The sequence below is a fragment of the Brevibacillus reuszeri genome (genome assembly GCF_002897295.1).
GTDB classification, from domain to species: domain Bacteria; phylum Bacillota; class Bacilli; order Brevibacillales; family Brevibacillaceae; genus Brevibacillus; species Brevibacillus reuszeri_A.
In genome coordinates this window covers 1-57671 of sequence record NZ_BEXF01000029.1, presented here as the reverse complement: position 1 = coordinate 57671, position 57671 = coordinate 1, and the positions used below count along the sequence as shown (strand labels likewise).

The 57671-nt window shown below is 47.3% G+C and carries 57 protein-coding genes, 2 pseudogenes and 1 riboswitch (1 of these 60 running past the window's edge); of the genes and pseudogenes, 45 read left to right on the top strand and 14 right to left on the bottom strand.

All coding sequences use genetic code 11. The annotated features are described in order from the left end of the window. The 14 genes from C3B52_RS30035 to C3B52_RS29970 form a co-directional block, all read left to right on the top strand. On the top strand, nucleotides 1-902 hold the 3' portion of the coding sequence (locus tag C3B52_RS30035; protein WP_103110026.1) for a C45 family autoproteolytic acyltransferase/hydolase. It extends 211 nt beyond the left edge of the window; the window shows 902 of its 1113 coding nt (coding positions 212-1113); its start codon lies off the left edge, out of view; it ends in the stop codon at nucleotides 900-902. Nucleotides 903-1182: 280 nt separating this feature from the next. Then, the gene (locus C3B52_RS30030) at nucleotides 1183-3429 is read left to right on the top strand and encodes a N,N-dimethylformamidase beta subunit family domain-containing protein (protein WP_103110025.1); all 2247 of its coding nucleotides are present in this window, start codon (nucleotides 1183-1185) and stop codon (nucleotides 3427-3429) included. A 461-nt stretch (nucleotides 3430-3890) separates the two neighbouring features. Further along, nucleotides 3891-5513: an ABC transporter substrate-binding protein gene (locus tag C3B52_RS30025; RefSeq protein WP_103110024.1), complete on the top strand. Its 1623-nt coding sequence runs from the start codon at nucleotides 3891-3893 to the stop codon at nucleotides 5511-5513. 27 nt (nucleotides 5514-5540) lie between these two features. Next, on the top strand, nucleotides 5541-6518 hold the full coding sequence (locus tag C3B52_RS30020) for an ABC transporter permease (protein WP_103110023.1): 978 nt from the start codon (nucleotides 5541-5543) through the stop codon (nucleotides 6516-6518). Further along, nucleotides 6515-7330, top strand: a complete 816-nt coding sequence (locus tag C3B52_RS30015; protein ID WP_103110022.1) for an ABC transporter permease — start codon at nucleotides 6515-6517, stop codon at nucleotides 7328-7330. Before C3B52_RS30020 ends, C3B52_RS30015 begins: the two co-directional genes overlap by 4 nt. A gap of 28 nt (nucleotides 7331-7358) precedes the next feature. Then, entirely contained in the window at nucleotides 7359-8303 is a 945-nt protein-coding gene (locus C3B52_RS30010; protein WP_103110021.1) for an ABC transporter ATP-binding protein, read from the top strand. Next, nucleotides 8293-8907, top strand: a complete 615-nt coding sequence (locus C3B52_RS30005; protein ID WP_103110020.1) for an ABC transporter ATP-binding protein — start codon at nucleotides 8293-8295, stop codon at nucleotides 8905-8907. Before C3B52_RS30010 ends, C3B52_RS30005 begins: the two co-directional genes overlap by 11 nt. A 429-nt stretch (nucleotides 8908-9336) precedes the next feature. Then, entirely contained in the window at nucleotides 9337-9639 is a 303-nt protein-coding gene (locus tag C3B52_RS30000) for an urease subunit gamma (RefSeq protein WP_103110019.1), read from the top strand. Between the two features lie 35 nt (nucleotides 9640-9674). Then, nucleotides 9675-9998, top strand: a complete 324-nt coding sequence (locus C3B52_RS29995) for an urease subunit beta (protein WP_103110018.1) — start codon at nucleotides 9675-9677, stop codon at nucleotides 9996-9998. Further along, nucleotides 9995-11707, top strand: coding sequence for an urease subunit alpha (gene ureC / locus C3B52_RS29990; protein WP_103110017.1), 1713 nt, complete (start codon nucleotides 9995-9997; stop codon nucleotides 11705-11707). The genes C3B52_RS29995 and ureC overlap by 4 nt, the downstream gene beginning before the upstream one ends. 11 nt (nucleotides 11708-11718) lie before the next feature. Next, on the top strand, nucleotides 11719-12171 hold the full coding sequence (gene ureE / locus C3B52_RS29985) for an urease accessory protein UreE (protein ID WP_103110016.1): 453 nt from the start codon (nucleotides 11719-11721) through the stop codon (nucleotides 12169-12171). Further along, on the top strand, nucleotides 12152-12853 hold the full coding sequence (locus tag C3B52_RS29980; protein WP_103110015.1) for an urease accessory protein UreF: 702 nt from the start codon (nucleotides 12152-12154) through the stop codon (nucleotides 12851-12853). Before ureE ends, C3B52_RS29980 begins: the two co-directional genes overlap by 20 nt. Before the next feature lie 45 nt (nucleotides 12854-12898). After that, on the top strand, nucleotides 12899-13510 hold the full coding sequence (gene ureG / locus C3B52_RS29975) for an urease accessory protein UreG (RefSeq protein ID WP_103110014.1): 612 nt from the start codon (nucleotides 12899-12901) through the stop codon (nucleotides 13508-13510). 1 nt (nucleotide 13511) lies between these two features. Then, nucleotides 13512-14336 carry an urease accessory protein UreD gene (locus tag C3B52_RS29970; protein WP_103110013.1) on the top strand — a complete coding sequence of 275 codons (825 nt, stop codon included), beginning with the start codon at nucleotides 13512-13514 and terminating at the stop codon, nucleotides 14334-14336. Between the two features lie 72 nt (nucleotides 14337-14408). Here the strand turns inward: C3B52_RS29970 and C3B52_RS29965 are convergent, their stop codons facing one another. Together C3B52_RS29965 and C3B52_RS29960 are read right to left on the bottom strand one after the other, a co-directional pair. Further along, nucleotides 14409-16061 (bottom strand): peptide ABC transporter substrate-binding protein, encoded by a 1653-nt coding sequence (locus C3B52_RS29965; protein ID WP_103110012.1) that lies wholly within the window; start codon nucleotides 16059-16061, stop codon nucleotides 14409-14411. Between the two features lie 273 nt (nucleotides 16062-16334). Continuing rightward, entirely contained in the window at nucleotides 16335-16916 is a 582-nt protein-coding gene (locus C3B52_RS29960) for a DoxX family membrane protein (RefSeq protein ID WP_103110011.1), read from the bottom strand. A 306-nt stretch (nucleotides 16917-17222) separates the two neighbouring features. On the opposite strand from C3B52_RS29960, the gene C3B52_RS29955 reads away from it, so the two are divergent. Beyond that, the gene (locus C3B52_RS29955) at nucleotides 17223-19289 is read left to right on the top strand and encodes a methyl-accepting chemotaxis protein (RefSeq protein WP_103110010.1); all 2067 of its coding nucleotides are present in this window, start codon (nucleotides 17223-17225) and stop codon (nucleotides 19287-19289) included. Between the two features lie 60 nt (nucleotides 19290-19349). On the opposite strand, the gene C3B52_RS29950 is transcribed toward C3B52_RS29955, so the two are convergent. Beyond that, on the bottom strand, nucleotides 19350-20240 hold the full coding sequence (locus tag C3B52_RS29950; protein WP_103110009.1) for an RNA polymerase sigma-70 factor: 891 nt from the start codon (nucleotides 20238-20240) through the stop codon (nucleotides 19350-19352). Between the two features lie 47 nt (nucleotides 20241-20287). Next, nucleotides 20288-21463: an NAD(P)/FAD-dependent oxidoreductase gene (locus C3B52_RS29945; RefSeq protein ID WP_103110008.1), complete on the bottom strand. Its 1176-nt coding sequence runs from the start codon at nucleotides 21461-21463 to the stop codon at nucleotides 20288-20290. 179 nt (nucleotides 21464-21642) lie between these two features. Between C3B52_RS29945 and C3B52_RS29940 the strand changes: the two are divergent. Then, a pseudogene (locus C3B52_RS29940) lies at nucleotides 21643-22161 on the top strand (DUF2199 domain-containing protein). 2 nt (nucleotides 22162-22163) lie between these two features. On the opposite strand, the gene C3B52_RS29935 reads toward C3B52_RS29940, so the two are convergent. Both C3B52_RS29935 and C3B52_RS29930 read right to left on the bottom strand, forming a co-directional pair. Further along, complete coding sequence (locus C3B52_RS29935; RefSeq protein ID WP_103110007.1) at nucleotides 22164-22919, bottom strand: putative protein N(5)-glutamine methyltransferase; 756 nt, start codon at nucleotides 22917-22919, stop codon at nucleotides 22164-22166. A gap of 59 nt (nucleotides 22920-22978) precedes the next feature. Further along, nucleotides 22979-23593, bottom strand: coding sequence for a DJ-1/PfpI family protein (locus C3B52_RS29930; RefSeq protein ID WP_201264963.1), 615 nt, complete (start codon nucleotides 23591-23593; stop codon nucleotides 22979-22981). A gap of 167 nt (nucleotides 23594-23760) precedes the next feature. Here C3B52_RS29930 and C3B52_RS29925 point away from each other — a divergent pair, with 167 nt between their 5' ends. Both C3B52_RS29925 and C3B52_RS29920 read left to right on the top strand, forming a co-directional pair. Beyond that, nucleotides 23761-24318 carry a sigma-70 family RNA polymerase sigma factor gene (locus C3B52_RS29925; RefSeq protein ID WP_103110005.1) on the top strand — a complete coding sequence of 186 codons (558 nt, stop codon included), beginning with the start codon at nucleotides 23761-23763 and terminating at the stop codon, nucleotides 24316-24318. Continuing rightward, nucleotides 24315-25706, top strand: a complete 1392-nt coding sequence (locus C3B52_RS29920) for a hypothetical protein (protein WP_103110004.1) — start codon at nucleotides 24315-24317, stop codon at nucleotides 25704-25706. The genes C3B52_RS29925 and C3B52_RS29920 overlap by 4 nt, the downstream gene beginning before the upstream one ends. 74 nt (nucleotides 25707-25780) lie before the next feature. On the opposite strand, the gene C3B52_RS29915 is transcribed toward C3B52_RS29920, so the two are convergent. Continuing rightward, entirely contained in the window at nucleotides 25781-26656 is an 876-nt protein-coding gene (locus tag C3B52_RS29915) for a dimethylarginine dimethylaminohydrolase family protein (protein ID WP_103110003.1), read from the bottom strand. 189 nt (nucleotides 26657-26845) lie between these two features. Here C3B52_RS29915 and C3B52_RS29910 point away from each other — a divergent pair, with 189 nt between their 5' ends. The 7 genes from C3B52_RS29910 to C3B52_RS29880 all read left to right on the top strand — a co-directional run bounded on the left by C3B52_RS29910 (nucleotide 26846) and on the right by C3B52_RS29880 (nucleotide 32687). Further along, nucleotides 26846-27580 (top strand): IclR family transcriptional regulator, encoded by a 735-nt coding sequence (locus tag C3B52_RS29910; RefSeq protein ID WP_103110002.1) that lies wholly within the window; start codon nucleotides 26846-26848, stop codon nucleotides 27578-27580. Between the two features lie 227 nt (nucleotides 27581-27807). Further along, nucleotides 27808-29058 (top strand): aminopeptidase P family protein, encoded by a 1251-nt coding sequence (locus tag C3B52_RS29905; RefSeq protein ID WP_373419750.1) that lies wholly within the window; start codon nucleotides 27808-27810, stop codon nucleotides 29056-29058. Between the two features lie 618 nt (nucleotides 29059-29676). Next, nucleotides 29677-30069: a VOC family protein gene (locus tag C3B52_RS29900; RefSeq protein WP_103110037.1), complete on the top strand. Its 393-nt coding sequence runs from the start codon at nucleotides 29677-29679 to the stop codon at nucleotides 30067-30069. Nucleotides 30070-30177: 108 nt separating this feature from the next. After that, nucleotides 30178-30612 carry a YciI family protein gene (locus C3B52_RS29895; protein ID WP_103110000.1) on the top strand — a complete coding sequence of 145 codons (435 nt, stop codon included), beginning with the start codon at nucleotides 30178-30180 and terminating at the stop codon, nucleotides 30610-30612. Continuing rightward, on the top strand, nucleotides 30609-31865 hold the full coding sequence (locus C3B52_RS29890) for an RNA polymerase sigma factor (protein WP_103109999.1): 1257 nt from the start codon (nucleotides 30609-30611) through the stop codon (nucleotides 31863-31865). Before C3B52_RS29895 ends, C3B52_RS29890 begins: the two co-directional genes overlap by 4 nt. A 16-nt stretch (nucleotides 31866-31881) precedes the next feature. Continuing rightward, on the top strand, nucleotides 31882-32316 hold the full coding sequence (locus C3B52_RS29885) for a YciI family protein (RefSeq protein ID WP_103109998.1): 435 nt from the start codon (nucleotides 31882-31884) through the stop codon (nucleotides 32314-32316). A gap of 32 nt (nucleotides 32317-32348) precedes the next feature. Then, the gene (locus tag C3B52_RS29880; RefSeq protein ID WP_103109997.1) at nucleotides 32349-32687 is read left to right on the top strand and encodes a DUF1801 domain-containing protein; all 339 of its coding nucleotides are present in this window, start codon (nucleotides 32349-32351) and stop codon (nucleotides 32685-32687) included. Between the two features lie 142 nt (nucleotides 32688-32829). Here the strand turns inward: C3B52_RS29880 and C3B52_RS29875 are convergent, their stop codons facing one another. Continuing rightward, entirely contained in the window at nucleotides 32830-33483 is a 654-nt protein-coding gene (locus tag C3B52_RS29875; protein WP_201264962.1) for a glycosyltransferase, read from the bottom strand. 156 nt (nucleotides 33484-33639) lie between these two features. Between C3B52_RS29875 and C3B52_RS29870 the strand changes: the two genes are divergently transcribed. Continuing rightward, entirely contained in the window at nucleotides 33640-34161 is a 522-nt protein-coding gene (locus tag C3B52_RS29870) for a GNAT family N-acetyltransferase (RefSeq protein ID WP_103109995.1), read from the top strand. 43 nt (nucleotides 34162-34204) lie between these two features. Then, nucleotides 34205-34315: pseudogene (locus C3B52_RS29865) on the top strand (LysE family translocator); the annotation flags it as partial. Nucleotides 34316-34443: 128 nt separating this feature from the next. Here the strand turns inward: C3B52_RS29865 and C3B52_RS29860 are convergent. Further along, nucleotides 34444-34872, bottom strand: a complete 429-nt coding sequence (locus tag C3B52_RS29860; RefSeq protein WP_235615902.1) for a MoaF-related domain-containing protein — start codon at nucleotides 34870-34872, stop codon at nucleotides 34444-34446. A 168-nt stretch (nucleotides 34873-35040) separates the two neighbouring features. Beyond that, nucleotides 35041-35928: a hypothetical protein gene (locus C3B52_RS29855; RefSeq protein ID WP_103109994.1), complete on the bottom strand. Its 888-nt coding sequence runs from the start codon at nucleotides 35926-35928 to the stop codon at nucleotides 35041-35043. A gap of 247 nt (nucleotides 35929-36175) precedes the next feature. Between C3B52_RS29855 and C3B52_RS29850 the strand changes: the two genes are divergently transcribed. Beyond that, nucleotides 36176-37057 carry a GNAT family N-acetyltransferase gene (locus C3B52_RS29850; protein WP_103109993.1) on the top strand — a complete coding sequence of 294 codons (882 nt, stop codon included), beginning with the start codon at nucleotides 36176-36178 and terminating at the stop codon, nucleotides 37055-37057. Here the strand turns inward: C3B52_RS29850 and C3B52_RS29845 are convergent. Continuing rightward, the gene (locus C3B52_RS29845) at nucleotides 37047-38327 is read right to left on the bottom strand and encodes an ATP-binding protein (RefSeq protein WP_103109992.1); all 1281 of its coding nucleotides are present in this window, start codon (nucleotides 38325-38327) and stop codon (nucleotides 37047-37049) included. The two genes, C3B52_RS29850 and C3B52_RS29845, sit on opposite strands and share 11 nt — an antisense overlap. A 216-nt stretch (nucleotides 38328-38543) precedes the next feature. Then, nucleotides 38544-38670, top strand: a riboswitch (SAM riboswitch). A 113-nt stretch (nucleotides 38671-38783) separates the two neighbouring features. On the opposite strand from C3B52_RS29845, the gene C3B52_RS29840 reads away from it, so the two are divergent. The 9 genes from C3B52_RS29840 to C3B52_RS29800 all read left to right on the top strand — a co-directional run bounded on the left by C3B52_RS29840 (nucleotide 38784) and on the right by C3B52_RS29800 (nucleotide 47173). After that, the gene (locus C3B52_RS29840; RefSeq protein WP_103110035.1) at nucleotides 38784-39797 is read left to right on the top strand and encodes a sugar ABC transporter substrate-binding protein; all 1014 of its coding nucleotides are present in this window, start codon (nucleotides 38784-38786) and stop codon (nucleotides 39795-39797) included. A 163-nt stretch (nucleotides 39798-39960) separates the two neighbouring features. Continuing rightward, nucleotides 39961-41451, top strand: coding sequence for a sugar ABC transporter ATP-binding protein (locus tag C3B52_RS29835; RefSeq protein WP_103109991.1), 1491 nt, complete (start codon nucleotides 39961-39963; stop codon nucleotides 41449-41451). 1 nt (nucleotide 41452) lies between these two features. Then, complete coding sequence (locus C3B52_RS29830; RefSeq protein ID WP_103109990.1) at nucleotides 41453-42451, top strand: ABC transporter permease; 999 nt, start codon at nucleotides 41453-41455, stop codon at nucleotides 42449-42451. A 125-nt stretch (nucleotides 42452-42576) separates the two neighbouring features. After that, complete coding sequence (locus tag C3B52_RS29825; protein WP_103109989.1) at nucleotides 42577-43401, top strand: alpha/beta fold hydrolase; 825 nt, start codon at nucleotides 42577-42579, stop codon at nucleotides 43399-43401. A gap of 141 nt (nucleotides 43402-43542) precedes the next feature. After that, nucleotides 43543-44229, top strand: coding sequence for a TetR family transcriptional regulator (locus C3B52_RS29820; RefSeq protein WP_164684991.1), 687 nt, complete (start codon nucleotides 43543-43545; stop codon nucleotides 44227-44229). Between the two features lie 74 nt (nucleotides 44230-44303). Then, nucleotides 44304-45047 (top strand): type I methionyl aminopeptidase, encoded by a 744-nt coding sequence (map, locus tag C3B52_RS29815; protein WP_103109987.1) that lies wholly within the window; start codon nucleotides 44304-44306, stop codon nucleotides 45045-45047. Between the two features lie 145 nt (nucleotides 45048-45192). After that, nucleotides 45193-45747, top strand: coding sequence for a DNA-3-methyladenine glycosylase I (locus C3B52_RS29810; protein WP_103109986.1), 555 nt, complete (start codon nucleotides 45193-45195; stop codon nucleotides 45745-45747). Nucleotides 45748-45777: 30 nt separating this feature from the next. Beyond that, on the top strand, nucleotides 45778-46254 hold the full coding sequence (locus C3B52_RS29805; RefSeq protein WP_103109985.1) for a DinB family protein: 477 nt from the start codon (nucleotides 45778-45780) through the stop codon (nucleotides 46252-46254). A gap of 238 nt (nucleotides 46255-46492) precedes the next feature. Then, entirely contained in the window at nucleotides 46493-47173 is a 681-nt protein-coding gene (locus C3B52_RS29800) for a hypothetical protein (protein WP_103109984.1), read from the top strand. Nucleotides 47174-47197: 24 nt separating this feature from the next. Here C3B52_RS29800 and C3B52_RS29795 read toward each other — a convergent pair whose 3' ends face one another. Next, nucleotides 47198-48403 (bottom strand): serine hydrolase domain-containing protein, encoded by a 1206-nt coding sequence (locus C3B52_RS29795; RefSeq protein WP_103109983.1) that lies wholly within the window; start codon nucleotides 48401-48403, stop codon nucleotides 47198-47200. Nucleotides 48404-48534: 131 nt separating this feature from the next. On the opposite strand from C3B52_RS29795, the gene C3B52_RS29790 reads away from it, so the two are divergent. The 6 genes from C3B52_RS29790 (at nucleotide 48535) to C3B52_RS29765 (ending at nucleotide 55104) form a co-directional block, all read left to right on the top strand. Continuing rightward, entirely contained in the window at nucleotides 48535-49131 is a 597-nt protein-coding gene (locus C3B52_RS29790) for a TetR/AcrR family transcriptional regulator (RefSeq protein ID WP_103109982.1), read from the top strand. Between the two features lie 289 nt (nucleotides 49132-49420). After that, the gene (locus C3B52_RS29785; protein ID WP_103109981.1) at nucleotides 49421-50464 is read left to right on the top strand and encodes a fibronectin type III domain-containing protein; all 1044 of its coding nucleotides are present in this window, start codon (nucleotides 49421-49423) and stop codon (nucleotides 50462-50464) included. 449 nt (nucleotides 50465-50913) lie between these two features. Beyond that, a complete protein-coding gene (locus tag C3B52_RS29780) occupies nucleotides 50914-53100 on the top strand; it encodes a C1 family peptidase (RefSeq protein ID WP_103109980.1) in 2187 nt (728 codons plus the stop codon). A gap of 314 nt (nucleotides 53101-53414) precedes the next feature. Beyond that, nucleotides 53415-53666: a hypothetical protein gene (locus C3B52_RS29775; RefSeq protein WP_103109979.1), complete on the top strand. Its 252-nt coding sequence runs from the start codon at nucleotides 53415-53417 to the stop codon at nucleotides 53664-53666. A gap of 136 nt (nucleotides 53667-53802) precedes the next feature. Then, nucleotides 53803-54264, top strand: coding sequence for a phage holin family protein (locus tag C3B52_RS29770; protein ID WP_103109978.1), 462 nt, complete (start codon nucleotides 53803-53805; stop codon nucleotides 54262-54264). Further along, nucleotides 54265-55104, top strand: coding sequence for an N-acetylmuramoyl-L-alanine amidase (locus C3B52_RS29765; protein WP_103109977.1), 840 nt, complete (start codon nucleotides 54265-54267; stop codon nucleotides 55102-55104). It abuts the gene before it with no gap. Nucleotides 55105-55168: 64 nt separating this feature from the next. On the opposite strand, the gene C3B52_RS29760 is transcribed toward C3B52_RS29765, so the two are convergent. Next, a complete protein-coding gene (locus C3B52_RS29760; RefSeq protein ID WP_103109976.1) occupies nucleotides 55169-55672 on the bottom strand; it encodes a S4 domain-containing protein in 504 nt (167 codons plus the stop codon). A gap of 505 nt (nucleotides 55673-56177) precedes the next feature. Between C3B52_RS29760 and C3B52_RS37590 the strand changes: the two genes are divergently transcribed. Both C3B52_RS37590 and C3B52_RS29750 read left to right on the top strand, forming a co-directional pair. Further along, nucleotides 56178-56702, top strand: coding sequence for a hypothetical protein (locus C3B52_RS37590; protein ID WP_235615901.1), 525 nt, complete (start codon nucleotides 56178-56180; stop codon nucleotides 56700-56702). Then, nucleotides 56683-57537: a hypothetical protein gene (locus C3B52_RS29750; protein ID WP_103109975.1), complete on the top strand. Its 855-nt coding sequence runs from the start codon at nucleotides 56683-56685 to the stop codon at nucleotides 57535-57537. Before C3B52_RS37590 ends, C3B52_RS29750 begins: the two co-directional genes overlap by 20 nt. A gap of 54 nt (nucleotides 57538-57591) precedes the next feature. Here C3B52_RS29750 and C3B52_RS38300 read toward each other — a convergent pair. Next, nucleotides 57592-57671 (bottom strand): IS3 family transposase (locus C3B52_RS38300; protein ID WP_373419749.1); only part of this gene is annotated, 80 nt, incomplete at its 5' end.

The window sequence follows — 57671 nt, the reverse complement described above, 5'->3', positions numbered from 1 at the left end:
AAATCAAAGGCATCAGCGAAGGGGCAGGTCTTGATTTACAGGATATCGTCGCCTTGAATGCGCGAAGCGAAATCATTACCAATCTGGGCGGCTCCACTTCGAAAGCAGACGGGTGCACATGCATAGCGGCAGTCCCGCCTGCTACGAAAAGACAGGAGACGCTCATCGGACAAAACTGGGACTGGGTCAATCTCGTAGCAGATGGGCTCGTGGTGGTAGAAATCGAGCAGCCGCCACGACCGACTATTCTTATGATTACGGAAGCGGGGATAGTCGGGAAAATTGGAATGAACGCCAAGGGACTAGCGGTATGCCTGAATTTCCTTCGAACGTCGGAAAAATCAGTTGGGGTTCCGATTCACATCATTTTGCGAGGAATTTTGAATAGCAGCACGCTGCCTCAGGCGATTCGTCAAATCACGAGACTTCCCCGAGGGACGGCGGCTAATTATTTGCTGGCTCATCGAGAAGGAGAGGCGGTAGGGGTAGAGACTGCACAGGTAAACTACGACGTTCTCTATCCGTTGGAAGGACATATCACTCATACGAATCATTTTGTCTGCCCTCGCATACAGGTAGATGACTCCGTTCGCATGGGGGCCTCTGATACGTATTTGCGGATGGGGAGAGCGACGAAATTGCTGACAGCGGAGCGAGGCAATATTGACGAGGATGATATAAAGGATATATTTCGAGATCACTTCAGCTATCCGAACGCAATCTGCCGCCATGGGGAAGCGGAGGAGAATGAAGAGGCAGCGCTGCTCGATTGTACTTTGTTCTCTATCGTCATGAATTTGACGACAGGTACCTTTGAATTATCCAAAGGTCAGCCTTGTCAAAGCACGTATGAGAGGTATCATTTTTCTGAGAAGCACGAAATCGCCAAACCAATTTTATAAATGGCATGGCAGTACAGTCGTCGCGTATTTTTCGTGGCGACTTTTTTATTGGGCGTAACTGGGTAAATGGGGGTATTTATCCTAATTACATTCATTTATTTCAACAGTGCGTCAGTAAAAGCCAGCCATTCACACGCTTTTTTTGCGTTGGCATTAAAATTGCTTTATTTGTTAATGGAGTAAATATTTTGATGATTTAGAAAAAACAACGATCATTTGCCGATGATGAATCTGGACAGGAAGAGAGAATCAAACATTTTTCCACGGAGGTGGCAAAGCGATGCAAACAAATGCTGAGGGTAAACAGGATCATCTGACGATTGTGGGTTACGCGGATCAAATCAGCGTAGAGCCTGGACAGAAGCTTAATTTCATGATTAGCACGACCAGTTCTACTTACACAGCAGGTATCGTTCGTTTAATAGGCGGTATGACTGACCCGGATAGTCAGGAGCTAGAAAGCGAGCCGATCATCAGTGAAATATCAAGGGAATACCCCGGTCGGCTACAAAAGACTTCGGCAGGATCATATGCTGAGCTCCCTCTTCCTTCTGATTGGCTGGACCATCGGCAATTCACGGTGCATCTCTGGGCATGGCCGACAAAACCTGCTTCAGGACATAGACAGACTATATGGTCGGCAGGTTCAATGAACGGGAGAGCTGGAGCCGAGCTATATCTGGATATGGACGGGCACCTGACATTTACGTTAACAGACAAGAACCTGGACACGATTCGGGTATCCTCCGAGAATCCATTACACGCTAGAGCTTGGTATGAAATCGTGACCCAATATTCTGGGCAAACAGAAGTAGTCTCCCTGTTGGTCAGTCGTTGCGACGGTTGGACTGCTGCAGATGAAACCGAGTTAGTAAAGGTAAATGCCAGGCTGGATTTTTCAGATTTCATCGCTACGCGTGTACTGCTTGCCGCAGCTCCGAATGAAACCGATCAGGTCCATCAGCACTATAACGGTAAAATAGAAAATCCTAGTTTTTTCCAGACGGTGCTTGATTCTACCAGCCTGAAGGAGCTTTCAGCAGGGGCAGACCCTATGATGATCGCGGGAGACATGCTCGTCGCTCACTACGATTTTGGGACCAAGATCTCTTCCTCTCAGCTTGTAGACCGCTCCAAAAATGGCTACCACGGAATTCTTCATCAAGGGCCGACACGTGCTGTTACCAGTCACTTATGGAACGGTGAGCACCTTGAGTTCACATCCGCACCTAAGCATTATGCCGCCGTGCATTTCCATGATGATGACATTGCAGATGCTGGTTGGGAAGTGGATATCAGCTGGCAAGTGCCCAATCATTTGCAGAGCGGGGTATATGCCCTTCAGCTCATGGCTGATGATAAAACAGATTACATCCCGTTTTTTGTACGGCCAACCCTCAGTGCAGCTACCTCTCCAGTCCTGTTTCTGGCCCCGACCAATACCTATTTGGCCTACGCCAACGAAAGATTATTCGAGCTGGGACTCGAACCTCTCATGGGGCACGAGCTAAAGCTCTCTTCGCAGGATCGTTACCTGATAGATCATCCAGAGCTGGGCAAATCTATCTATGATACACATAGCGACGGAAGCGGGGTTCATTACTCCTCACGCCTACGGCCGATCATGAACATTCGTCCTCACTACCGGAACTGGCAGAATGGTGCAGTTCGTCATCTGGCCGCCGATCTCTATATTACTGGCTGGCTGGAGAAGCGAGCTGAGGGCTATGATGTCGCAACGGACGAAGACCTTCATAGAGACGGACTTGAGCTGCTCTCCTGTTATAAGGTACTCGTCACTGGCACCCATCCGGAGTATTGGACACGATCCATGATGGAGACTCTGCAGGAATATTTAGCGAACGGCGGAAGGCTCATGTACCTGGGGGCAAACGGTTTTTACTGGGTGACCAGCATTGATCCGCAGCAGTCGCATCTGATCGAAGTGCGTCGTGGCAACGCAGGAACACGTTCCTGGGAGTCGCCACAGGGTGAATTGTATCACAGCTCGACAGGTGCATCAGGAGGATTGTGGCGTCACAATGGCTTTGTTCCCCAAAAGCTGGTTGGTATCGGTTTTACTGCCCAAGGATGGGGACCCGGCAGCGGATACAGGCGCTTGCCGGACAGCAACAGCCCTGCTGCCAGCTTTATCTTCGAAGGAATTGGTGAAAACGAAGTAATCGGTGACTTTGGTTTGGTCATGGGCGGAGCTGTAGGTGACGAAATTGACCGTCTCGATTTTGAGCTTGGGACGCCGCTTCACACACTGTGGCTTGCTACTTCCATTGGCGTTGACAACCGCTATCAGCTCGTGCACGAGGATCAGTTGTTCACATCACCTGGCCAAGGAGGCGAGGAGCACCCACTGGTAAGGGCGGATATGACGTATTTTGATATTAAGGGTGGAGGTGCCGTTTTCTCCGTTGGCTCTATCAATTGGGCAGGAAGTATGGCCTGGAATGAATACAACAATAATGTAGCTCGCATCAGCGACAACGTATTGAACCGCTTCCTAGATAAATGAGTGGAGGAAGAAGCCCCGCTTAATGTGGGGTTTCTTTTTTTGTGCTTTTCCAAAGTACTTTCTCTCATAATCGAGATAATCTACCAAAGACGGACCTTGCAGATGAAAGCCTGTGAAAGAGAGACATGCTTCGATTTTGCAAAGGATTCTATCACTATACGATTCGACAAACATGTATTATAGTAAGCTAGTTGGTTCGCCAACCACCAACCGCCCACCTGTTCCAATGGCGATCGCCATGTATGGTTGTTGTTCCCCCCCAGACAGCCATATCCGTCTAGTAAAAGAAGTGAACAGTTTTTGCAAGCACTCTATAGTTTTTTGTAAAAAGATCGATACATGGATATGAGGTGAGAATTTCTTCGCTTGTAAAAAAGCAGAAGAAGCTGGCTTATTCGTTATGCGCTGGCGCCATATTTGACGCTTCCGTACAATTTTTGTGGATAGGAGAAAAGGTATTCATGATAAGAAAACGCTTACTATTGCCAATCGTGTGGGTGCTTGCGCTCACGATGATGTTTATAGCCGGCTGTGGTGCAGCAAAAAAAGAACAGCTGATGAATGCAAGTGCGGATTCAAGCAAAAAGAAGGACGAGTTGATTCTAGCGATCGGCTATGAACCAGAAGATGGGCTGGACCCGACAACAGGCTGGGGACGTTATGGCTCGCCTCTGTTTCAGAGTACGATTTTAAAGCGCGATAAGGATTTGAAAATTGTCAATGACCTCGCGACAGGCTACGAGGTAAGTCCTGATGGCTTGACCTGGACCGTCATGCTGCGCAATGATGTGAAGTTCTCCGACGGTCATCCATTGACAGCGGAGGATGTTGTTTATACGTATGAGACAGCTGCCAAGAGTGGTTCGGTTCTCGACGTTACGGTCATGAAAAGCGTAGAAGCACTGGATGATCATACTGTCAAATTTACCCTGAATCATCCACAATCTACTTTTGTTAGCATTCTCGTTTCTACTGGGATTGTACCGAAGCACGCTCATGGTGCGGATTACAGCAAGAAACCGATTGGCTCGGGTCCATTCCAGCTCGTACAATGGGATGTTGGTCAGCAGATGATCGTTGAGGCGAACCCGGAGTACTACGGACCAAAATCCGCATTTAAAAAGCTGACGTTTCTCTTCTTGAAGGAGGATGCTGCTTATGCCGCTGCCAAAGCAGGAGAGGTCGACATGGCTTTTGTTCTGCCGAGTGTAGCGAAGCAGCAAATACCAGGAATGCATCTGGTGATTGCCAATAGCGTCGATAACCGTGGAATTCTTTTTCCGTACGTAAAAGCAGGCGGAAAAACAAAGGAAGGCGTTCCGATCGGAAACGATGTAACCGCAGATATCGCGATTCGCAAAGCGATTAATATCGCCATCGATCGAAAAAAGCTGGTTGACGGAATATTCGATGGTTTCGGTACACCTGCTTACTCGGTAGCAGATGGTATGCCTTGGTATAATCCAGAAACCGTAGTGGCTGATGGTGATTTGGCACAAGCGAAACAAATACTGTCAGAAGCAGGCTGGGAAGATGTCAATGGCGACGGAATACGGGAAAAGGGCTCTCTAAAAGCACAATTTACGCTTATTTACCAAGCAGATGATTCATCTCGCCAATCACTCGCGATCGCGGTGTCCGATATGATCAGACCGCTCGGAATCAATGTAAAGGTAGAAGGCAAGAGCTGGGATGACATCGCCAAAATGATGCATGCAAATGCAGTCCTGTTTGGTTGGGGCAGCTATGATCCATTGGAGATGTACAACCTGTACAGCAGCAAAACGGTAGGACTCGGCTGGTACAATACAGGCTTTTATTCCAATCCGGTCGTCGATGATTATATGGAAAAGGCATTGCAGGCAACGACTGAGGAAGAAGCATTGGGCTATTGGAAGAAAGCACAGTGGGATGGAAAAACCGGCTTCAGTGCCAAAGGTGATGCGCCGTGGGCTTGGCTCGTCAACCGCCAGCATTTGTATTTGGTACGTGACGGGCTGGAGATCGGACAGCCAAAGATTCAGCCACATGGACATGGCTGGCCGATTACAGACAACATCGTAGAATGGTTCTGGAAGGAATAGCGAAAAAAGGGGAGGAGCCCGGGGCACATGATTGCGTTTCTATGTAAAAAGCTGCTTCGTTTCACGACGCTGCTCATCGCCCTATGTGTGCTCTCATTTTGGCTCGTGAGCTACTCTCCACTTGACCCGATACAAGCGTATGTCGGTGCTGACATGACAAGAGTAAGCCTCGAGCAAAGAGAAGCAATTGCAGAGTATTGGGGTCTCAACAAGTCCCCAGTGGAGAGATTCCTTCACTGGGGGTCAGCATTGGTACAAGGAGATATGGGCACGTCGATGATATTTCGCCTCCCGGTGGCGGAAGTGATCGGAGAACGATTTATGGCTTCGCTTGCTTTAATGAGCATGGCTTGGCTGTTTTCCGGAATTATGGGATTTGTCCTGGGTGCACTCGCGGGGATGAAGCAGGGCACATGGGTCGATCGACTGATTAAGTGGTATTGCTTTACGCTGGCTTCGACGCCGACCTTTTGGCTGGGCATGCTGATGGTGATTGTGTTTGCCGTCTGGCTGGGCTGGTTTCCTGTCGGGCTAGGCGTTCCGGCAGGCTTGTTGGCGGAGCAGGTAACGCTGGCAGATCGTCTCTATCATCTGGTTCTGCCAGCACTTACGCTGAGCATACTTGGTGTAGCCAATGTGGCACTGCATACGAGACAAAAGCTCGTGGATATCCTGGCGAGCGATTACGTTTTATTTGCTAGAGCAAGAGGAGAAAAAGGCTTTGTGCTGTTCTGGCGACATGGCCTGCGAAATGTAGCGATTCCGGCTATTATGATTCAATTTGCTTCCTTTAGTGAGCTGATTGGGGGGACCGTCCTGGCGGAGCAGGTGTTTTCCTATCCAGGCTTGGGACAAGCAACGGTTCAGGCAGGGCTGCGCAGTGATTTGCCGCTTTTGCTCGGAATTGTCATTTGCAGTGCTCTCTTTGTTTTCGTAGGGAACCTGGTGGCGGATATCATTTACCGCTTGGTTGACCCGCGAATTCGAAAGGGGGAATCAGTGTGAACCGCAGAAAGAAAACGTTGATTACGACCGTATGTGCGGCACTTTTGCTGATTGCAGTGATTGCCTCCGCCCTTTTGATTGGCGATGAGCGGATTGCAACCAATTTTGAGATAAAAAACGAGCCTCCATCGCTTGCGCATCCGTTTGGTACGGATTGGCTCGGTAGGGATATGCTGGCGAGAACGGTGAAGGGCTTGAGCGTCAGTATTGGAGTAGGCGTCATCGCAGCAACGGCAAGCGCAGTGATTGCGCTCATACTGGGGATGCTGGCAGCGACGATGGGCAAGGCAGTCGATAATGCCATTACCTGGCTGATTGATCTGCTGCTGGGTGTGCCTCATCTTGTCGCCCTCATCCTGATTTCGTTTACGCTTGGGGGCGGCTTAAAAGGAGTAGTGGTCGGCATCGCTCTCACACATTGGCCTAGTCTGGCACGGGTCATTCGGGCTGAGGTCATGCAGCTGCGTTCAGCCGAATATGTCCTCATTTCACGCAAGCTCGGAAAATCACGGTGGTGGATTGCCAGTCGTCATATTTTGCCGCATATGCTTCCACAGCTGCTGGTAGGGTTTGTCCTACTTTTTCCGCATGCGATTTTGCATGAAGCCTCGATCAGCTTTCTCGGCTTGGGGCTGTCACCTCATCAGCCGGCTATTGGCATCATTTTATCTGAATCCATGCGCTACCTGACCTCTGGCATGTGGTGGTTGGCCTTTTTTCCGGGTCTTTCCCTGCTTTTGATCGTACGGGCGTTTGATATTTTAGGGGAAAACCTGCGTAAGCTGACCGACCCGCATAGTGCTCACCAATAAGGCAGCAGCTTGAGAGGAGGAAGGACTTATGACTACACAATCAGGAGAGACACCGCTTCTGGAGGTGCAGGACCTCTGTGTTTCGTTTGTGCAGTATACGAGCGGTCTTCGCCAAAGCACATTGCAGGTCATCAACAATTTGAGCGTATCGATCTACCCAGGGGAAATCGTCGCTGTAGTCGGATCGAGCGGATCGGGAAAAAGCTTGCTCGCACACGCTGTACTGGGGATTTTACCGGGCAATGCCAGCCTGTCTGGCGCCATTTCTTATGACGGTCAGGCACTTAGTCCGAAGCGACAGGCTGAGCTGCGAGGGAGGGAGATTGCGCTCATTCCGCAATCCGTCAATTATTTGGACCCGCTCATGCGTGTCGGCAAGCAGGTGCAAACGTCTGTCCATACTGGAAATCCGCGCAGCAGTCAGCGAGAGGTTTTTGAGCGGTACCAGCTCGCCCCTGATGTCGAGCAGCTCTTTCCCTTTCAGCTATCCGGGGGGATGGCGCGGCGCGTGCTTGTCTCTACCGCCTTGGTCAGTGGGGCAAGGCTAGTGATCGCAGATGAGCCGACGCCAGGGCTGGATGATGCTGCTGTTGCTGAGACACTTGGCTACTTCCGGGATTTAGCGGATCAGGGGTGCGGTGTCATGCTGATTACGCACGATATCGAAACCGCACTAAAAATCGCGGATCGAATTGCTGTATTTTACGCAGGCTCGACAGTGGAAATCGCACCTGTCCAGGATTTTGCAGGAGAGGGCGAAGCGCTTCGTCATCCGTATACAAAAGCCCTGTTGAGGGCACTTCCGCAAAACGGCTTCGAACCGATCCCAGGATCTCAGCCGCTTCCACATGCGCTGCCAGCCGGATGTGTATTTCAGCCACGATGCAGGCAAGCGACTTCGGAATGTAGCACAGAGCGACCGGCAATGCGTACGGTGCGGGAAGGAATGGTGAGGTGTATTCATGCTACTTGAAGCCAAACAGATCGGGTTTCGTTATGAGCGGGACCTTTGGGTACTGCGAGGGGTAGACATATCGATCCAATCAGGTGAGATCGTGGGGCTGGTTGGTCCTAGCGGTTTTGGGAAATCGACACTCTGTCGTATTCTGGCTGGCTATGAAAAACCGCATGAGGGGCAGGTGCTTTTGGACGGAGCGCCGCTTACTGCCTCTGGCTATCACCCCGTACAGCTCGTTTTTCAGCATCCGGAGAAAGCGGTGAATCCTCGCTGGAGGATGAGTCGCACGCTGGCAGAGGGTGGTGCTCCAGACGAGTCCTTGCTAGAACAGCTTGGCGTACAGCAGGAGTGGCTGGGGCGTTTTCCGAATGAGCTTTCCGGGGGAGAGCTGCAACGTTTTTGCGTAGCTCGGGCACTTAACCCACAGACACGCTTTTTGCTTGCGGATGAAATGACAGCGATGCTGGATGCAATTACACAGGCCCAAATTTGGCAGGTTGTGAAGGAAGTTGCCCGTAGAGAGAATATGGGCGTACTCGTGATTAGCCATGAGAAAAACCTGATTCATCGCCTGTGTACACGAGTTGTTGATTTGACGATAACGAATGAAAAAACATAAACGAGGATGAAAGAGAGTGATTGAGAGATATCCTTGCCATTTTCGTGCCATATTTAGGCTATACTGTTTAGAAAACATGTAATATATTTAGCTTAATTGCCAAAATTTTAGCTCTGTATTCATTTTTTCAGAAATACTATTTTTTTCTATTGGCACCCCAGGAGAAAGAAGCCCACCTCCTTTCTTTCATGGCAATCGCCAAATATGGTTGCTCTCCCTCATGTAACCATATCTCTTTTATAACGCCTTGCAAGAATGTCCTTATGTTAGAGCTGCGGAGTCTTTGTAAGAGTAACAGCAAAGGTCTTTTCGTGGTGCACTCGTTTTGGTGCCAAATGAAAACCAAGCAAACGCAACGTTTGTCTCTTTGGTGTGCGTATTCATGAAAGTTCGTCTATCAATCAACGCAGAAAGATTAGGTGAAATGGGATGAAACTGACGTATCGTGAACAGGAAAAGCTCTTGATGGTCGTCGCTGCCGATTTGGCTAGACGTCGCAAGGAGCGGGGCTTGAAGCTCAATTATCCGGAAGCGGTGGCGTTGATCTCGTATGAAATTATGGAGGGAGCCCGCGACGGCAAGACGGTCGCTCAGCTGATGAGTGAGGGTGCAAGCATCCTTACCCGTGAAGATGTGATGGAAGGGATCGCCGAGATGATCCCTGATGTACAGATCGAAGCGATGTTCCCGGACGGAACGAAGCTGGTAACGGTTCATAATCCAATTCGATAACCGAGCAGTCTTGAAAAATGAAAGGAGAATTTGGAGTGGTACCAGGAGAATATGTATTACGGCGTGATGAGATCGTCTGCAACGAAGGTAGAGAAACCTGCAAAGTAACCGTGTTGAACACAGGCGATCGCCCGATTCAGGTAGGCTCGCATTTTCACTTTTTTGAAGTCAATTCCGCTCTGCACTTTGATCGTGATCTCGCTATTGGTATGCATCTGAATGTACCATCGGGGGCAGCGGTGCGGTTTGAACCAGGCGATGCCAAGGAAGTGGAGCTCGTAGCCTTTACTGGCGAGCGCCGTGTGTACGGTTTGAACAACAAAACGGAAGGTGTTTTGAAAAGGGTGGTTGCAGTATGACGTTTCGCATGGGCAGAAGACAGTATGCTGACATGTTTGGCCCTACAACGGGCGATGCTGTCCGTTTAGCAGATACTGAATTGTTTATTGAAATTGAAAAAGATTATACCCGATACGGTGACGAGGCCAAGTTCGGCGGAGGGAAGTCCATTCGCGATGGCATGGGACAGCATCCGCTTGCGACTCGGGATGAGGGCGTACTCGATCTCGTCATTACGAATGCCATTATCGTTGACTATACAGGGATTTACAAAGCAGATATCGGTGTAAGGGACGGTATTATCGCTGGAATTGGGAAGTGTGGCAACCCACTCTTAATGAATGATGTCGATCTGATTGTCGGAGCTTCAACAGAGATAATTGCTGGAGAAGGCTTGATCGTGACGGCGGGCGGTATCGATACACACGTCCATTTTATTGCTCCACAGCAAGCAGAAACGGCTTTGGAATCAGGCTTGACGACCTTGATCGGGGGAGGATCAGGTCCAGGAGAAGGATCAAAAGCGACGACGTGTACCTCAGGAGAATGGAATATTTATCGGATGCTGGAAGCTGCTGAGGGACTGCCGATCAATGTCGGATTTCTCGGAAAAGGTAGCTCAGCAGCAGAAGAGCCGCTTGCCGAGCAAATTCGTGCTGGAGCGATCGGCTTGAAGGTACATGAGGATTGGGGCGCGACGCCATCTGCCATCGATCACGCTCTGCGCGTTGCCGATAAATACGATGTTCAGGTAGCGCTTCATGCCGACACACTCAACGAGAGCGGGTTTGTTGAGGATACGATTGCAGCGATCAAAGGCAGAGTCATCCATACGTACCATACAGAAGGTGCGGGTGGAGGGCACGCTCCAGACATTATGAAAGTGGCTGGCTATTCAAACATTTTGCCTTCGTCCACCAATCCAACCCGTCCTTATACCATTAATACGATTGATGAGCATCTCGACATGCTGATGGTTTGTCACCATTTGGACCCAAATGTTCCTGAGGACGTGGCGTTTGCAGATTCCCGGATTCGAAAAGAAACGATCGCTGCCGAAGACATTTTGCACGACATGGGCGTATTCAGCATGATTAGCTCTGATTCCCAGGCGATGGGCCGGGTCGGCGAGGTCATCTCCCGTACTTGGCAGACGGCGGACAAAATGAAAAAGCAACGCGGAAAGCTGGCTGGCGATGAGGGAGTAGGCGACAACAATCGGGTCAAACGATATGTGGCCAAATATACGATCAATCCAGCGATTACACATGGCATTGATTCCTATGTAGGCTCCATCGAAGTCGGCAAGATTGCTGACCTCGTCATCTGGCATCCGGCATTTTTCGGGGTCAAGCCAGAGCTGATCATGAAGAATGGAATGATCGTGCGCAGCCTGATGGGCGATCTGAATGCATCGATTCCTACTCCGCAGCCGGTTATTTACCGTCCGATGTACGCGGCATATGGCAAAGCGCTGCTGCAAAGCTCGATTACATTTGTGTCCCAGGCTGCTTTTGACGCTGGAGTGCATCACAAGCTCGGTCTGCAAAAGAAGGTCCTGCCTGTCCATGGCATCCGCCATTTGACTAAAAAGGATATGAAGCTGAACGCAGAAACACCAGAAATTCATGTCGATCCACAAACGTACGAGGTAAGAGTGGATGGCGAGCTGCTTACGTGCGAGCCAGCCGAAGTGGTACCGATGGCTCAGCGCTATTTCTTATTTTGAGGTGAAAACCTGTGATTATTGAAAAAATCGTAACGAACCTGGAGCAAATGAGCCAGGAAGACAAGGCAAAGCGTCATGTGGAAAAGGTATATATGCAAAGCGATGAGCTCGTGAAGCGGATTCAACGGGTTACGACTGACCATGGACGCGAGCTGGGGATCAGATTGAGTGAACCGCGTGATCTGGTTGAGGGCGATGTTCTGTACATGGATGAGAAAAACATGATCGTCATCTCCGTGCTGGCTGATGATTTGCTCGTCATCCGCCCACGCACCCTGCAAGAGATGGGAGATATTGCCCATCAGCTCGGGAACCGTCATTTGCCTGCTCAATTTGAAGGCGATGAGATGCTGGTGCAGTACGATTATTTGGTAGAAGAGCTGCTGCAAAAGCTCGGAATTCCTTTCTCTCGTGAAAAAAAGACAGTGAAGCAGGCATTTCGTCATGTCGGCCACAGTCACTGATTTTCACCTGCTGTCGCTCATGCAGCTATGTGACTCCAACTTTCCGACGGGCGCTTTCAGCCATTCTTTTGGACTGGAAACGTACATCCAGGAAGATCATGTCACAAGCAAGAAGACTTTTTACGAGTGGCTGCAGGCATACGTCAATGAGCAGCTGGTATACACGGACGGACTTGCCTGCAGGCTGACGTATGAAGCGCTGGAGCAAAATCAAGTGGAGACGATTTGGACACTTGATCGGTTGATGACCGTGCAGAACTTCCCGAGAGAATCGAGAGAGGGCAGTCGCAGAATGGGAGAAGGGATGATTCGGCTAGGGAGTGAGCTATATGACTCGCCACTGCTGCGATCGTACCGGGAACGTGTGAAGGCAAAGCAATCCAGCGGCCATCCCGCGATTGTGTTTACTTTGCTTGCTCATCATCTGACGATTCCAAAGAAAACAGCTGTTTTATCCTATTTGTATCAGGCGACGGCAGCATTGATCCAAAACGGAGTACGTGCCATTCCGCTCGGTCAGACAGAGGGACAGCGTTTGCAATGCGAGATGCAGCCTCTTTTGCTGAAGGCAGCCGAGCTAATCGAACAGCTTGACCATGATGATCTGGGGATTGTGACGCCTGGCCTAGAACTGGCACAGATGAGGCATGAGCAATTAAACATTCGAATATTCAGCAGCTGATTATAGAGAATGTTGAACAGGAACTAGTAGAAAGAGGGAAAGAAAATGAAACCAGTAAAAATTGGAGTAGGCGGTCCGGTTGGGGCCGGGAAAACGATGCTGGTGGAAAAGCTGACTCGACGCATGCATGAAGAGTTCAGCATGGCTGTCGTAACCAATGATATTTACACCAAGGAAGATGCAAAATTCCTGATGGAAAATGGTGTTCTGCCAGCAGACCGTATTATCGGTGTGGAGACCGGTGGCTGCCCGCATACGGCGATTCGCGAGGATGCTTCGATGAACTTTGCTGCGATCGACGAGCTGATCACTAGACATGAGGATGTCGAGATCATTTTTGTAGAAAGTGGCGGCGACAATCTGGCTGCTACCTTCAGTCCTGAGCTGGTTGATTGCTCCATCTATATTATTGACGTAGCACAAGGAGAAAAGATCCCGCGCAAAGGCGGTCAAGGCATGATCAAGTCTGATCTGTTCATCATTAACAAGACGGATCTGGCTCCTTATGTTGGCGCTGACCTGAAAGTAATGGAGAAAGACACACTGACGTTCCGCGGAAACAAGCCATACTTTTTCACCAACCTGAAGGATGAAACGGGCCTGGGTGAGGTCGTGGACTGGATCAAGAAAAACGTAATGCTTGCAGGACTGGAATAGCATGGCTGACTGGACTGGATTTTTGCGGTTGGAGGCGGGACATAAGCTCGGGAAGACCATTGCGTCCCATGTGTATTTTCAGGGAGCGTTCAAGGTCACACGGCCTATTTACCTGGATGAAAGCGGGCAAGCGAGCTTTTATTTGATGAATCCGGGCGGGGGCTATGTAGACGGCGATCGTTACCGCATGGAAATAGTGGTTGCAGAGGGTGCACAGATGCTCTTGACCACCCAATCCTCCACGAAAATCTATAAAACAAAATCCGAGCCGGTTCTTCAGGAGACGGATATCGAAGTGAAAAAGGGCGGCTTTCTGGAGTATATTCCTGATCCAATCATCGCGTATCAGGATGCTCGTTATCGGCAAAAGACGACGATTCGCATGGAGCGTGGTGCAGTGCTAATCGCTTCAGATATCATTACGCCAGGCTGGTCTCCTGACGGTGAGCTGTATCGTTATCGTATGCTGCAATTAAAAACGGAAGTGTATATGGATGAACAGCTTGTTGTTCACGATCATCTACGGCTGCAGCCAGACATCCAAAACATGCAGGCGCTCGGAATTTTTGAAGGGTACACGCATTATGGCTCTATGCTGATTATCGGGGAACAGGCTGCTACGGAGTTTGTGGACGAGCTTCAGGCGGTGATAGCTGAATGCGGAATTACTGGTAGAGTCGGATGTTCGGCCCTTACCATTCCGGGAATTGCCGTTCGTGTGCTAGCTTCCTCAACGCAGGAAATCGAGCAGCTGTTTGAACAGTGTACACGCTATGTGCGCCAAAAATGGTTTAATCTGGACCCAGTGTCTCTGAGAAAGTATTAAAAAGGAATAAGAAGAACAGGCTACCATAGCAGGTGGCCTGTTCTTTTTGGACAAATCAATTTCAGTTCGCGTCTATTTTTCGATATACGCGTATTTAAAGTAAGAGCCGCCCAGCGGGAAGATGACGAAGTCTTTTACCTTATCGTTTTTCACATACGCATTTCCACGGAAGTGAAGAGGGGCGAGCGGCATTTCCTCCATCAGAATTTTTTCAGCATCAAACATCAGCTGCTTGCGTTTGACAGGATCGGTTTCATAGTAGCTCTTGTTCAAGAGGTCGCGGTATTCCTTGTTGTCAAAGCGAACGACGTTGTTGCCGCCTTCTTTGTCCTTGTACATCTCCAGGAAGTTGATCGGATCGTTAAAGTCCGCACCCCATAGCCAAATCCCGAAGTCATATTTTCCGCTCTGAACGTCCGAATTAAATACCTTCCACTCGGATGTGCGAATATCGATGTTGATTCCCAATGTTCTTTTCCATTCGTCCTGAAGGGCTTGAGCGATTTTTTTGTCAGTCTCCCCAGTGTCATAGTAGTAGGTAACCTTCGGGAACTCTTTTAGTCCCAGCTCCTGCATTCCTTCGGCTAACAGCTGCTTCGCTTTTTCCATGTCTTCTTTAAAATAGCCATCCGGATTGAGTCCCATCGAGGTCGGAACCCAGCCATATGCGGCAGGCACCCCTGTCTGCAGGATGTTGTCGATCAGCATTTTGCGGTCAATCGAATAGGCGAATGCCTGACGAATCTTTTTATTGGTAAACGGCGGCTTCTGCGTGTTGAAAATGACAGCCTTGGTTCCCGGGTTATCGGCAACGACCAGCTTGCCTTCATCCTTGATTTGCCCGATGGCGTCAGGGGATAAGCCAAAGGAAGGGTATCCTCCCCAGTCCAGATCACCGTTTTCAAACATAGACAGAGCAGTATTATTATCTTCAATTACAGCAATGTCGATCTTGTCCAGCTTGACGTTTGCTTTGTCCCAATAAGTTGGGCTCTTGCTGAAGGTCAGCTTGGCTTTATGCTCCCAGCTGTCGATCAGGAAAGGACCGTTCCCCACGATTGAAGCGGCTTCTCCTGCCCATTTTGGATTGCCTTCCACTGATTTTTTGTGGAGAGGATAGTAGGTAGTGAAGGATGTCAGCTCACGGAACCACGGTGTCGGGGAGCGCAAGGTAAAATCGAGTGTGTAGTCATCCGTTGCTTTGACAGCGACATCCTCTGCTTTTCCAGTGCCATTGAAAAACTCCTCGCCGCCTTTGATGTAGAAGAGCTGGTAGGCATAACCGGAAGCGGTTTGCGGATCGAGATTGCGCTTGATGGCGTATTCAAAATCATGCGCGGTAACGGGATCACCGTTGCTCCACTTGGCGTCTTTGCGGATGATGAAATGAAACTGCGTGAAATCCGGGGAATTGGTGAAGCTCTCGGCTACGGCGTTGATCATTTGTCCTTGGCGATCAACTGCTGTCAGTCCTTCATAGACCAGATTGATCATGTCCATGGAGGAGGCATCTGTGGCAATACCCGGGTCCATCGTCGGTGGCTCCCCAGTGATGCTCCAATGCAAGACCATCGGTTCTGTCGATGCTGTGTCCGTTGATTTTGTCGTTTGGGGAGTTTGTGTGGTAGTAGCAGGCTTTGCGCTCTCTGGTGCTGTCGTGCTGCAACCAGTTACAAGACTAAAGAGAAAAGCTGTGCTAAATAAACCTAATAGCCATTTTTTCATTCTGACCCCCTGTATTTATCTAAAAATTTTAAAAATTAGAACGTAATTACAGGGTAAATCAGGTAAAAAGTGAAGTCATTCACCAATGTGTATAAACGTATTGTCGAAAAAAGGAGTGAAATAAAGTGTAAATTCATACAACTTGTCCCTCAAATAGGAAGTAAGTGGGTATAAATTACATAAAACCAAGAAAAACCAAGTGAAGCCACTGAAGTGTTGGCTTCGCTTGGTTTTGTACAGGCACTCACTTGGAGTTACTTCTTTATTTTTACATTATCGATCGAGGTACGATCCAGCATCACGCGATTTGGATCTTGTCCAAGGCGTTCCCAAATAAGACAGTGCCCAACGGTCTAAACCATACCAGCCTGCTACCTTCCAAGCCATAACGAGCCACGTAGCAAAAACAAACAGGAGCGGGTTCGTACTTACAGTACCAGCAAAGAGGAAGCTGACGTTCATCAGTCCGCCGAAAAATGCAGCGATCCCTGTCAATAAGCCAACAACGAGTCCGAGACCGACGAGAAGTTCCCCGTATGCAACCATAAAGCCAAACACCTTAGCATTTGGCAGAACGGTGTTTTCGAGGAACCAGGCGTACCATGATGTTACGTCCTTGCCATCTGCCGCTTTGGCCAAAGCCCCTTTAATGAAGCCCTGGATGGCACTTCCTGCGTTTTCACCCGTCCACGCATCCGAGGTGATTTTTTTCCATCCGGAGGTAATCCAGACGTAACCGACATACAGCCTGATGAGTAGCCAAAGTGTTGCAGATCTGGTGCTTGTGAATAAGAATCGGGAAACAGGATTTTCAGGAATAATGATTTCTTTACTTGCCTGACTTCGCAAATCCATTTCTACTCCTCCTTCGTTCTGCAATAAAGATCTCCTATAAAGGATAATTGTTCCAGGAAATTCTAACACAAGGATATACAGTCTGGTGCATCTTCTCGCATAAGTTCATGAGGTGTTCATTGACACTATTGGCACATTGTTAATAGGTATTTTGGAAAATATAGGTGGCTGTAGGGAAGAGGATAATTGTGTATGTATTTACAATAAATTTACAATACCGTCTATTATGAATGGCATTGACAGTAACTGGGTGGTAAATTATGTTGGGATTTGGCATAAATACAATGATATCCAGTGGAGAAAAACATGACGCAAAAAATGATCTCGTTCCGTACAAAGCTAATGATCACCATCTCCTTGTTTACCATGTTGGTGGCGACGGTATTGTCTGTCATTGACTACGGTCAGCTCAAGGAAAACATCATCTCGGAAAAATCTGTACAGTATCAATTAGTTGAAGATCACGTCACAAATTCGATCAAGAATGTAGACCTGGTGTATGGCGTTTTCGAAAAAGACATGGAAAAGCGCATGCAGCAATCACTAGCCATGCTGGCAAAAACATACGAAGCAAACCCTGATGTTCAATCGTGGGACTATGCCGCTCTCCAAAAGCAATATGCCATGGACATTTTCGTTATGGATCGATCGATCAAGGTCGTTCATTCCAGCGTACAATCTGATGTCGGTCTTGATTTCAGCAATGCGGGAGTGTTTACGGAGCTGCTGAAAAAGCGGATTGATGGAAATGAGTTTTCGGCAGATGGCATGGAAGTATCGGTGAATACAGGGCAGATCAAAAAGTTTGCTTACATGCCTACACATGACAACAAATATTTGCTGGAAGTAAGCGTCAATTTGCAGGATAGCGAGCTCTTCCAAACGTTCAATTTCCTTGAGGTATCGGAGGAAATTACGAAAAAATACAGCATCGTCAAAAACATCACGGTCTATTCACACGATGGCTACGCACTCGGGAAGCAGGGGAGCGATGGCAAAGCGTTGCGCGTACCTGAACACCTGCTACCAACCTTTACAGAAGCTTTTCAAACCCAGCAGATGAAAAAAATCGATGAAAAAGTAGAGGGTCAAAATCAAACGCATCGATTTATTCCATATAAGCTGGACGAGCAGTCCAATGATCTCAGTCGCTCGCGTGTTATTGAAATCCAGTATAACAATTCCGAGCTGGAGCAAATGCTTGCGGATAGTCTGACGGGTGCCTTGATCAAGATGGTCATCGCTGTTGCCTTGGCGTTGGTTCTGTCCTTTGTGGTCAGTCGCTGGATTACGGGACCAATTGACAAAATGCGCAAGGTAATTGGAAAAACAGCTGATTTTGATTTAAGTGAACAAATTCAACTCGATGTTACGAAGAAAATGGATGAAATCGGCTTGATGGAGCGATCGATTCTGCTCATGCGTGAGCATCTAAGCGAGGTTGTCCAAAAGCTGGTGGCGGTGTCTCATGCTGTAGCTGACAATGCCCAGCAAGTAAAGCAATCTACAGATGAGGTAAGCGAGCAATCCAGAGGAACGGCAGAGGCAACGACTGTGTTGCTTTCACATATGCAGGAGACAATGGCTGCAACGGAAGAGATGAATGCCACTTTAAACGATATTCAAGCCGTTATTCACTCAATTTCGCTAAAAACGGTAGAGGCTGCTGCAACCTCTCAGGATGTCAGCACGCGTGCAGATCAGCTAAAAGCGAGCTCCGTAGTAGCACAGGAAACCTCCTCGCAGATTTATACGGAGGTCAAGCAGCAAACGGAGATGGCGATCACGCAAACAACAGAATCTATGGAACAGATCAATCAGCTCGTCGATGCGATCCTGCATATTTCCCAGCAGACCAACCTGTTGGCATTGAATGCAGCTATCGAAGCGGCGCGTGCTGGGGAGAGCGGAAAAGGCTTCTCTGTCGTTGCTGATGAGATTCGCAAGCTGGCTACGCAGTCTGCCGATGTAGTTACGGATATTCAGCGCATCATTGGAGGGACACAAGAAGCGGTCAAGCATTTGGCTATCAGCTCCTCCAGTGTACTGGAGTACATCGATCGACAGGTTCGACCTGATTATGTGAAGCTGATCGATACCTCTGAGCAATACAATCAGGATGCCCGCCATTTCAACACGCTGTTGACCGAGTTCAGTGCGTCCTTTGAAGAGCTGAATGCGACGATCAGCAGCGTGATCATGGTGGTTGAGCAAGTGACCGATTCCATGAATCAAAGCGGGCACAGCGTAGAGGCGATTACTGAGCAATCACGTATTATTGCAGATAATAATCGCCAAATGGCTACGATTTCTGAGCACAACGTCGGTTATACCGAGACACTCGAAGGAATCGTGAATCGCTTCAAGCTGTAGCAGCCAACAAACAAGGAAAAGGGAGACCAAACAGCTGACAAACTGTAGGTCTCCCTTTGTTTATTCAAGCAGCTCGCCGATGTCCTGAACAGCCTGTAGTTTATCAGGATTTCTGATGAAAAAGAGGCGGGAAATCTGCTGTTCCTCAATATGCAGGAATACGACAGTATCGATTTGATCGCCATGATAGATGACAAGCCCCACTTGGTTGTTCAAGGGTAACAGCTCTACGCGAAGTCCTAGCGGTTGAATTGTTTTGCGCATCAGGCCGAAAAGGAAATGGGCGATGCGTTCAGCAGAAACGATTGGGTGAATCGCAGCCAAAACTTTGCCGCCACCGTCTGACAGGAGTACGGCATCTTTGGCAAGCATGCCAAGCAGTGTGTCCATTTTTCCGTGCTCAAGCGCGTCAATAAAACGGCTAACCCATTGCTCCTCGATTGATTTTTCCGGGGCAAACAGAGCGTGCTCCTCCACAGAGGTAATACCGAGCTTGGCTTTCACACGGCTAATGATTTTGCGACAGTTCGCTTCACTTTTTCCGACGAGCTGGGCGATTTCCTCATAGTCAAAGCTAAGCGCTTCGCGTAGGACAAACACAGCCCGCTCCGTTTCCGATAACTGCTCTAGCAGGACGAGCATGGCATAGGAGAGCAGATCTTTTTGGATCACAGATTCAGCCGCATCGGAAACAGGAGTATTGATCGGCTCAGGCAGCCACGGTCCCGTGTACAGCTCCCGCTTTTTACGAGCTGACTTCAAGAGGTCGAGGCAGCGATTGGTGGTCATTTTGCACAAATAGGCCTTGGGATCTGCCATTTGCTCAAGCTGGACCTGATGTGCTTTTACGAACACATCCTGCACGATATCCTCAGCGTCCGCAGCAGAGCCGGTCATCTGGTAGGCAAGAGAAAACAGCAGTCCTTTGTAAGTCTGGTACAACAGCTCCATCCCTGATTCACTTCCTTTTTTCGCGTAAATCAGATTTGATCTCGTTTTTAGTGCAGCATGCTAGCTATATTCCAGGTGTATTGACGGATTTTCCAGCCGAGCTTCCCTGTCAAAATAATATCCAGTCCCCATTTACGTGTCCATACGATACCTTGCTCAGGTCCCAATCCGATGCAGAAAAATTCCATGAAGCTTTTGTGTGCAGGGGAGGGGGTACCATCCAGATCAGCCGCTACAACACTTCCGAGTCGCGCAGCTTGAGCTGTCGCTTCTTTGCACGTCATCCGATCGGCTTGCCCACTGGTGGGGTCGATGATCCGGGCACAATCCCCGATACTGTATACGCCAGGCGCACCGCTCACACGATACGATGCATCGACAATCACCTGTCCCTGCGCTGAAATAGGGACGCCGATGGTACGAAGGAGGGGATTGGGGAGGAGTCCGAGCGACCAGATGCAAAGTCCAGTTGAGAGGGTACTGCCACCAGACAGCGTCACGATCCCGTCTTGTTCCCGCAATGCCTTTTGTCCATGCAGTACCGATACACCATAGTCATTTAGCGCCTGCTCCAGCCTGCGTCCAAGCTTGGCTGGTCCATCCGGGAACAGGCGATTCTCGGTATTGATGAGGTAAATTTTTGCTGCCAAAGGATGCAGTCCGAGGCGTGCCGCTTCCTCGCGCATGGCATAAGCCAGCTCCGCCGCAGTCTCGATTCCGCTAATTCCCGCTCCCGCTACTGTAACTGTAAGCAAACGCTGACGTTCTTCTGGATTCTGCTCTTGAGCAGCTTTTCGCATATTTGCCTGCCAGGCTTCACGGATGGATACGGCTGCCTCAACACTTGATAGCGCAATCCCTCCCTGCCCCGGCTCTGCCCGGCGGATGACACTGCCCACGGCAAGAACGAGGATGTCGTAATGAATGGCTTGTGAGCTGCCTTTTTGGTCTTGGTACAATAGGATCTTTTCGTCTTTTTGTATGGTAGTTGCCGTGCCTTGAATGAATTCGACGCCTTCAGGAAAAATGCGGTTCAAGGGAAGCGCAATCTCTGCATCTTTACTGACAGCTGGCTTAAACAACAAGACTTTTCGCAAATGATGGGGCTCTTTATCCAGTAAAATCATGCGAACGCTCCGACCAGCCAATTTTTCTCGCATCGCTTTGACAGCATGTATGCCTGCATAGCCTCCACCGACGACTACACAAGTTATTTCTTTCATGTGAATCAGCTCCTCGCTGCAGTTTTCCTTATAACGAGGGGAGGGGGAGGTTTGTGACAAGGCGAGGGAAGCGTCGGTTCATTGTGAAAAAAGAACCAGTTTGATAAAATTGGAAAATACATGCAGCAAGCTTCAACCAAACCCAAAAAGGATGCATCACAAGGAGTAGGAGATGTAATATGACGTTTCAAAAAGGGTATACGTGTGCATGCTGCGGTAATGTGCATGAGGAGCTTCCACTCAGCTACGGGAGTCCAGCGCCTGCTCTTTGGTTTTCATTAGCCCCCGAAGAACGGGACGAGCGCTGCTTGATGAATGAGGAATTATGTGTGATTGATGATGAGCATTATTTTGTCCGCGGGTGTATCGAGATTCCCGTGATAGATAGCGAAGACACATTTATTTGGAATGTATGGGTATCGCTTAGCAAAGAAAATTTCAAGCGAACTTATTTAAACTGGGAAGAAGAAGGAAGAGAAAAAGAACTGGAGCCGATGTTTGGCTGGCTGTCCACTTCTTTGTAGTGTTATCCCGATACGACCTTGCATATGAAAACCCTCGTTCATACGAGACCTGTCGGAGTTCGTCCGTATATCGAGCTGGAATTGACGGAGCATCCATTATCGATTGAGCAAAGAACGGGGATAACACGAGCGCGGGTGATTGAGATTGCGGAAGCATTGTGTCAAGGGAGTTGAGATCAGGTTCTTGTTCCGATAACGATGGTAGCTTCTAGTTCTTCGTCTGTTACCACTTGCGGAGTTAACCCGCTCAGTGCGAAGATTTTGACGACAAGCGGCACCTGACGCTCACTAGTCTCGACGAACAAGTGACCACCCGTAACCAGCCAGAGTGCTGCATCGGTTGCTACTCGTCGCATAACGTCGAGTCCGTCTTCACCTCCATGAAGTGCCACGTGCGCTTCATATATTCTGGCCTCTGGGGGAAGTAGCTTGATTGACTCGGTTGGTACGTAGGGTACATTAGCGATTAGGATGTCGACACGGTTCCGTAATGTAGAGGGCAGAGGTTCATAAAGATCACCTTCATAGATGTGACCAGTGGCGCTTGTAATGTTCTTATGGGCGCAGCTTACTGCGACAGGGTCGATGTCAACCGCATGCAGCTCGATCCGCTCAAGATTTGCAGCTATCACGGCACCTAATACGCCTGATCCGCAGCACAGATCCACAACTACGGACCCTGACCGTACCAAGCTGATAGCATGGCGGACTAGAAGCTCGGTACGTCGACGTGGTATGAAGACTCCAGTATCCACGGCTATCCTCAGACCGCAGAACTCGACCCAACCGAGAATGTGTTCGAGGGGCAAGCCTGTGATGCGCTTGTTTACCATATCATTTAGTTCAGCAGTGGTCCGTGCTGAGGAGATAAGAATTTTGGCCTCATCTTCTGCGAAAACACAACCGGCTGCCCGAAGCTTGTCTGCGATCATTTTACTAATAGACCATTCACTCCTATTGTGAATTTATGGGTGACACACTCAAATAATCACTACTCAATGGTGATATCGTACTCCATTATCTTGGCTGTTGCTTGAGCAGTTTCCGAACCTAGCAGTTGTTTAACAATGTGGAAGGTCATATTGATTCCGGCAGAAATCCCACCCGATGTCACAATGTTCCCTTCATCAACGAACTTGACATCCCTTTTTACAGTGACAGCTGGAAACTCATTCTCGAGTCTATCATAGCTCCCCCAATGAGTCGTTGCCATTTTTCCGTCGAGAAGACCTGCCTTCGCCAACAGAAGAGCACCTGTACAAACGGATGTCATCAGTTTCACACTATCCATCCGCTGTGAAATCCACTGAATGACTCTTTCGTTGTAAATCTCCTTCTCTCTGGCACCAATTCCACCAGGGATCACTAAAATATCAAAATGTGGTGCGTTGTCAAAGCTGTAATCCGGCTGCACCTTCAATCCATTACAGGCATGTACCAATTCGCCCGTCTCTGAAACTAGCTTTACGAGAAACGGATTGGATTCCGGACTGTCCTCATGTTGGTCAGGATAAGTCGTAACGGAAAACACTTCAAAGGGACCAGCAAAATCAAGTACTTCAACATCGTCGAAGACAAATATACCGACGCTCCAATTCTTTTTCATCATGGCTCACACTCCTGTCTTCTATTATATTCCATTTCCTTTTGCCGTTGTAAAAACAGCGGTTTTTATTATTGGACATTATTTACAGTCTACGATCGCCCGATTTGTCACAAACCTGACCGCAGAAGGATCATATTTAGTAGAAACAAGCGATGAGGTGAAACAGGTTGAACGGAGCAGAAACAATACCGGCTAGCTTGGCGGAAACGAGGGAAGCTCGGCTAAAATGGCTGATGCAGGAGTACGGGGAAAATGTATTCCATCTCATCTGCCTCACGGTAAAGAGCCATTCCTTGGCGGAGGATATCACGCAAAACGTGTTTATCAAGGCATACCGTCATTTGGACCAATTTCGCGGGGAAGGTCAGATCAAGCATTGGCTCTACAAGATTGCCATGAATGAATGCAAAAAGCATTTTCGCTCGTGGTCCTTTCGCAACATTTTTCCAACGGTAGATGACCATCTTGGAAATCTTTTGGACGGTCAGGCAACGAATCGGGTGGAAGAAGAGATTCTCAGTCGAGTCAAGCGGGATGAGATCGTAGCGTATATACACTCCCTCGCACCGAAGTACAGGCAGGTCATCCTGCTGCATTATTATGAGGACTTGTCCATACAGGAGGCAGCGGAGATTCTTTCTGTTTCCCAGGAGGTTGTCCGTACGAGATTGCACCGCGCTAGAAAGCAATTAAGAGAGAGCATGTCCAAGGGGGGACAAGGATGAGCGAGGATCGTGTGTGGAAAGAGTGGGGCCGATCTGCAAAGCAGGCGGTAAGAGAGCAGTACCCGTTTCAATTGCATCAGCTGGAAACAGAAGTGTTGAAAAAAATCAAAACACAAAATCGGCGTAGGGGCTGGAAGATTGCTTCGTGGACGGCAGGTGTGGCGGTCTGTGCTACGTTCTTTTTGCAGGTGGTTCAGCCTTTTTCTGGAGCGGAGAGTATCTTTGGGGTGACAGGGGGGCAGCGGTATCCGGAGCAATTTGAATGGACGACCCCGGATAAAGGGTTTTCTCATGCCTTAAAGAATGGCTATCCGATCCTGCCTGAAATAAAGGTGGAGAAGGACGGCTTTACGTTTCAGCTCAAGGACCTCATGGTTGATCAACGGCGGATCACTTATACGCTCTTGGTTTCGGGAGAAAAGCTTGAGGCAATTGTCAAAGATAATGATGAGGACAAAAAATTTGCGCTACTGTACGGAGGACTAGATGTAAGTCTGGGCGATATGAGTCTTAGTGGAGGGGCATCAAAGGATCTTCAGCTTATTAAAGGCACCTACTATTTTGTTATAAAGGCAAACTATTTGCTGGAGTCACAGAAAATGCAGGAGCTGGTGAACCAGCCTAATCCGGTACTTCCCATCACGATCCAAAGACAGAACAAGGAAGTAAATGAGGTACTGGCGGAAATGCGGGTGCCATTGCCAAAAGCAGTCGTTGCAGCCGAAAAGGTAATCCAGCCGACAGAAGGTAGTAATACAGAGTCCAGGCTGGGCGCAGAGGAAATATTGAATTCCCTCTCGGTGAATCAAATGGTAGCTGCTCCCACTATGATGCAGGTAGAGCTGGAGGCAAAGCTCAAGAACGGGTTCGAGCTGAAACGCTTGCAAAATGCTAGGCTGGTAGATGAAAAAGGAAATGAATATAGTGCTATGGATGATACGCTCAATCCAAACGTCAAACAGATCCTAGGGACAGACAAATATACGATCAAGTTTATTCCGTCTTTCTACCATTCTGATCTTCCAGAGAGGCTAGAGCTTCGTTTTGATGGAATCGTTGCGAATCGAAAAATAGGAGACAGCCATGTTCTTAGTATGAAGGACAAGTACCCGCGGGATATCTCATTTGGCAAACGAACCTTGCATATCCAAAAGGTGTACTACGAGAATGACAAGCTCTTTATTGTGATTCCGAATAAGGAGCCTGAAGAGATTACGCTCAGAATCGACGGTCAAAACTACAATGAATTAATCGTAGCCGATACGAGGGAGACGGTCACACTTGACTTCCCGGTAAAGAAAAAAGACAGCTATGATTTGTTGCTGAGTGGTCTGGATAGGGAGGAGTCTATATTTGAGGGCATCATTCCTATTCTTTCAAAAAAGTAGATGAAATATGACAAAAAGCCACTGCGAAAGTGGCTTTTTGCTTGGGGAAAATAGCAGCGACGAACTGCCTACATTTACACACGCTCTACAGGGCAAGTCAGGCAAGTAGGACCGCCTGTACCTTTGTAGGAAATCTCCTGGCCTTCGTATTCATAGACGGTTGCGCCTGCATCGAGGAGAAGCTGCTTGGTAGCTGGATTTCCGGCAACAACCATGCATACACGAGGTGCCAGTGCCAGTACATTGCTTCCGAGATTCTCGTATTCGTGATCAGAAACTTCGATCAGCTGGATACCTCTGTCGATCAGCAGCTGGCGGAAGAATACAGGCATCAGCTTGGAATAAACAACAGCGAGATCATGATCCACCATGCTGATGACGGACATCAGATGCAAGCATTCTTCTGCGCCGCGATCATAAGGAAGCGGAACGACGATGACTTCTTCGGTAAAGTCTTTCACCATTTCGGTGATTTGCGCGATCGCTGCCTGATTCGTGCGGAAGCCAAGTCCGATTGCAAGCGTTTTCTCATCGAGCCAGACCAAATCGCCGCCATCTGCGAGGGCATCACCAGTCAGTTGACCCAAGATCGGGATGTTGTTTTCTTGTAAAAAGGCTTTGTATGCTTCCGCTTCACCCTGACGAAGCTGCTTGCCTGACTTTAAAATAATGGCACCCTTGGCGGTGAACTTTACAGGGTCATGGGCATAAATCGAGTCGAGGCCGGTTTGGTCAGACTGTGGGAGGTGAAGTACATTTTCTACGTGCTCTCGCAGAATGGCTTCGAATTTTGCATATTCCTCCTGTGCTTTGTTCCAGTCGACATTATCTGTATAGTTGAACGTTTTCCAGGATTGGTCCAAATGCTCCTGACTGATGAAGGCCTGATTAGGGTGTTTGATGATGACGGTTTTCATCTTTTTGACCATGGATTGGCTGCCTGAGAACATAGTTGCCTCCTTTAATTCCACATTGTAGAATTATATTCATATTTCGAAATATTTTACACTTAGTTTACACACTCTCGTTTCACACTGTCAATTGCGGGGTGTTCTTTTTTTTTTACGATTCACAAAATTATAGAAAATGGTTTAAGATATGGGGTATACCGGATACAGACAGATAAAGGGGAGATGAGCGTGATCCAATCGTTTGATCGAGCGATGGCGATCGCGACGGCACTTTCGTCGGACGAACAAAGAAAATGGTGGACGATAAACGATTTATCGAAAGAATGTCATCTTCCAGTGAGTACCATCTATCGGCTCCTGTACACGTTGATGAAGCACGGGCTAGTGGAACAGGATGCGGTGGGCAAGCAGTATGCCTTGGGCGTCAAATGGATGGAGTTTGGCCTCCGGGTACTTGACCGGATCGACTACCGCAAAGTGATAAAACCGATGATTGAGGAGCTTGCCAGAGAAGTAGAAGAAAGCGTTTACTTCAGTCAACCGAGCGGACTTGAATCTATCATCGTAGATCGCATCGACAGCCAGCACAATATTCGCGTCTATGATCAGCTCGGTTTGCGTATCCCACTCAACATCGGTGCTGCCAATAAAACGATTCTAGCGAATATGTCGACCAATGAGGCTGAGCAAATCCTGCAGCAATTGATTGAGCAGGAGCATGTGCCGGCGTTTTTGGAAAAGCTGACGGAGATAAAGCAACAAGGCTACGCGGTGAGCTTCGGAGAGAGAACAGAGAATACAGCATCGGTGGCGGCCCCAGTACTCGATTACAATCAAAAAGTGATTGGTGCTTTGAGTATCGGGATTTTGACGTATGATTTAAAAGAAGAGCGCTTGCAATTTTTAATTCAAAAAGTAAAAGAAGTCGCCCAAAAAACATCGCAAAGATTAGGGAGCTACTAGTCTTTCTTCTTTAGTTCGTATGCTGGAATTTATTTTGGAATGTGAAAAAGAGCGGAAGCCTGTCCGCTCTTTTTTGTTTGCTTGCTGGTGAAATCGGTGTGGTAAAATAGAGAAAAAATGGTAGTGGAATTAGAAGAAAGGTATAGAAAAGATACTGCGGTGAAAGAGCTGGATCAGGCCATGCAGAAACTCATGAACGAAGGGGAAGAAAACAAATGACAAGAACCATGGATTCAAAAGAGTTCATCAATCGCCGTCAGAAACTCGCGGAAAAAATGCCAGATCACAGCGCACTCGTGCTATTTTCAGGGGACGTCAAGACACGCAGCAATGACGATAAATTTCCGTTTTCGCCGAATCGCAACTTTTATTATCTAACTGGTATTGCTCGCAGCAACCTCATTCTCATGATCACGAAACGCACTGGCATTGTGACCGAAACGTTATTTCTTCAGCGTCCAAATGAACTGGAAGCGAAATGGACAGGAGCTGTTTTATCGGATCAAGAGGCTAAAGAGCAGTCTGGTATCGAACACTTCGACTATCTCGATGAGTGGCTTCAGGCATTTGCAACCTTTATGAGGCGCTGCGAAGGAAAGGGCTCGCTCTATCTTGACCTGTATCGCTATCAGTGGAGCGATGAGCTGACTCCTGCAGAAGCTTTTGCCGAAGACGCACAGAAGAAATATCGGACCCTGCAGATTCACGATGCAGGCCCATGGCTGAAGGAACTGCGTATGGTGAAAAGTCCTGCAGAGATTGAAGAAATCAGACGTGCGATTGCGATCACGGATGAAGCGATCCGGCGCATGTGGTCGCATGCACGTCCAGGAATGATGGAATATGAATTAGAGGCGCACTATGATTTCGCATTGAAGTCGCATGGTGTTCGCGAGCTTCCTTACTTACCTATTATTGCTAGCGGAATCAATGCTACGATCTTGCACTATGAAGAGAATAATCAGCGTACGGAAGATGGCGACTTGGTCCTCCTCGACCTCGGAGCAGCATCGAACTACTATGCGGCGGATATTTCGCGAACGTTTCCCGTGAATGGCCATTTTACAGAACGTCAGAAGGAAATCTATCAGCTCGTGCTCGAAGCAGAAATCAAGACCATCGCAGCAGTGAAGCCTGGTGTCACACTTCAACAGCTAAATGAGGTCACGAAGCAAGTCTTAACAGATGGCCTGCTCCGTCTCGGTCTCATCCAAGAGAGCAGTGAGTTGTCCAAGTACTACTATCATTCCGTGGCTCATCATCTTGGACTGGATACGCACGATGTCTCGGATTACAGTGCTGCCATAGAGCCTGGTATGGTAATCACGATTGAACCTGGTTTGTACATCGAGGAAGAAGCGATCGGAATTCGGATTGAAGATGATGTGTTAGTAACGGCAGACGGCTGCGAGGTGCTCTCATCGCAGATCCCGAAGGAAATTGAAGAAGTGGAATTGTTGATTGGGAAAAAGGAATAGCGAGTGTAAGGATACGATTAAACGGACGCGGAAGAGATAGTTCAAATAGATATGGCGCGGTCTACAAACTTATTTTAAGGTTTTAGACTGCGCTTATTTATTTTTAGTTAGCTCAGTCTAAAACATTTATAGCAGAGGTAAAACTAACACAGCTTGAATGGTTTTAGAATGGTGGCCAAGGTAAACTAACGAGCAGTTAACTTAATATGAAAATGAAATCACAAATTTTCCGTAGATTGTGATACCGTTTTTAGGGAAATAATTATTTTAAAAAGGTGGGGTGTACATGGGATGGGTTTTACTCGTTATTATTGCATATCTACCAATTATATATAGAATACACAGACGTTTACATTATTTAGAAAACGAGGTCGAAAGATTAAAGCGTAACCAGGATAAAGTTTAATTAACGGAGAACGTTAGTTCAATTAACCAGCGGCAGCCGACGAAGCAAGAAAGGCTGCTTTTTTCTTTGGTGCGTGGATTGAAAAGGCATTAGATCGCTTTCTCAAAAAGAGCGATTTTTTTAAAAAATTTTTTTCGGATATGTCGATTTTGTCGTCTTCGGTTCGTCGCCTTAATAGAAGGTCAAATAACGAAGAGGAAAGGATGTTGAACATGACAGCACAACTCAACGCTTACATTCATTCGGAGGACGCGAGAACGCAGGCTGCATTCTATGTGCAAGCATTGGGAGGGGAAATCCGCTCCATTATGACTTACGGGCAAACCCCCGGAACACCAGAAGCAATCAAGGATAAAGTGATGCATCTGGTGTTGACCGTAGCCGGAGGGAACCTATTGTTCCTTTCTGACTCCTTCGAACCGACTGGGAGAGGACGATTCATTTCACTTGCACTCACTCATGAAGATGAAGCGGATGCCCGCCAGTCCTTCGAGAATTTGGCAAAGGACGGTACAGTAAAGTATCCGTTTGAACAGCAGCCATGGGGAGCTTTTTACGGAGAAGTCGAAGACAAGTTTGGAGTGAATTGGCAGATTGTGAAGTAGTGAAGAGTGAAGAGGGTTTCATCCTGGTTTATTCAACGTCATAATAGAAGCCAGAATACACAGTTAATATGAGGTTTATCGTTTTTTATAAGAGGAGGAGCTTACAGTATGCGATTTATGATGATTGTCAAAGCGACAAAGGATTCCGAAGCAGGATTACCACCCAACCCGGAGCTTTTCGAAGCAATGATGCGGTACAATGAGGAACTTGCCAAGGCTGGTGTCTTGATTGCCGCGGATGGTTTGCATCCAAGTTCAGGCGCTATCCGCATCTCTTATCCTGAGCCTGGAGGAAAACCGACCATTATCGATGGACCGTTCAGCGAGGCGAAGGAATTAATCGCCGGCTATACGCTAATCGAGGTTCGATCACGAGAAGAAGCAATCGAGTGGGCCATGCGCATGCCAGATCCCCACGGATTCGGTGAGGGACAAATCGAGCTTCGTCAAGTTTTTGAGGGTCCGGAGCTCACTGACAATCCCGAGCTCATTGCTGACCATGCTGCACTGATGGCTGAGCTGCAAAAGCGTACTCAGTCGTGACGGATTCCACTGCTCGTCGTACTATCGATACAATTTGGCGCTTGGAGTCGTCAAAAATCATCGCCAGTTTGACAAGAATGGTTCGTGACATCGATCTTGCAGAAGATCTTGCGCAGGACGCGCTAGTCATCGCGCTCCGGAAGTGGCCGGAAACCGGCATACCCGATAACCCCGGTGCTTGGCTGATGGCTGCTGCGAAACGGCGTGCCATCGACATGCTGCGTCGTAACAAAATCCATGACAGGAAAGTTGAGGAGCTTGGTCGCAGCAGCGATTTGTTTGCAGAAGATGAGAGAAGTAATGCAGGGGATGGAGAGATTGGAGATGATCTCCTGCGACTCATCTTTATGGCGTGCCATCCAGTTCTATCGCGTGAGGCACGTATCGCACTCACGCTTCGTTTGCTCGGTGGACTTTCCACAGACGAAATTGCACGTGCTTTCTTTGTTCCAGAGCCGACCATTGCCCAAAGGATTGTCCGTGCCAAAAGGACGTTGCGCGAAGCGCGGGCAGATTTTGAAGTTCCGACTGGCAACGAGTTGAAGAAACGCTTGGAGTCCGTACTCGAGGTGATTTACCTTCTATTTAATGAAGGATATGCGGCTACCTCGGGCACCAACTGGCTGCGGCCGCTATTGTGCCAGGAGGCGCTGCGATTAGGACGCATTTTGGCTGAGGTGGCGCCTGCTGAGCCGGAGGTGCATGGATTAGTCGCTCTTATGGAGCTCCAGTCGTCCCGGTTTAAAACCCGTGTCACTTCCTCTGGTGAGCCGATCCTGCTGAAGGACCAAAATCGAGCACAATGGGACCATTTGCTGATCAGGCGGGGATTAGCTGCACTTGAACGTGCCAAGTCTTGTGGTCGTCCCCTTGGCCCGTATGCGCTGCAAGCCTCCATTTCAGCCTGCCATGCTGTGGCGCGCGCCGTCGAACAGACCGACTGGGTGAAGATTGCGGCTCTTTATGAGGCGTTGTCACGGGTGATGCCTTCCCCCGTAGTTGAATTAAACCGAGCAGTGGCTATCGCGATGGCGTTCGGCCCGGAATTTGGTCTTCAGCTTGTAGAGCGGCTGGAGGAAGGGAAGGCGCTGAAGGACTATCATTTGCTCCCCAGCGTCAAAGCCGATCTCCTCGAGAAGCTTGGGCGCAAGGAAGAGGCTCGTGACGCATTTCGATTCGCGGCCTCGCTGACAAGAAACGAACAGGAACAGCAGCTGCTGCTTCGACGTGCGGCAGAATGCGAGTCGACTTAGTAAAGGAGGAAGGGATTTGAAGTACGTAATGATGACGAAAGTGACAAGACATTACGAAGCCGGTATTCCGCCAAGCCAGTCGAGCATGGATGCCTTGCAGTCCTATTTTCACGAGCTGGAAGAGGTTGGGATACTTGTTGCAACCGAACAATTATACCCGAGCTCCAGTGGACTACGCATGTCTTTCCATAAACCAGGCAGTCGGCCAGTACTCGAGTGGGGGCCGATCAGCGAAGTGAAAGAGCTGGTATCTGGGTTTACACTCATTGAAGTAAGCTCCGAAGAGGAAGCGATCGAATGGGCATTGCGCATGCCGGACCCAAATGGCTACGGCGAAGGGGTTATTGAGCTGCGACGGGTTTATGACCAGTCATCGACTTACACCGATTCTCTCCAGCAAGGCTTGGAGTATGAGCTGCGCAGTCAGATTGGCATGTTGAAGTACAGATAAGGTACCTTGAACCAATGAAGGGAGACAGAACGATGAACCTGGAAGTAACGGAATTTATAGATGGACAAAAAGAACAGTGGAAAGAAGAGCTTTGCGCAAGTCTTCGGGAGGTTGTACATGAAGCAATTCCCGATGTTCAAGAACGAATGCAGTATAAAAAGCCGCATTTTCTTAAAAGCGGGAAGTACGCAGCCGTAATCTCCACTTCGAAAGATGCGGTAAGCTTCACCATTTTCAATACAGCCGGATTCTCACTGCCGGAAGGATTTGATGGGCCACCTGAACGGAAAACGATTAAGCTGCGGCAGGGACAACAGATTGATAGCCAGCAATTTGTCGATCTGGTAGGTCAAGCGGCGTCGACGTTATAATCAAGCAAGTTTTATAGGGATTACATAATGAAATGATTTTATATTTCCAGCAAAAGCGAAGGAACGACCGTGTGACAAAATCCAGTCTGCCGGACATGTGATCCGGCAGACTAGGTGTGCTTTGCAGCGTTATCGAATGAGTTTAGAATTTTTCAGGAAACTGCTTCACAATGCCTTCTGTCAAAATGTCCGCTAAATGAATCATATGGATCTCATTTTTGTCGGTCGCTGCTATATCCGCTTTCCAGTCTCCCTTGAGGCAGGCTAGGACTATTTCCGTAATCAACTGAAGGTGCTGATAAAGCATATCCTGCAGCGTTTTAAATTGCCAGTTCGGATTCGCTGCGCTTAAAAATTTTGCGATATCATCAGCATTTCTATGCCAATCCACCTCTAACTTTTTCACATCCGCCTGATTGCCCGCTTTGGCAGCCGCTACAATCTTCCCTGCGATCAGAATATGCTCTCTCAGTAGATCAGCCAGCTTATTCCCGGCGGCTTCCCCATAATAAGGCATGATCAAATTCCCAATGTCCTGCTGGTTCTGCAAAAGCCGGTCCAAAACGTCCTTCTGATCTGGACGATTCGATATGGCACTGACGATATAGCTTCTCGTCCAAATCGTATGGTCGATCCAGACTTTCTGCATATCTGTTTTCAGCTGCACCATTTTTGGACTTAGGCAAACGGAATCCTTGTTATTGCCCTCCTTAGCTTGCACAGATACTGCTGTTGGCATCATACTAAAAACGAGTGCCGAGGTTAACAGAATCGCAAGTATCCATTTGTTTTTCATATTCATCCACTCCTCTGTTCAGGTTGGAATAAATCATATTAGGCTGTTTTATTATGGTTAAAATACCCAATTTTATACAGAGATGTGGAGCCGGCAGAATCATAGCCTTATCCTTCAGAAACAATGACCTTGAAAATCCAACCAGGAGATGAGTTGATGATCGTAAAAATGACGCAGTTAAATAAGGACGATTTTAAGAAGGCGAATGAGGGCTTTTTCGTATCAGGCCGGATTATACCAAAGTACGAAAATGAAATTTGGACTTATACAGAGGAGATTTTTACCGAGCCATATTACAAAGAATATGAGGATGAGGAAATCGACATTAGTTATATTGACGAACCAGACAAAGCTGTTTTCCTATATTACGATGATAAGAATTGCGTCGGACAAATTAAGCTCTGCATTAATTGGAACGGTTACGCTCTCATTGAAGATATTGCTGTTGCTAAAGATTGGAGACAAAAAGGCATCGGAACCATATTATTGCAAAAGGCTATCGAGTGGGCTATTCAGAATAATTTAGCTGGAGTTATGCTGGAAACACAGGATGTTAATATTTCAGCATGCCGATTCTACGCAAAAAACAACTTTATTATTGGTGGAGTAGATAATATGTTGTATTCAACCTTTCAGACAGCTCATGAAAAAGCGGTCTTTTGGTATTACAAATTTTAACATTAATGAACTACGGAGAGAGAGAATGTAAATTGGTGTGTTCAGAGTTGCTTTGTGGTTTGGCACACGCTCATCATGGATACGGGTGCAGCGATGGCTAATGGCAAGTGTCTTGACAGGTCTTGCTGTGAGACTTGCTTTTGATCGCAGGTAGCGATAGATGTACTATTTTTGAATGAACATGATTCGATACGAAACATAAAACGAGGCTGCCGGTAGTGTAAATCGGTAGCCTCGTTTATTCTTGCAGGAAGGATCGTTTTGCAAAAGGATGAGACTGGATTACGAGGGGAAGCTGTCTAATTCGGTTATGGTACCGGAATGGAATAGACTTTTTCGAACACCCTTATCATTATAGGTATAATGGGTATAGACAAGCATCCTATTAAAGTCTGCAACCTGGCTGACCGTGTAAACCTCTTCCAACCAATACATAAAATAAACGCGAGGAGCTATTTCCACGTAATTGAATGTATAGTACCCATTTAATCCAGTATGCGGTCCTGCAATCCCTTGATCATGCCGATGAGTAGGGTCAAAAAAATGAATGATAAACACATTTCCATCTTCATAATCATATCGATAGGTCTTACCAGCGTATACAGGGACAGAGCTTAGATGACTATATTGCAAATGCTGAAAATTGGGATGATAAGGATAGGAAAACAAGACAGGGTAACCCGTATAGGGAAAATAAACTGGCAGATGCACACCATACTCCTCCTTTTGTGAGCAGTATATGTAAAATATAGGTGTATGCTCTGAGTTGAATACCTAATTAGGCTGACGGTACAATAGCTACTAATAAAGGCAGTAGGAGTCTAGGACTTTATTTTCACGTCCGAAACTTCCACTGCCTTTTCATTTGCGATTTGTCTATTATTCTTTCAATACGGCCCAATGCTCATAAGAATGAATCGCGGTTCCCTTAAAGGATGGGTGAACAGACATCAAGTCCGACAGCCGGGACAGCATGAGGCTCATATACCTTTTGCCTTCCTCGTAAAAAGAAATATGATTGCCTTCGTGACTTTCTTTTGTTTCTACAGCGAGCAGTATGCTTTTCCCCAGCTCATCAGCCCAGCCCATTTCCTCCGTAACTAAAGCAGTGATGCTGTTCGGTCCCTCGACACGATCGCGATAGGACATGATGGTAACATGATCGTGCTTGGAGATTAGCCATTTGCTAAAGGCGGAGGCAGGTTCAGCCTCATCTGGCAAATACACCTTGTCCAGCCAGAACGGAATATCGCAGCCAATCTCCAGTCTTGGGTCCTTTTGGACATGTGTTGTATAGGCCTCTACATTTTCCTTCCACTGTCTGACGACGGATGCTTGATCTGTCTTCCATTGCGGCAATAAGTAAGGCTCAATGTCGAGATGTACACCGCTAAATTTTTCTTCTTCTCCAGCTGTTTGGTTATAGGCAAGGACCCAGTCAACCAATGCGAGGATTCTCGGGCGGTTTGCTTCCAAGCCCCATTGTGGACTTCCCCCAAGCGCATGAACGTCTATGCCCGCCTCACTTGCCTTTCGAATAAACGGACGATAGTATTCAGGCTTTTGTGAAAGGTCCATCTGCAAGTATAGGAGGTTTACGCCTTGTTCCTTGCTAAACGAAATAATCTGATCAGGCTCGGAAGCAATCAAGCTCGTATACCAGATCCAGGTTGCTTTTATTTGCTTGTTTTCAGTGGAAAAGCCAGTCATGAATACGAATAATGTAACGAGAGCCAAGAGCGAAAAGGAACGGGATTTATACTGCACTTACGTTTCCTCCAAGATGTCGAGTAATAGTGACGTCCTCATATAGGAATAGGAAGAGGTAGCATTCACTTTATTCATATCGGTCAAACATGATTCTTTTATAAGTGTTTGCTGTAATATGATCGTAAAATAGGGGAGAGCGATTTGGTGTGGTGAAGTTGTTCTTTTTAATAAAAAATATTTTATTAATTAGAAATTTTTAGTAAAATAACTACAATGATCACATTTCCATTGTGGAGGAGATTCTATGCTCACGTTCAAAAGATATAACCAATGCACGCTAGATGAGGCGGTACAGGCCTACAACCGCGGTTTTGAAGGATACTACTTTGATCAATCCAAAACGGCAGACACGCTCTCCCTGAAAATGGGGAAGGAAGAGCTGTCTCCCCTCCATTCTGTCATTGCCTTTATGAACGATGAGCCTGTAGGGATCGTATTAAATGGGATTTGGCAGCGTAACGGCAAAAAGGTGGGGTGGAATGGAGGAACCGGAGTTGCTCCAGTCTATCGCAAGCAAGGTGTTGGGCAGGCATTGATGGAGGAGACACTCCGCATTTACGAGGAGCAGGAGGTAGAGCTCGCAGCACTTGTCGCTATACGAGAAAATGAAAAAGCGATATCGTTGTATGAAAAAATGGGGTTCGAGCTGGTGGATCAGTCGATTTTCCTTGAAAAGAAAGCTGCGCTTGGTACAATTTGTAGCGAAGATTCTCAGTCCCACTACCGCGTTTTGCACGGGATGCCTCATGACGTATACCAATTGCTTTTTTGGACGAATCCGGTATGGGACATACAATGGCAAACGATTGAAAACAAAGAAGCGCTCCTCGTCATCGATCGAGAAGAGCGCATCATTGGATATGCTCTGTATCGACGGCTCTATGATGAAAACAAAGCTTTGTCGACGATCCTGCTTTTTCATTGTGAGGCCGATCCACAGCGTCATGATCATGCCGAAATCATCCGCTATGCACTGGCCCATGCTTTTGCGCCGCTGGATCAGGAATGCCATCGCTTGACTGTGAATTTGCCAGCTGGAAACCGAGCAGTCGTTACCGCATTGCAGGATGCAGGCTTTACCCGGATGGCAGAGCAGGTATTTATGATAAAAGTGCTCAGGCAGTAAGGTTTGTTCCCGTTTTTTCGATTACATGACAAGGAAACGTAATCGTAAATTGGGTCCCGATAAACGGCTCACTTGTTACCTGAACGGTGCCGCCCATTGAATGGATGACATGATAGGAGTAGGTGAGACCTAGACCTGTCCCGCTCGTTTTGGTCGAGAAATAAATAGAGCCAAGGCGCTGGATTTGCCCCGCATCCATGCCAATTCCATTATCAGTGATCATGAGAATAGCGTTTCCTTTTTCTATCAGGATCGATAGTATGACACGTCCATTCTGTACCTCCGCGCAAGCCTCGATTGAGTTTTTGACAAAGTTGACCAGCACCTGCTTGATCTCGTCAGGATTGGCGATGATCGTTACAGGCGTATCGTATATTTGTACATCCAGCTCCACATTATGCATGTTGGCAAAAGGAAGCATGACCTCTTGAATGACATGGAGCTGTTCGGATACATTGATCGGCTCAGAGCGCTCCTGTAGAGGCTTGGAGATGGAAAGGTATTCCGTTAATATGGATTCCGTTCGCTTGATTTCATCGAGGCTGATCTTGATGTACTGTTCGGTTTTGGCACGTTCATTAGGACTCTCCTGCATTAAACGCAAGAAGCCCTTTACCGCAGTCAACGGGTTGCGAACTTCATGTGCGAGTGAGGCAGCGACATGGCTCATGGCCTGGATTTTTTCATTTTGGGCGTGGGCAATGAATAGCTCCTTGTCTGCTATCGACTTGCCAAATAACGACATCAGGAGCCAAATGCCTATCGAGTTTTGAGCAGGAATGACAAACACATGATAAGCCAGATGCTTTTTCACATAGTCAGGAAAAAAGATAAAGGTCAGTCCGAGCGCCACTGCGGAAAAAACGATTCCAGCGAGGAAGGTAAAGAAAGTTTTCTTATGAGTCTTTTGGTATAGCTTGTAAATCACGATGGAGAGTAGAAAGCTGCACACGAGCATGAGAAGGGCGACTCCCGTTCCTTCCCCACCCAAATAACACCGATAGATGATAAACTCGATGAGCAGAATCAGTGCTGTCTGCATGCCGCCATAGACAAGTCCAAAAAATAGGATGACATAGCGTATATCAAAAATGATGCCGTCGACAACACTGGAAGCAAACGTCATGGCAAGAATAAGGCTGATCGAGCTGGTTATGAGAATAAAGGCTTTGCTGTAATTTTGGAGCTTGTCTCGGTAATATATGTTGTACAAAACAAACGGAGTAAGAGCAAAGAAGAGCTGTAGAATCACTTCTTTTAGTAGGCTCATTGGACATCCCCATACCAGACTGTTTAGGTTATGTATCGATTCTAAATATTTCGACAAGACACAACACAAATCCTCTAATTCTTTGGTCCCGCTTCTTTTTAGAAAACTTGGCTACACCAAGCCTCAATCTTGTTCAAAACACCCAGTTGACAGATGGGTAATGGAAGGATTATAGTCTGTATATACTAATACAAAACGTTTTGAATATAATAACAACTCTTATCCAGAGAAGGCTGAGGGAATGGCCCTATGAAGCCCGGCAACCTAGCATGTGAGATGTTTCTTAACTCTTGCAAGCCAAGGTGCTAACTCCAACAGGTAGATGCTACCTGACAGATAAGAGGCGGGAATCTTGTCGATTGAAGCCTCTTTCATCTGTTGAAAGAGGCTTTTTTGGTTGCTTTGGCACATAGCTTTAGCGGAAAAAGGAAGACAGAAAAAAGGGGGATTATGGAGATGAAAAAGAAATTCGGATTGGTAAGCTCAGTAGTATTGGCACTGTCGGTAGTGCTGACAGCATGCGGTAGTGGCGGTGCAACAGGCGGTGCAGGCGGAGCGGGTGGCGACAATGCGAAAAAGATCGCACTGATCATGCGCCAAAACGTAGGTACATTCTCTGCGCAGTACATCAATGGCGTAAAAACAGAGGTAGAGAAAAACGGCGGACAATTGACTGTATTCAACGCCGATACAGACCTGTCGAAAATGGCTTCCAATCTGGATGCAGCGGTAAACCAGCACTTTGATGGAATCTTGATCGACCACGGTACAGCAGAAGCATTGCAGCAGGGTACGCAAAAAGCAATTGACAAGAAAATTCCGGTTGTCCTCTTTGACACCGATATTAAATTGCCAGGTGTGCCAGTAGTAGAGCAGGATGATAACAAGCTGGCAGAGCTGAGCCTGGAGCAGCTAGCGGCAGAGAACAACGGCAAAGGAAACATCGTAAAAATTTGGGTAGCCGGTTTTGCCCCAATGGAAAAACGTCAAGTTTCGTATGATGCTTTCCTCAAAAAGTACCCGGATATCAAGGAAATTGCTGCTTTTGGTTCGGCAACCAACAATACAGCTTTGGACACGCAAACACAGATGGAAGCGATCTTGAAAAAGTACCCGAACAAGGGCGATATCACAGCTGTATGGGCAGCGTGGGATGAATTTGCCAAAGGTGCTACTCGTGCCATCCAGCAGGCAGGCCGCAATGAAATCAAAGTATATTCAATCGACTTGAGCGATGAGGATTTGCAGCTGATTCAGGAGGCGAACTCTCCATGGGCAGCGACTGCAGCGGTTGACCCATCGAATATTGGACGCATCCATGCACAAACTGTTTTCCAAAAGATCAAGGGTGAGCAAGTGCCTGACAACGTCAAGCTGAATCCAGTACTGGTGAAGCAATCTGATTTGCCAAAGGATAAAAAAGTAACAATGGGCGACCTGTCCCAATACGTAAGCGAGTGGGGCAAGTAATCACAGCTACGTGCGTCAGCGAGCGAAAGCAGCCATGCTCGCATCTGGCATTACCACGATAAAACGATCCTCTAAAACGCGGTCGCTCACAGGTGAGTTGGCCGCGATAGAGGTTTTTTTGTTCACGAAGAGCTAACTTTTTTGAATCGGGGAGGTGCAGCGCATGTCTACCTTACAAATGAAAGGCATTGTAAAGCAGTTTTCTGGCGTCCCGGCGCTTCGGTCGGTGCAGTTTGAAGTGAAGGCTGGCGAGGTTCACGCGCTGCTAGGAGCGAACGGGGCAGGGAAAAGCACATTGATGAAGATTCTTACAGGAGCCTATCAGGCAGATGGAGGGGCTATTTCCATCGACGGCAAAGAGGTATCGATACAATCTCCGCAGGACGCCAAGGCGCTGGGCATTCAGTGCGTCTATCAGGAGGTCGATACCGCACTCGTTCCTTATTTAAGTGTAGCTGAAAATATTTTGCTAGATCAGCTTGTTTCCTCGAAGAAAAAGGGATTTCTCAACTGGCAGAGCTTGTACGCCGAATCGGAAAAGATTTTGCAGGGCTTCGGATTTTCTATCCCCGTAAAAATGCTGGTGGAGCAATGTACGCTGTCAGAAAAGCAGTTGATTCTGATTGCGCGCGCTACTGTGCAAAAAGCAAAATACGTCATTTTCGACGAACCGACCGCTCCACTCAGCACAAAGGAAAGCGAGCGGCTGTTTCAAATCATCGCACAGCTAAAAAGCGCTGGAGTAGGGATTATCTACATTTCCCACCGTCTGCCGGAAATTTTTGAAATCTGTGATCGGATCACGATTATGCGAGATGGTCAGGGCGTCATTACGACTGAGACAGCGGCGACGAGCATGGACGAAGTGATCTCGCACATGCTGGGAAAAAGCTTTTCCGAGGAGTTCCCGAAAGTAGAGGTGCCGATTGGAGAAACCGTTCTTGAGGCCCGGGCTGTGGCCGGTGGCAAGGTGCGCAGGGCCGATCTGCATGTACGCGAGGGCGAAATTGTCGGCGTGGTCGGACTTGTGGGTGCAGGGAAAACGGAGCTGGCTCGCTTGCTGTTCGGCGCAGATCAGAAGGATTCCGGCGAAATCAGGCTAAAAGGACGTCAAGTGCGCATGACTTCTCCCAAGGATGCTGTCGATGCCGGAATCGTTCTCGTGCCGGAGGAAAGACGAAAGGAAGGCATTTTTGTAGAAGAATCGGTCAACAACAACCTGTCGGTAGCTACCTTGGCCAGCTTTTCTCCACTTGGCTTTATCCGCAAAGGAATCGAATCCAAGCAGTCAAGAGATTTGGTACAAAAGCTTGGTGTGAAAACGGCTGATATCGCGCAGCTGGTTGGTTATCTCAGCGGTGGTAACCAGCAAAAGGTCGCGATCGGGAAGTGGCTGAACACGGATTCGCGTATTTTTATGTTCGACGAACCGACCAAAGGGGTAGATATTGGCGCCAAAAGTGATATTTATCGTTTGATCGGGAAGCTGGCCGAGCAAAAAAAGGGGATTCTGTATTTTTCCTGCGAGTTTCAGGAAGTGATCGGGATTGCGGATCGTATTCTCGTCATGTTCGAAGGAAAAATCGTCAAAGAACTGAGTCGCACCGAAGCGACCCAAGAGCTGATTATGTATTATGCAAGCGGAGGTGAGTAGCGTGGAAGGAAAGAAATTTAGCTTGTTTGACTTTGTTTATAAATATGGAACAGTGGCAGTTATTGTCATCGTTATGCTTTTGTTTAGCCTTACCAATCCGTACTTCTTTACGTATGACAACATTACCGACATTCTGCGTTCCATTTCGATTGTGACGTTCGTTGCGATCGGCGTTACCTTTTCCCTCATTGTAGGGGGATTCGACCTTTCCGTCGGATCTACGGTGTCACTCACTACAGTTGTTTCGGCCTCCATGATGGTGTGGTATGAACAGGGTGTCGTAGCGACTTTAGTGATTCCGATTGCACTGAGCCTGCTAGTTGGTTTGATCAATGCCTTTCTGGTTGTAAAGATTCGGATTCCCGATCTGCTGGCAACCTTGGCGATGCTCTATATCGTAAACGGGATTCATATGACGTATTCCAAAGGCTATTCCATTTATGCGAACATGCCGATGACAGACGGAACGACTGCTCCAGGCAAATTCCAGGAATGGTTTCTCTGGCTAGGGCAGGGCAAGATTCTGTCGCTCCCCGTTCCCGTTATTTTAACGTTTTTGCTTGTTGCCATTACGCATGTTTATTTGACCTATACGAGACAGGGACGGATGCTGTACATGACGGGCGGCAACCTGGAAGCGGCACGTCTGTCAGGGATTCCGGTGAATCGCTATCGGACGCTTGCCTATGTACTATCTGCTCTGTTTGCAGGACTGGGTGGAATGCTGCTCGCAGCACGGATCGGAACAGGACAAGTAAGCAGTGGCGGCTCGATGCTGATGGATGCGGTAGCTGCCGCGTTTGTCGGGTTCTCCGTTTTTGGGGCAGGCAAGCCAAACGTTTTCGGAACCTTCGTGGGGGCGATTCTGATCGGGGTCTTGTTAAACGGGATGACGATGCTGAATCTGCCGTATTATGCCTACGATATTATTAAAGGGACCGTGCTCGCACTGGCACTGGCAGTCACGTATTATCAGCTGCGTCGAAAAAGAAAGGCATAGCAAGCTTTTAAATATAAGGAAGAGAGACTGTCAAAGGGGGAGCTTTGGCAGTCTTTTTTTCAATAATATGGTAACACTTTCACTCTTGACACCCCTCCTATATAATACGGTGAGGGGGAATATAAGTGATTCATTATAAGACATACATACGTGGCGAAAACTATGAATGGGTTACCTTTGTTCATGGGGCAGGGGGCAGCTCATCCATTTGGTATAAACAGATCAAATCCTACAAAGAGAACTTCAATATTCTCCTCGTCGACCTGCGCGGGCATGGCAAATCCAAAAACACCAAGCGCAAGCTGTTCAAGGACTATACCTTTGCAGATGTGAGCAGAGATGTCATTGATGTTCTGAATCATCTGCGTATTACATCGACTCATTTTGTGGGCATATCGCTTGGAACCATCATTGTTCAGATCATTGCAGAAAAGGAGCCGGAAAAGATACGCTCCATGGTTTTGGCAGGTGCTGTGACCAGGCTCAATTTCCGTTCCCAGCTATTGATTACACTGGGTAATCTGGTTAAGCATATCGTTCCGTACATGTGGCTGTACCGTCTGTTCGCTTGGGTGATCATGCCGAGTGAAAGACATCGGGAATCCCGCTCGTTATTTGTCAGAGAAGCCAAAAAACTGTGCCAAAAGGAATTCAAACGATGGTTCAAGCTCACGAAAGGCGTCAATTCCTTCTTGCACACACTGCTAGCAAAAGAGCCTCCGATTCCAACGATGTACATTATGGGTGACGAGGATTATATGTTTTTGCCTTCTGTTCAGACGCGAGTAAGTCAGCGAAAGTATTCAGAGCTGAGTCTGGTGGCGAATTCTGGTCATGTCGTCAATGTCGATCAGCCTGAAGAGTTCAATCGCATTTCGATCGGATTCATTCAAAAGCAGGCGAAGCTGCGCCCAGATGTATATGCGATGAATCTAGCCCAATTGCTATAAGGGATAACAAGGTACAAGAACCGCAGTGTAATGGCTGGGGTTCTTTTTTATGCAGATGATGGGGTGTTATTGACTCTACTTGACCACGAGGATGAACGTAAACATCCCGATTGGTAAAAAGGTATAATGAAGAATGAGACGATGAAAAAGGACGGGAATGAAATGGCGAGAAGTCAGCTGCAAATCAAGCGAATGCTCCAGTATTTCGTGGATGCGACCGTTGAGATTATAGAAGAGGAAGGAATCGAGCAGGTTAGCGCCCGGAAAATCGGACAAAAGGCAGGATACACAGGCTCGACGATCTACAATTATTTTGATGAGCTGTCCCATCTGATTTACTTTGCTTCTATGCGATTTGTATCAGGTTACTTGCAGGAGCTGCCTGATTATTTAGAGCGGGGTCAAACCTATTTGGAAAAGTATGTATGGAGCTGGGAATGCTTTTGCAAACATTCCTTTGCCCAGCCGCATATTTATCACGCCCTGTTTATCGCGAACCTGGGGAAGAAGCCAGAGGATATTTTGGAGCATTATTTTTCCATTTACTCAAGCGATCTGATCGGACTTGCGGAGGATATCAAGCCGTTACTATACGATCCTGATCTGACCTCGCGCAGCTTGTCATTATTGCAGCTCGCTAAAAAGGAACAAGACCTCGATGATCAGACGATTGTCGATGTGAATGAAATGAACGTACTTATATGGGAAGGCATGCTCACTACGATTCTTAACAAACGCAGAGACATGGACCCAGAAGAAGCGGTACAAAAAACGATGAAATACATTCGGAACACCATGACAATCATTGAGAACAGTAGCAGCAAGTAGCCTTGTATTTGCATTACGCTACATATTTGTATATAACGGAAGAAAATGAGTCTTTTCGAGAAGGTGGGAAATAGATGTCGATTCAGAATGAACAAGATTTGATTTGCCTGAAGCGTATTGGGAGAATTGTGGCTGAGGCCAGAGAAGCGATGATTAAGGAAGTACGGGCTGGTATAACAACAAAAGAGCTGGATCAGATCGGCAAGCAAATATTGGAGCAGCATGGTGCCAAATCAGCTCCGCGTAAAGAGTACAATTTTCCTGGCTACACCTGCATTAGTGTAAATCATGTAGTGGCACACGGAATTCCGGATGGTACTGTACTAAACGAGGGCGATGTCATCAACATCGATGTATCAGCCGAATTAGACGGATATTATGCGGATACAGGGGCTTCTATCGTAGTCGGGGCTGGAGATGCGAGGAAGCAATCACTGTGCAAGGTTGCCGAGGATTCGCTATACAAAGCGCTGGAGTCAGCCAAGGCAGGCTCAAAAATGAGTCAGATCGGACGCATCGTTCATAATGAAGCGCGGAAAAGTGGCTTTACTGTCGTGAAAAATTTGACGGGACACGGGATCGGAAAAAGTCTTCATGAGGACCCTGACCATATCTTGAACTACTACGATAAGACGGACAAACGCTTGCTTACCGAGGGGATGGTCTTGGCGGTGGAAACGTTCATTTCCACGAGAGCGGAGTATGTAACGGATGGACGGGACGGCTGGGCATTTGTTACGCCAGATAAAAGCTACGTCGCACAATATGAGCATACGATTGTCATCACCAAGGACAAACCGATCATTTTGACGGCTTGATGACGGCTGATAATAGGAAGGGACCTCAGAGTACTGGGGTTCTTTTTTTTGAAAAAGAGTTGATAGAAAAACTTGCAGAATAGCCAAAGTTTGTATATGATCTAAATAAGAATATATGTTCGTAGTTGGTAGGAGGGATGTTTGAGTGAATCGCTGCGGCTGGGTAAACCAAGACCCTTTATATATCGATTATCATGACAATGAATGGGGCGTGCCCATTTACGACGATCGTCTCCTGTTTGAATTTTTAAATCTGGAGGGAGCTCAAGCTGGCCTGAGCTGGTATACCATCCTGAAAAAGAGAGAGAACTACCGGAGGGCATTCGATAATTTTGATCCGGAAAAGATTATTCAGTACGATGAGCAAAAAATTGAAGAATTGCTCCAGGACGAGGGAATCGTGCGCAATCGATTAAAGATTCGGGCAGTCGTCACGAATGCCAAAGCTTACTTTAAAGTGGTAGAGGAATTTGGCTCTTTTAGCAGCTATATCTGGTCTTTCGTAGGAGGCAAGCCAATCCACAACCATTTTCAGGAAATGAAGGACGTGCCTGCATCTACGGAGATTAGCGACAAGCTGAGCAAGGATTTGAAAAAGCGCGGCTTTACTTTTGTCGGTACGACCATATGCTATGCCTATATGCAAGCAGTCGGCATGGTGAACGATCATATCGTAACGTGTGACTGCTATCAACAATAGGAAGTGTGAGATTAGAGAGGAGGGAATGGCATGAATGAGAATGACCTGCTTATACTGAACTTTGAGGAAGTCAGACGCCGAAGCATCAAAGTATGGAAAAGCATCCCGAACGACCTTTTGAATTGGAAGCCGGATGATAAAGCATTTACGTGCGCAGAAATGATTCGTCACGTAATTGAGGGCGAGTTTCTCTATCACCAGATTTTGATCCATAGAGGAAGTGCGGCATTATCAGCCATTCCCAATCCTTTTGAAACAAAGGAATTTACGACAGTAGAAGATGATTTGCATTTTGCTGCGCCATTTCGAGAAGAGTTTTTGAAGTACGTGAAAACATTGACGAAAAGCGATTTGGAAAGCATTCGGATTGATCGATCCGAGGTCGGGTATGTTCGTACTTTGGGAGACATGCTGCTGCGTATTGCTTACCACGAGTCCGTTCACACAGGGCAGCTGCTGGATTACATGCGCACGATGAGAATCGACCGTCCGAATATTTGGGATTAATGAGTATACGCGAAAGAAGCTTAGGGAGTGGAGTCAGTCCTTCTGTTGAACAGGCAGAGGGACTGGCTTTTTTGTGTTTACCGTGACCGTTGCTGTGGCTCTTGGATATTTCAAAGAAATGGTATAAAAAGCTTGAATATGTCAGTTTTGTATGAGATACTTGTACTAACAATACGAACAAACGTTCTTTTTCTATACATGGAACACCCGATATATATGCCCTTAAGGAGGAACGATCATGGCACAAGTGACATTAATGAGCAAGGATGTACTGATGGAAGCCGTATGCGAAGTGTGCCCGGCCACGTGCTGGGGGAAAAAAGCCCATTGCCAGGTTCATGATCTGCATGTCGGAAAGATTGAGTCTTGCCCGGAATGGGACAAGTATATGCGGGACCAAAGCCAAGCAGGGAGCTCGCAGGCAAAACCGACAGCTCAACGCGTGAAAGCCGACAGCTTTAGCCATATGGGCGAGCTGGAGCCAGCGCTGGATATTGTCCAGAAAACCGAGGATGAGATTCGTGACTACAATTACATGCTGATCGAGGTTGTTCGCATTCAGCGATACTTGCGCGAGGCAGGTGAGGGGATGGTCGGACAGTACGGGATCGAATCGGCATTGCCAAAAGGAAAGGGGGTTACCGGTGACAAGACACATGCAGAAGTGGTACGCCGGGAACGCAAGTGGAAGAGGCTGCAAAATCTCCAGGAGAAAATCGAACGGATCAACCGGGCAGTGGAGACGATTCCGGGTGAGCAGGAGCGTTTGATCGTCGAAGCGCTTTTGGATGGAGATAAAAACAACCTCATCGCCAAAGAGATCGGCGTTTCCCGGCAGCGATATTATGAGATCAAGCGAAGCGCGGTTATGAAAATGGCGCGGGCGATGTACGGAAGCAAGATTCAACCGACTGGGTAAAACAACGGTCAGAGGCAATCCAAATTATAGACAGTCGTAGACGGCTTTTCGCAAAGCCAGTTCTCTTGGCTCGTTCGCCATCCCGAAGCCGTGCTTATTCATCGCGTACGCATAGCCGAGTTTCTTATCTGGATCGGCAAAGCAAAACGAGCCTCCCGCTCCTGGATGACCAAATGCGCTTTCACTTTGGCCAAATTTCAGATCGAAAAATGGCTTCCAAAAGCCTAAAGAATAGGCGATATTCATGCAATTAACATGATCGTAGTAGCCGTCCTGCGGGGGAGCAGCCGGTCTTCTCAATTCATCCATGGTGCAGTCTAGTAGATCTAGCTTCTCAGCACGACTGGCAAAAGCTCCATAGATTTTTGCCATCGCGTGTACTTGCCCGATTCCGTTTCCAGATGGGAATTCGATAGAGAGCATCGGGCGATGGTTAAAATGATCGTTTGCAACTAGCCTTTTCGGATCTACCAAGCTTCTCGCGACCAATGAGTTGGGGGTAAGAAATCCGAGCAGCATTTTTCGCGGTAAACGCGTGATGCCCTTTAAGAGCTGAAGTGGATGATTGATGCCTTCAATTGTAGTGATTCGATTGTCTGAAACCTTTGCAGGTAAGCCTATGTAAAATTCAGCTTGCAAAGGTTCTGCTATTTCTTCTTGAAAAAAAGTTTGCAGGGTTCGGCGTTGAGGGTCTACTCTTTTTAAAAGTTCGCCCATCAATGCCCCAATCGTCCATGCATGGTATCCATGTATTTTTCCAACCTCCCATGCGGGTGGACTTGCTGCCAGGAAAGTGGCTAGACGAGCTGTATCAAGGTCATCGAAGGTCTGAATCGGATGGGCGTGGAGTGGAGAGAGACCTGCCTGATGGGCAAGCATTTGTCTGATCGTTATGCTTTCTTTTCCGTTCTGGGCAAACTCAGGCCAATAGGTGGATACCTTTTCATCGTAGGAAAAATAGCCTTTGGAATGTGCTAGCGCAAGGGCGAGCGCCGCAAAGCCTTTTGTTGATGAGAAGACTTGAACGAGCGTATCCTTTTCCCATATGTCGCGTGTCCGTCTATTTCGATAGCCGCCCCATAGGTCGACGACCACTTCATTATCGATGAATACCGAGATAGCTGCTCCGACTTCACCTCGCTTCGTAAAATTGTTGATAAACTCCTCTTGCACGAGTTCGAATCCAGGTGCAACAAATCCGTGAATCAGTCCATCTGCCAAAGCAGGCATGCGCACTCCTCCAAATCAGACGTGATAGAAAAAGCTTCCGTACATGCCGGGATTTCTCTTATAATAAGATCAATATAACAGATAAATGACTAAAAGTGTATAAATAGTCAAATAAAAACAAGGAGATGAAAATGGCCCGGATTACATCGGAACAGAGAACGAAAATCCAAAACGATCTTCTCCACAAAGGGAAAGCATTATTCATTCAATATGGGTTTTTGAAGACAAGCATTGATGACATCGTGCAGGCGTGTGGCATTGCCAAAGGCTCATTTTATACCTATTACAGCTCAAAGGAAGAGCTGTATTACGCAATTCTCCGCAAAGAGGAAGCGATAAAAAAGGAGATCATGGTGGAAATTATGCGCGAAACGCTGCCACCAAAAGAGCTGCTCGTCCGCTTTTTTGAAAAATCGTGGCAGGCGATTGAGGGGAACCCTTTTTTGCAGAGTTTGTACCAGCGCGGAGAGTTTGAGCGGATTGTGTCACGTCTTCCGCAAGAGCTGTTAGACGAGCATGCTCGAGAGGATCTGGAGGAATCGGCAGAATTTGTGAGGTGGCTTCAGGCAAAGGGGATTACCGAAACCGATCCCGAAGTGTTGATCGGGCTTTTCCGTACAGTTATTCTCATTCCTTTGCATCGGGGAGAAATTGGAGAAGAGATTTTTCCAAAAATGATGGCGAAGATGATTGCGTGTTTGGCGGAAGGCTTGACGCACGAGTCATGAGAGGACTGACAGTGGTTTACACAACCTGACACTTACGTGAAAATATCCTTTATTTCCCATCCGTCGGTTATACTTGAGTCAAGCGAAATGAATAGAAGAGCAGCACAGCACAAAGCCATCCGGTATTTTAGCCGGGTGGTTTTTTTATACAAAAAGGAAGTGCTTGGCGAGCAAGGAAAAAGGCGATAGAGCCGCACATTTTGCGAGTTGAAGGCGTATGTCCACTCGCTCCTTGCTCGGCGGGCATGGCTCGCTCATTCGGTCGAAATGAAAGGAGAACATGTAAAGTATGGGAATAATGCTCAACGCATCTACACCAGGTGATTCGTTTGCAAACGCAATTGTCGTGTCCGGCATCTCGGGAAGCGGAACGCTAAGCGACACAAAGGACCTGTTTTTCAAGTATACAGCTCCTCGTGCAGGCAGCTACACTTTTAGTACTGCTTCTGGGTTCGATGCCTATCTGCAGGTTATCGATACAAACCAAGTGACGATTATGGGAGCAGACGACGATGGTGCAGGCGGAAATCAACCAAAGGTGACTGTCTCGTTAACTGCGGGGAAGGTCGTGTTTTTGAAAGTTTACGGGTACAACCATTTGGCAGGGAAATTCGGTCCGGTAACGCTACGAATTGCGGAGCCTTCTGCTGGTAATGCTCCGGGAGCGGTTTCTATGTCAGTGGGGACTCCAACTGCCAATTCGTTGACACTGACTTATTCTTCAACGGGTGCAGCCTCCTATGATATTTACCGCAACGGCGTTTTTGTAGCAGCAGGACGCACAGCAACCACGTTTACGGATACAAATCTGTCGCCTAATACCACATACACCTATTATGTAATAGCGCGTAATGCATATGGGTCAGCTGCCAGCCCAAGCAAGGCAGGGACCACCCGCGTCAATACTGGCCCCGATCCTGTTACGATCTTCGAAGGGTTTGAAGGAAGCACATATAAGTTTACTTTCACAGGAGATTGGGCTGATTCGAAAGTCGAAGCGTCTACCGGGACATGGAGTCGCAAGAGTAAAGCCATCACACACAAGGAAACATCGACGATGCAGTTTAAAGTGTCCATTCCAAACAAGTATGCACAAACACCAACGTTGAAGTTTGATTACTTCGTCAGCTCCGAAGCCAATTACGACTATTTGGAGGTACTGCTCGATGGAGTAAGCAAGCTGAAAGCATCCGGTGAAACGGGCTGGGTGAAGGACTTTACGGTTGCACTCAGCACAGGGGAACAAATGGTGACGTTTAATTACGTCAAGGATAGCTCCACATCAAAAGGGCAGGATTGCGCGTATGTGGATAATATTCGGGTTAGTTATTGATAGGGGTGACAGGTGAGTCTTTGTTTAGGAATCGGGGTTGTGTTGTTCAGGATAGTCCTTAAATGGTGACATTGGTTTACACAAGCTCACACTTATTTATAAAATTACTTTTGATTACCATTTTCAATTATAATTAAGTCAAGCGGAACGAATATACGAGTAGCTACAAAGCCATCCGGGAAAATGCCGGGTGGTTTTTTTGTGCCTCGTATGACTGGCGATAAAAGCCGCACATTTTGCGAGTTTAAGACGTATGTCCACTCGCTCCTTGCTTGGCGGGCATGGCTCGCTAGAGGAATGATGACACAAAAGAGGGAGGTGTGGGAAGGATGTTTTTAACCTAAGAGTTTTAGAAAGACCTTACACGTTAGTTAAATATTATCGTTGTATCGTGCGTAGTTCGAGTAATCATGGACGTAAAAACTTAAAGAATCTAAGGAGAGATTTAGATGGGTAACAAGATTGAATATGGTTACGGGTTAATTCCGTTAACTCCAGAGCGTAAGGAAGAATTGGAATCCCTGAGTGAAGAATATCATAGAAAACGCCAAGCGATGAGAGTTGCCACATTAGCAGCTCTCCCAATAGTAGTTGACTTAGCGCCGCAATTTCCGCCAATTCGTAGCCAAGGACGCTATGGAACTTGTGTAGCATTTGCATCAGCTGCAATCTTGGACTATTGGGATGGTAAGTTATCGGGGCGAGGGGCAAATACAATCGTGCGCTCCCCATTGCATTTGTACTATCCAAATGCAATGGGTGCAGGAATGCAAATAGTTGATGCAATAACAAATGCTAATCAACGAGGAGCCTGCGCTGAAGTTGAGCGGCCTTATGCTACGTCTACTGAAGAGCATAAATTTGTAGAGCCAATTACAAGTAAGCAGCGAGTATCAGGTGATTTTTGGAAAAACTCTGCACCCAACCCTCTTATTAAACTGTATAAACCAAGTTCAAGCAAAGAAACAATGATTCAAGGAGTTAAAGAACATTTAGCAAGTGGTATCCCAGTGCTATTAGAAATTGACTCAAAACCATCCTTCCATAATCCTGGAGCAGGAGGGGTAATTACCCCCATATCTGGAGAAGAAACGACTGCAGGTCATGCCGTTGTAATTGTTGGTTATGATGACAACAAGGGCATGTTTAAAATTCGTAATTCCTGGGGTACGAGTTGGGGAAGTGGCGGCCATGGATTTATTTTATACAATGACATCTTTGCCTATACCGTTGCTGGATTTTATGCAAACGACTACTATAATTTTACTTGCTATGTCGATGGACAAACATTAATGAATCCTTACATTGCTCAAAGTGAAAATAGCATTATTCCTATCAAGAACTTTAAGCGATCTTCCTATCGTTTCGTACGCTTGGTAGCCACGCGTACTGGATCGCATGTGTTTGCGATGAATAATAATGACTTTAAGTTGACTGTGCTTACAGAGGATTACAATACGGTGGTTGCTTTAGAGTCAGTTAAAACAATTACAGCAAATCTTGTGGCGAATAAAGCATACATCATCCAAATATACTGTGACTCTACTTTGGCCAGTGTTGATAGTGCCACTCTGACAATGGGTAATGGTTCGGGGGGAGTTCCTACACCTGGAACTACCCCAGGTGATTCGTATGCAAATGCCATTACTGTATTTGGTACATCAGCAAGCGGCACGCTAATCGATACAAAGGATTTATATTTTAAATACACAGCTCCTCGGACAGGTAACTACACTTTTACAACGACTTCAGGATTTGATGCATACATGGATATTATTGACACGGATCAAGTAACGATACTTGGTTCTGATGACGATAGTGCGGGAGGAAGCCAACCAAAAGTAACTGTACCTCTATCTGCTGGAAAAGTTGTATACCCGAAAGTTTACGGATACAAACATACAGAAGGAAAATACGGCCCAGTCATATTAAACATTACCGAGCCTGCTTCTGGATCTGCTCCTGGTGCTGTTTCGTTGACAGTTGGTTCACCCACTGCAAACTCGTTAACATTAACCTATTCTTCAAACGGAGCAACAACCTACGATATTTACCGAGATGGCGTTTTAATCACAGCAGGTCGAACCTCATCAACCTTCACGGATACGGGTCTATTATCAAATAAAACATACGTCTATTATGTAATCGCACGTAACGCATACGGGTCTACTACAAGCACTAGCAAGTCAGGGACAACCCTGCAACAGCCTGGACCAACCCCTGTAACCATCTCAGAAGGATTCGAAGGCACCAAATACGCTTTCACCTTCACGGGAGATTGGGCTGATTCCAAAACGGAAGCTTCCACAGGAACATGGAGCCGTAAAAGTAAAGCCATCACCCACAAAGAAACCTCAACCATGCAATTCACAGAAAACATCCCAAGCAGCTATGCCCAAACCCCTACGTTGAAATTCGACTACTTCGTCAGCTCTGAAGCGAACTACGACTATTTGGAAGTGCTGGTCAATGGAGAAAGTAAGCTGAAAGCCTCAGGTGAAACAGGCTGGGTGAAGGATTATACGGTGACACTCGGAACTGGAAACCAAACTGTAACCTTTCATTACGTAAAAGATGGCTCGACATCAAAAGGGCAAGACTGCGCGTATGTGGACAACATCCGTGTCAGCTACTAATACGAAAACCAAGTAGTGAGATTCCAGAGGGAGTCTTTTTTTGTTTGTTGTTTTTTCTCATCAGCACTATCAAAAAAACTCCACTATCCACCTTTTGATACCTTACGAATCTCTCACCAAGGGCTTATACTACTTATGCCCATTGTAAAATTCCGATCATTCCCGTTGATGGAACGCCGTGTGCGATGAAAATCGCCCGCACGGTGTAGGCTCGAACGAAGCCCTCCAGCAGAGAGAAGGGGGACAAAGTCGAGAATAGCATACCAACAGCTCAAAACCTGTTCTACAATGACCTGAACAACGATGATATTCAAGTGAATGGAATCCTGACGTGGGACGGGGCTACTGATGAAGCAGAGGTCAAAGAGTACCATGTATACTTTGTGAGTCAATCGAATGTGAGAACACTCATGACATCGGTTCCTAAAGGATCCACGTACGAGTATACGTTCAACGAATTAGCTGTACCCGAACACTCCGAGAAGCTGGCAGTGTATGCGGTAGACAACTCTGACGCAGAGTATCCTGCACATGCATGGGTCTATTACTTTAATCTCACGTTGTAATCCATCACGGCAGTACACCCATTTTGACTTCCCTGGAACCCATTCTAGGGAATTTTTTGTACCATCACACAAAGGGAGAGTCTAATAGGCTCTCCCTCTTATTTTTCCCCCAAGGGGGTGAGGAGGAGATACGTGCATGAAGTTTTTACACAGCTTGGATAGCATCGCGACTCCGGCGAACGGATGGGCGGCAACAACGGGTGCACTCGTGTCATCCGTCTTTCACTATTTTTATGGCACGAACCGGCAGGACATCCTGGTCGTGCTCTTTTTTATGATCGCACTTGATTGGATAACAGGGGTATCAGCCTCGAAAAAGGATTTATCTTATTCGTCCGAGTATGGACTGGCGAGAATTCCGCGAACGTTGTTTATCATGGCATTGCCGGCAGTCGGTAACTTGCTGGACCGGGTGATGGGCACGCCGGGATTTCTCTTTTATGGGGTGACATTCGCGCTGATTTATCACACGTGGACGAGTCTGACTGCCAATGCACACCGAGCTGGCTGGCCGATGCCAAAATCGATTGAGCGGCTGGTGAGTGCAGAGATCAAGGCGAAAACAGAACGAGCCCAGCGAAAGGAGCCACGCGTATAAATGCAAATAACCGAAATGCTGTTAACAAACGCTAGATCGCGCCCGCGAACCAAAATAACCCCAAAGGGAGTCGTCATCCATTGGACGGCAAATGAACGTAGAGGGGCGGATGCCCTCGCAAATCGCAACTACTTTAATAATCCTACGACGGAAGCGAGCGCCCATTATATCGTGGATGACACCAAGATCATTCGCTGTCTCCCGGAAAATGAAATGAGCTATCATGTCGGGGCAAAAGTCTACAAGCCTATGGCACTAGCAAAACTGAGCACCTATCCGAATAACTGTACGATTGGGATCGAGATGTGCGTTAATGAGGACGGCAGCTTCCAAGTGATGTATCAGCGTACGGTGGAGCTAACGGCTTCTATTTTGAAAAGGTACGGCTGGGGCGTGGAGCAGCTGTGGCGCCATTATGACGTTACGGGAAAGAATTGCCCTGCATTTTTTGTAGGCGATGATTATGCCCGAAAATATACAGGAGCCAGAGCAGCAGAGGCATGGGCAAGGTTTCAACAGGATATCCACAGGTTGCTCACAGTTTATCCACAAAAACCACAGGATATTGTGGATAAGTGCGAGGTTCAGGTAACGCTAGCTGCCAATGGTTTCGTCATCAATGGGGTATCGTATGTGCCTGTACGAGCCGTTACTGAGGCAGTGGGGGGAGTAGTCGGCTGGGAGCCTGAAACGAAAACAGTAACAGTGAATGGACGAGAAATTACCTGCATCAATGAAAAAGGAATTTCGTACGCTGCGACGAGGGAGCTGGCCACTTTGCTGGGGCTTCACGTTGAGTGGGATGGCCAGCGGAAAATGGTCATTTTGAGGAAAGAGTAAAGGTCGACCCAAAAAAGCCGCAGACATCTCTGCGACTTTTCTGGTTCCGGCATCTAGGACGGTTTTATTGCATGTGAATCAAAATGATGTCCTGAGCATTCAATGTGTACCCAGGTTTTATTTGCTGTTGATTCACGAGAATATGTCCTTCTTTGATTCTGTGGATAACTTGATTGCGACTCCAGCCATCGATTCTCTCTGCGAGGAGCTTGTCGATGCGGAATCGTCCCTCTACATTTTCAATGAGGATGGTTATTTCCTGTATTCCATGTTCCTGATATTGCTGGAGAGGGAGGCGGGGGAGCTCTATTTGCGGCTCAATCGTCTCCGTAACCAGCACCTCTCGATGATCTGTGTATGCTTTATAGGTAGCCAATTTTTCATTCCATGTATGGTTCTTCACACATTTATAAATGGCGAAGCGATAGACATTTTTCCCGTTTGAGTTATGACGGCGGACCATGGTGTCAAAAAACGGTACGATATGTCCACAATTGCTGCAATAGCGCAGCACTTCTCGATCCAGATTATTTTCTTTTAATATCCACGTATGCCAGGTCTTCAGCATGGTATCCTTCACCTCTTCGAAAAGTGAAAGGAACGCACCTGCTATTTGGATGTCCTGTAGAAGTAGAGTGGTTTTTTGGCAATAAAAAAGGAGATTCCCCAATGAGGATCTCCGTACGAATCTACACCTACAGATTTCGTTACGTTCCTTTGTAATGGGAAAAAAGGGCAGACTACACCTATATGAAAAACGACATGTTTTTCAAGGCGAGGCTATCCAGTTTTTTAGGCCATTACAAAGTTATAGTTGGCATACGTTTGGTACCGTACCTTTCCATCCAAATAGACATAAGGAGAATATACCATATTATGATTGTTTATCCAATCGATTTAAAAAATGGCGCACACACATCATAAAAAGATAATGTGAGAAATAGGATGATAAAAGTAAGTTCCGTGATAAAACCGCCTTCATGTACAACGACGGCTTGCGAGTGATCGTCTTGTGGCGTTATCCTATATGCTTTATCTTTGCTCAAACTTCATGAGATGGAGGTTGTCATAAAATGTCTTTACATAATATACCGGATGTAACACCTCGCATTACGCTTAAACGGGAGGAAGTTATTCATCTTTTGTTAACCTCCATTGCCATGGAGGAGATTAGCATATCCCACATAATGAACGCGGAGGGCGATAAGATTCAGCAACTGCTGGAGAGGGATGATGTAAGCCTGGATGACATGCTTCGCCTGAATCGAAGCATGGAGCGAATGGTCCGCAATATGATCAGTAAGCAAATCCTGCTTCAATTCAAGTTGGATCATATTCTGGAAATGGAAGGGAAGACCCCCGGAGTTGATGAGGGAGTTGCAGTAGATGAAATGGACGTGAAGACCCCCGTGATTGATGAGGGGGTTGAAGTAGATGAAATGGACGTGAAGACCCCCGTGGTTGATGAGGGGGTTGAGGTAGATGAAATAGACGTGAAAACCCCAGTGGTTGATGAGGGAGTTGCAGTAGATGAAATAGAAGGGAAGAGCTTCGTGGTTGATGAGGGAGTTGCAGTAGATGAAGACGAAGCTACTTGACCTTTCTAGTGATCATCTATACGAAGACATGATTAAGAGGGTAAAGTGGATGGGGGGAGATGAGCATCCTTCAGGATTTGCCCGTTTAGTGGATTCCACGGTGGCTTTGGAACAAGCATTGGCCGTCCTAATAAAATGCCAGGCTGTGCAGACCAATACCTGCTTGATGTTGATAAGCAGTGAAATAACACCTTATTCGTACCAACTGCTCGTAAGCTGGCTGGAAGCGTCAAATCGTGCGTTGGAAACAATGATCATGTATCACTGGATCACTCTAACTAGACAGAAGGGGATTTTTCCTTACTGGTTGGTCAGTTATAAATCGGGAAATAACGAAGGCATTCCTCATACTTTCGTGGAGGCAAAGCGGCAGACAGTCATGGCTGCTTATGCCTTGGCAGAGGCTAAAATCCAGCTGGTATGCCAATTGATGAGCAAGCTGCAGCAAAGCCCATCTCTGGCGACTCGTGGGGGCGAAGTTGAGAAAGAGGCTCTCCTTACCCTACACAAAGTTGAGGACGTCTTGCGCTTATTGGGCCAAAAACACAGCCTGCTGACAACGCTTGATCAAGATCAAGATGCTGCGGTGGATACATCGCTAAAAGAGATACGTTCTTCTCTGCTTGCCTCCGTGAAAAAACTGGAGGCTCAAATGGCTACGGTGCCCTTTTTATCAAAAGATTTAATAAGTAATCTAAAGAAAGCTTTAACCCGCTTATTAGAGTACTACAGTGTCCCCCAGACCTCAGCACAGGTGTTTTTCCAAGCGGAGCCCCCACTACCTGAACCTTGGCTTAACGAAAAAGTTTTTGGACGTCATAAAAAAGGTCGGTGAGGAAATAGGGACTGACCCCCGTCTGTAGGACAGGGATCAAAACACCTTAGCCAATTAAGCAGCCAGTTGCCGAAATTGAATCGGCGACTGGTTGTTTAGTTTCGTTTGAATGCGAATTAAGTTATAGTAATGAA

Coding starts and splice junctions, on each gene's coding strand:
- C3B52_RS29965 (WP_103110012.1), bottom strand. CDS start 16,061: ATGAAAAAATGGCTATTAGGTTTATTTAGCACAGCTTTTCTCTTTAGT.
- C3B52_RS29795 (WP_103109983.1), bottom strand. CDS start 48,403: ATGCCTGCTTTGGCAGATGGACTGATTCACGGATTTGTTGCACCTGGA.
- C3B52_RS29880 (WP_103109997.1), top strand. CDS start 32,349: ATGAACCTGGAAGTAACGGAATTTATAGATGGACAAAAAGAACAGTGG.
- C3B52_RS30030 (WP_103110025.1), top strand. CDS start 1,183: ATGCAAACAAATGCTGAGGGTAAACAGGATCATCTGACGATTGTGGGT.
- ureG (WP_103110014.1), top strand. CDS start 12,899: ATGAAACCAGTAAAAATTGGAGTAGGCGGTCCGGTTGGGGCCGGGAAA.
- C3B52_RS37590 (WP_235615901.1), top strand. CDS start 56,178: ATGTCTTTACATAATATACCGGATGTAACACCTCGCATTACGCTTAAA.
- C3B52_RS29800 (WP_103109984.1), top strand. CDS start 46,493: ATGGCACAAGTGACATTAATGAGCAAGGATGTACTGATGGAAGCCGTA.
- C3B52_RS29915 (WP_103110003.1), bottom strand. CDS start 26,656: ATGTTCTCAGGCAGCCAATCCATGGTCAAAAAGATGAAAACCGTCATC.
- C3B52_RS29750 (WP_103109975.1), top strand. CDS start 56,683: ATGAAGACGAAGCTACTTGACCTTTCTAGTGATCATCTATACGAAGAC.
- C3B52_RS29960 (WP_103110011.1), bottom strand. CDS start 16,916: ATGGATTTGCGAAGTCAGGCAAGTAAAGAAATCATTATTCCTGAAAAT.
- C3B52_RS29770 (WP_103109978.1), top strand. CDS start 53,803: ATGAAGTTTTTACACAGCTTGGATAGCATCGCGACTCCGGCGAACGGA.
- C3B52_RS29850 (WP_103109993.1), top strand. CDS start 36,176: ATGCTCACGTTCAAAAGATATAACCAATGCACGCTAGATGAGGCGGTA.
- C3B52_RS29870 (WP_103109995.1), top strand. CDS start 33,640: ATGATCGTAAAAATGACGCAGTTAAATAAGGACGATTTTAAGAAGGCG.
- C3B52_RS29790 (WP_103109982.1), top strand. CDS start 48,535: ATGGCCCGGATTACATCGGAACAGAGAACGAAAATCCAAAACGATCTT.
- ureC (WP_103110017.1), top strand. CDS start 9,995: ATGACGTTTCGCATGGGCAGAAGACAGTATGCTGACATGTTTGGCCCT.
- C3B52_RS29780 (WP_103109980.1), top strand. CDS start 50,914: ATGGGTAACAAGATTGAATATGGTTACGGGTTAATTCCGTTAACTCCA.
- C3B52_RS29765 (WP_103109977.1), top strand. CDS start 54,265: ATGCAAATAACCGAAATGCTGTTAACAAACGCTAGATCGCGCCCGCGA.
- C3B52_RS29935 (WP_103110007.1), bottom strand. CDS start 22,919: ATGATCGCAGACAAGCTTCGGGCAGCCGGTTGTGTTTTCGCAGAAGAT.
- C3B52_RS30020 (WP_103110023.1), top strand. CDS start 5,541: ATGATTGCGTTTCTATGTAAAAAGCTGCTTCGTTTCACGACGCTGCTC.
- C3B52_RS29945 (WP_103110008.1), bottom strand. CDS start 21,463: ATGAAAGAAATAACTTGTGTAGTCGTCGGTGGAGGCTATGCAGGCATA.
- C3B52_RS29805 (WP_103109985.1), top strand. CDS start 45,778: ATGAATGAGAATGACCTGCTTATACTGAACTTTGAGGAAGTCAGACGC.
- C3B52_RS29875 (WP_201264962.1), bottom strand. CDS start 33,483: ATGAAAAACAAATGGATACTTGCGATTCTGTTAACCTCGGCACTCGTT.
- C3B52_RS29980 (WP_103110015.1), top strand. CDS start 12,152: ATGTCGGCCACAGTCACTGATTTTCACCTGCTGTCGCTCATGCAGCTA.
- C3B52_RS29900 (WP_103110037.1), top strand. CDS start 29,677: ATGACAGCACAACTCAACGCTTACATTCATTCGGAGGACGCGAGAACG.
- C3B52_RS29895 (WP_103110000.1), top strand. CDS start 30,178: ATGCGATTTATGATGATTGTCAAAGCGACAAAGGATTCCGAAGCAGGA.
- C3B52_RS29785 (WP_103109981.1), top strand. CDS start 49,421: ATGGGAATAATGCTCAACGCATCTACACCAGGTGATTCGTTTGCAAAC.
- C3B52_RS29835 (WP_103109991.1), top strand. CDS start 39,961: ATGTCTACCTTACAAATGAAAGGCATTGTAAAGCAGTTTTCTGGCGTC.
- C3B52_RS29950 (WP_103110009.1), bottom strand. CDS start 20,240: ATGGAGCTGTTGTACCAGACTTACAAAGGACTGCTGTTTTCTCTTGCC.
- C3B52_RS29760 (WP_103109976.1), bottom strand. CDS start 55,672: ATGCTGAAGACCTGGCATACGTGGATATTAAAAGAAAATAATCTGGAT.
- C3B52_RS29840 (WP_103110035.1), top strand. CDS start 38,784: ATGAAAAAGAAATTCGGATTGGTAAGCTCAGTAGTATTGGCACTGTCG.
- C3B52_RS29905 (WP_373419750.1), top strand. CDS start 27,808: ATGGATTCAAAAGAGTTCATCAATCGCCGTCAGAAACTCGCGGAAAAA.
- C3B52_RS30025 (WP_103110024.1), top strand. CDS start 3,891: ATGATAAGAAAACGCTTACTATTGCCAATCGTGTGGGTGCTTGCGCTC.
- C3B52_RS30005 (WP_103110020.1), top strand. CDS start 8,293: ATGCTACTTGAAGCCAAACAGATCGGGTTTCGTTATGAGCGGGACCTT.
- C3B52_RS30000 (WP_103110019.1), top strand. CDS start 9,337: ATGAAACTGACGTATCGTGAACAGGAAAAGCTCTTGATGGTCGTCGCT.
- C3B52_RS30010 (WP_103110021.1), top strand. CDS start 7,359: ATGACTACACAATCAGGAGAGACACCGCTTCTGGAGGTGCAGGACCTC.
- C3B52_RS29920 (WP_103110004.1), top strand. CDS start 24,315: ATGAGCGAGGATCGTGTGTGGAAAGAGTGGGGCCGATCTGCAAAGCAG.
- C3B52_RS29820 (WP_164684991.1), top strand. CDS start 43,543: ATGAAAAAGGACGGGAATGAAATGGCGAGAAGTCAGCTGCAAATCAAG.
- C3B52_RS29970 (WP_103110013.1), top strand. CDS start 13,512: ATGGCTGACTGGACTGGATTTTTGCGGTTGGAGGCGGGACATAAGCTC.
- C3B52_RS29845 (WP_103109992.1), bottom strand. CDS start 38,327: ATGAGCCTACTAAAAGAAGTGATTCTACAGCTCTTCTTTGCTCTTACT.
- C3B52_RS29955 (WP_103110010.1), top strand. CDS start 17,223: ATGACGCAAAAAATGATCTCGTTCCGTACAAAGCTAATGATCACCATC.
- map (WP_103109987.1), top strand. CDS start 44,304: ATGTCGATTCAGAATGAACAAGATTTGATTTGCCTGAAGCGTATTGGG.
- C3B52_RS29930 (WP_201264963.1), bottom strand. CDS start 23,593: ATGAAAAAGAATTGGAGCGTCGGTATATTTGTCTTCGACGATGTTGAA.